This window comes from Paenibacillus sediminis (genome assembly GCF_017873765.1).
Classification (GTDB): Bacteria; Bacillota; Bacilli; order Paenibacillales; family Paenibacillaceae; genus Paenibacillus_AG; species Paenibacillus_AG sediminis.
The window spans coordinates 1,326,446-1,384,116 of record NZ_JAGGKP010000001.1 but is presented as its reverse complement, the minus strand read 5'-3'; the positions used below and the strand labels follow the sequence as shown (position 1 = coordinate 1,384,116).

Here is a 57,671-nt window from a genome sequence, read left to right as displayed (position 1 = left end):
TATAGGCTTATCAGGGAATAATATTGCAGTGGCTCGAATATATTCAGCATTTTATGGGCGTGAAGAAGCATTGTTATTCATGGATCATGTGCATCCTAATGGACATGGATATCGGGTTATTGCGGAGAATCTTCATCATTTAGGGTATAATCCGCTAGTATAAAAGGAATTCACTTGATGTGAATTCCTTTTTATGATCTCACCATATATTTTTTCCTATTTTTTATAAATCACTGCTTGAATTAAGTGCTTTAGGTAGAGTAGCATAGTAAGGTGCTAGTATTACAATCTTTGTAAGTCGAGAGAGCGTGAAGGGAGCTTGCCTGTTATGAATCGAACATTTTGGAAAGAAGCGGTCGTATATCAAATATATCCGCGCAGTTTTATGGACAGCAACGGTGATGGCATAGGCGATTTGAAAGGAATTATTTCAAAACTCGATTATTTAAAAGAACTTGGAATTGATGTCGTATGGCTGTCTCCTGTATATAAATCGCCAAATGATGATAACGGTTACGATATTAGTGATTACTATGACATTATGGACGAATTTGGCACGATGGCAGATTGGGAAGAGCTGCTTGCCGGCTTACATAAACGCGGCATCAAGCTAATGATGGATTTGGTAGTAAACCATTCTTCAGATGAGCATGCTTGGTTCGTAGAATCACGTAAATCGAAAGATAATGAGTATCGTGATTATTACATATGGCGCCCAGGGCGGCCTGATGGTTCAGCGCCAAACAACTGGGAATCGATATTCAGCGGTTCAGCTTGGCAGTATGATGAGACAACAGGTGAATACTACCTTCATCTTTTCTCGAAGAAACAGCCCGATTTGAACTGGGAAAATCCTAAAGTTCGTCATTCTGTCTACGATATGATGAAGTTCTGGTTAGATAAAGGCGTAGACGGTTTTCGAATGGACGTTATTAACTTAATCTCCAAAGTGGAAGGGCTTCCGAGCAATGGAGATGCACCGCTTGCGGACGGCAGCATGTATTTTATGAACGGTCCGCGGGTACACGAGTTTTTACGTGAGATGAATGAAGAAGTGCTTTCAAAATATGACATTATGACAGTCGGCGAAGCTCCAGGGGTAACCGCCGAACAAGCGATTATGTACACGGGTGAAAACCGCAAAGAACTACAAATGGTATTTCAATTCGAGCACATGGATGTCGATTCAGGACCTGGCGGTAAATGGGATGTGAAGCCGTGGACACTGCCTAAACTTCGCAGTATCCTGCATAAATGGCAAATTGGACTTGCTAAAGATGGCTGGAACAGCCTATATCTCAACAATCATGATCAACCTCGAATGGTGTCAAGATTCGGTAATGATACGGAATACCGCTTAGAGTCCGCGAAAATGTTAGCGACTTTGCTACATACCTTGAAAGGGACGCCATATATTTATCAAGGTGAAGAGCTCGGAATGACCAATGTGAAGTTTGATACGATTGATGAATACCAAGATATTGAAATTCATAACATGTATCAAGACAAAGTCGTTCGCGGCAGGGCAGATTCAGGAACGATTATGGCTGCAATCCATACGAAGGGGCGCGATAATGCCCGTACTCCAATGCAGTGGAATGATCAGCCGAATGCAGGGTTTACGACAGGAACGCCGTGGCTGAAAGTGAATCCTAATTATGTGGATATTAATGCAGAGAAGGCGATGCAGGATCCTAACTCTATTTTCCATTACTATAAGAAGCTGATCGAACTCCGCAAACAAAATCCAGTGATGGTATATGGAGATTACGAGCTGCTGCTAGAGGATAACGAATTTATTTATGCTTATACTCGTACGCTAGATGATGAGAAATGGCTTATTACACTTAACTTCTTTAAAGATCCAGCAGAACTGACACTGCCTGCACATTTGGAAGAGGCTGAGAAGTCGATTGTCATTAGCAACTATTCAGAAGAAGGAATGCATCCAAATTTACTTCGTCCATACGAAGCTCGTGTATATAAAGTGAAAGCTTAAAGATAGATGGGAGTGACCTATTTTTCCTGAATGAGGAATAATAGGTCATTTCATTATCGATAATATCGTTTAAAGGAGCGGGTAAGTTTGACGAATAGACTGGAGCAACAGATAAAGTTTATAAGGGAAGTCGATAAGCTAAAGAACGTGTTTCGACAGTCATATCTGCTAGACACTAGCCGAAAGGAGAATGACGCAGAACATACATGGCATTTGGCCATGATGGCAGTCGTTCTTCAGGAACACTGTCCAGATGATAAGCTCGATATCAATAGAACGTTGAAAATGTTGCTCGTGCATGATTTGGTCGAAATCGATGCCGGGGATACTTTTGCTTATGATGAAGCAGGGCAAGAAGGAAAGTTTGAACGAGAGAAGCTGGCAGCAGAACGGATATTTGGATTGTTACCTGCGGATCAACGCGATGAATTCATGTCCTTATGGCTCGAATTCGAAGAGAGGGAGACGACGGAAGCGGTTTATGCCGCTGCAATAGATCGCCTTCAGCCGCTGCTTCACAATTACTATACAGAAGGTAAAGCGTGGAAGGAGCATGGGGTCAGCGGCGGAAAAGTACTGGCACGGATTCAATTTCTGAGTGAACGGATTCCGGTTCTGTTCACTTTTGCCGAGGGTCTAGTTCAAGATGCGGTAGGAAAAGGATACTTGTTGCCATAATTAAGAATAGCTTAGTGAAAAAAATAAGGCCAACTTCAATCTCAGATAGAGAACTTGAAGTTGGCCTGTATGATTTTCGGGGGAAATTCTACTATTCAGAAGCAACAGCTAATATTCGAACCCCTCTGCCGGCAATTTCAATAGTTCCGCTTAGCTTCTCCTCTGCTAACAAATCATAAGCGTTCAGATCGCCTAGATCAACAGCTTCTGCTGAAATGTTATGGTTCATGACAAATATGAACTGCGTACCGTTCTTCGTTCTTTGACTGACTTCAACGCCTTTTGGTGTATGAAGAACAGGAGAAATTCCTTTATTCGTACATAAATAATCGAGCAGCCCGTCTAAGAAAGATGGTTCTGGGCTTGAAGCGACGTACCATGCCTCTCCGTTTCCGAACTTATTCCGTGTAAGAACGGGCATACCTTGATAGAAATCGTCACCGTATTCTGCGATGACATCGGCACCCTCTCTATGCAGCAGATCACAGAGAAGACCGCAGCTGTATTCTCCCTGGAGTGAACCTACCTGCTGTTTCATCACGATATGGTTCTGCTGATCTGGGAACAGAGCATCTATTTCTTCGACCCAAATGCCTAACATGGAACGCAGTTCACCTGGGTATCCGCCGAGAGTGACTAAGTCATTCTCATTCACAATACCGCTGAAGAAGGTCGTTAGGAAGGTCCCCCCAGATTTAACGAACTGCTCAAGCTTATCCGCAAAACCAGGCTTCACCATATAAAGAACAGGCGCTATCACGATATCGTATTTACTCATATCGGCATCGACGCTGATTAGATCTACTTGGATATTGCGGTGAAAAAGGGCTGCATAGTATTTGTGAACCTCGTCCACATATTTCAGGGCAATGGTTGGACCGCTTGACTTCTCAATAGCCCACCAATTATCCCAGTCGAAAACAATGGCGACTTTGGATTCTACTCTGGAATCAAGCAAGCTGTCTCCAAGCTGATTCAGTTCACGGCCAAGTTCCGCGACTTCACGAAACACGCGGGTATTCTCATGGCCTGCATGTTCGATGACAGCACCATGATATTTCTCGCAAGCTCCAACGGAGCGGCGAAGTTGGAAGAACATGACGGTATCCGCTCCCCGCGCCACTGCCTGGTAGCTCCATAGACGCATAACACCTGGGCGTTTCAGAGAGTTATAAGGCTGCCAGTTCTGCTGGCTAGGCGTTTGCTCCATCAACATGAACGGATCGCCATCTTTAAGTCCGCGCATCAAATCATGAGTCATGGCGGTATAGCTTACTGGAGTCGTGAGTTCTGGATAGCTGTCCCAGGAGACGATATCCATATATTTTGCCCATTTCTGATAATCCAGCGGTTTATAGAATCCCATTAAATTCGTTGTAATGATTGAATTTGGAATGATTTCTTTGATGGCATTGTACTCTAGTAAATAGCATTCTAGATTACTATCGCTGTTAAATCGGGAGTAATCTAATGAGATGCCTTGGAAGTTCGACTTGTTGTCACCCCAATGCTCACTAAGGTTGCTTGGCGGTACAATTTCATCCCAATCGTAGAATGTATGTCCCCAGAACGCTGTATTCCATACGCGATTTAGCTTCTGTAAAGTGCCATAACGTTGTTTCAACCAGACGCGGAATGCGGCAGCACACCCATCACAGTAACATTCCCCGCCATATTCATTAGAGACGTGCCATACGAGAATGGCTGGATGGTCCTTATAACGCTCAGCTAATTTTCGAGCCATCCGCTCTGCGTATTTGCGATAAGTCGGGCTGTTTGGACAAGAATTTTGCCGACCTCCAAATTTGCGTTTGCGTCCATCACTGTCAACCCGCAAGATGTCCGGATATTTCTTAGCCATCCAGGATGGATGTGCAGCTGTGCTTGTCGCTAAGCAAATGTAAACTCCGTTGTTGTAAAGTCTGTTTATTGTTTGATCAAGCCATTCGAAATGGTATGTAACTTCATCAGGCTGATTAAGAGCCCATGAGAAAACGTTGATTGTAGCGATATCAATGCCTGCTAATTTAAACATTCGCAAGTCTTCTTGATGAGTGGATTCATCCCATTGCTCAGGATTGTAATCTCCACCGTAGAATATTTTTGGAAGTTTACCGCTTATCATGCTTCCCACCTCTTCATATAATAATAATTCTATATTAATACGAATTAATATATAGTAATATATGATATTTGTATCGATTATATGATAATATAGAAGTAAATTTATAATTGGCGGGGGATATCAATGAACACACTTTCACGTCGGTTTTTTACAAATTCCAGAGAACAAAACTTGCCTTTATATATGGAGAGTATAGGTTTTAACGGGTCACAAGAGAGGATTGAGCGTCCGAATGGCTATCCGTGTTTTCATTGGCTTGAAACATATAGTGGAGAAGGTGTCATCAAATTTAATGGAACTGATTACATCATGCGCAAAGGTTCAGGTGTCCTTCTTCTTCCTAATGAGAGACATCAATATTATGCAGCGGCCCAAGGAAATTGGGAGACCGTCTATTTAACTTTCAGCGGGCCGCAGGTGAGTGCAATATTGTCAACACTCGGACTTCATCAATCTTGTTATTTTCAGTGGGATGAAGATGTGCCATTTCAGGGGTATGTAGAGTCTATTCTAGATACGATTGTAACGGATCAGGATTTGTCTGGACTAGATGCATCTGCGGATTTGTACCGCTTCTTGATCCTTCTCAAAAAATACGGGCGAATCAAAAATACACCCTCCATATCGCATGCTGTCAATCGTCTAAGTCCATTAATTGCTTATATGGAGCAACACTATCATGATCCTGATATTGGACTCGAACAAATGGCAGAGGTGCTCGGCATTAGTACTCGGCATTTAAACACTTTGTTTAAACAAAGCTTTGGAATGACGGCTTACGCTTATTTTATTCTGATCCGCATTCGCAAAGCGAAGGAATTGCTTATCGAACATCCGAACACAACAATAAAAGAAATTTCTCGGCTTGTTGGATTCAGGGACGCTAGTCATTTTGTAGCAACGTTTAGACGTATAGAGCGTGTAACACCAGAACAATATCGGACGCTCTATTAACGAATTTTTAATATACGATAATTTTTCTCTGAGCAGCCAACGTTCGAAGCTCGATTAATATTTTCTCTTTATCTGATTCGCGTATATCAAGATCAATAACGTACTTAAATTGTGAATCTTCCCAAGTCTGCTGTAAGCGGACGGATCCTTGGAATTCTAGCAGATCTTCATTCAATTGAACTTCAAGTTTAAGAGAAATATTATTGTCATTCGCATATAGATTTAGACCACTGCCAATTGTACATCCGGATTTGCTAATTTCTAGAAGTTTGGCTTCAGCAGCTTTACTAGAAATTTGAGAGTCATTAATTTGCGTAATCGTAATGAGACAGTGCTGAGGGTCGATTAACGTATATCTAAAAGGGTCACTTCGGTGAGCTGTGTTCATGTTGCTATCCTCCTAAATTTTCCTATTTGAATTATAAAGGAAAAAAGTTTTTGTCACAATTATTAAAACTTAAGACTTATTGCATGCAAATAATAATGAATGTAAATAATGACAAAAAATAGGTCTTTATCACTTTGTAAAATAATACAATATTTGGATATTATTGATATGTAAGCGTTTTAAAAAAGTCGCATAAAAGGAGGTGAGAGGATAATCGTTATTATACAATAAAGCCTGCAGTCGTGAAGGAGAAAAAAGTTAAATAGGGAGGTAAAAAGTATGACGAATTTGCTTGGTTCACTCGCGAGCCTATGGAATCGTCGCAAAAGAAATGTGATTTCGCGTACATTGTTGATTTTCACATTGTTCCTGCCCATTTTTTCAAACGTTAGTCATCCTTCCGTAGTAAATGCTGCTGTTCCAGGAGCTCCGTCAGGCTTCACATTGTCGTTCAGCGATGATTTTAATGGCACTTCGGGTTCAGGCATTAACACAGCAAACTGGCTTTATGATCTCGGTACAAGTTATCCAGGAGGCGCTCCCAATTGGGGGACCGGTGAAGTCGAAACGATGACGAATAGTACTTCTAATGTTTATTTAGATGGCTCCGGTCATCTTGCTATTAAACCGATTCGTGCATCGAACGGAACTTGGACCTCTGGACGCATTGAGTCGCAGCGTACGGATTTCCAACCTCCAGCAGGCGGTATAATGCGCGTGGAAGCGTCGATCCAACTTCCTAATGTGACAGGTGCCGGGGCACAGGGGATATGGCCGGCATTTTGGATGCTTGGCTCTCCGTTTAGAGGAGTATATACGAATTGGCCAAGTGTCGGAGAAATTGACATTATGGAGAATATAAATGGCATAAATACCGTATGGGGGACACTGCACTGCGGAACAAGTCCTGGTGGTCCATGCAACGAAACATCTGGTATTGGCGGCAACCGTTCCGGCTTTTCACCATCACTTCAAGCGGGTTACCATACTTATGCGATAGAATATGATAAGAGTGTCTCTCCAGAGCAAATACGTTGGTATGTTGACGGTATTCAATATCATACGGTCAATGCCAATCAAGTAGATGCCGCAACGTGGTCGAATGCAACGAATCATGGGTTCTTTATTATTCTTAACGTAGCGATGGGCGGTGGGTGGCCTGGCGCACCAACTTCCAGCACAGCTTCTGGCGTACCGATGCTCGTTGATTATGTTGCTGTTTGGACCAAAGCCGGCAGCGGCGGAGGCGGGGGAAGCGGCGGCACCGGAAGTGAATATTCGTACGGTGTTGACAACGTAAATTCAAGCCAAGTAAAGGTGTGGTTTACACCATCCGGATTTACTGCGGGGTATGTCATTCTGCATTATACTCAACCAGGACAAACTCAACAAAATGTGTATATGACCTACAACAGCAGTTCAGGGAGATGGGAATATACCGTTAATGGCTTGACCTCTGGACAGCAGTTAAGCTATTTCTACACGTATCAAAAGAGCGGGCTCCAATATGATACGGGACAGTATACGTATACCAAACCATAACTTTTTAATGAAAAATTTATGTAATTATAAGGATACATTCAGCTTAAAGAGGTAAATTGACATCATCCCCCTTATGAAAATAGATTTAGAAACTCCATCCATTAATATGGGTGGAGTTTCTTGTTTATGTTCTAATCGTAACACGTGTGCCAATGGGGACAAGTGATGACAATGTAAGGACATCGTCGTTATGCATTCGGATGCAGCCGTGAGATACTTCCTTTCCGATCGAGGAAGGATCATTCGTACCGTGTATGCCATAATGCGGCTTTGATAAGCCCATCCACAATACACCGAACGGGCCTCCTGGATTTGGATGCTTATTAATAATCGTATACTCGCCAGTTGGTGTTTTTGTCAGCATTTTCCCAACCCCTACTGGGAATGACCTAACAACTTCGTCCCCACTTAATAAATATAAAGTTCGATCAGACAGATCGACGATGATTCGGTATTTCGGCATTTACGATCCACTCCTCCACTCCTTTAATTTAGGCTATGTGGATTGTGTGGTTTTTGATAATCTTTGCGTAGAATGATCTATAGTATTTTTTATCTCTGACAACAAGTTATCGTCGGCGAGTGCAAATCCGGTGATGTGATATACGGAGATATAGACTTGAGGGGATACAAGCATAGTGTAGACAGAATTAATCTCAACATAATGTTCTGCATTAATAAGCTTCAGAACTCCATCTTCACACTCCATAATGATACCGATTGCGAAATTTCGATTACTTTGGAATAGGATAGCTCTCTTGAGTTTACAATATAGTAATTTTCTAGTTAAGTTTTTTACACGTTTATATTGATGATCTTTGTGCCACATGGCTTGCTTCCTCCTTCCTATTCAATCAACTCTTATACATAATAGATGCTGCATTGAATGGAAAAGAAAGGGACGAACTGTATAGTCTATTGAATCAATTTATACTCCTTCTCCTTATATTTAAACTCCATGGGTGGATCATATGGCGGTGGATTGTTTACGTCAACAGGTGCAATATTAGTTCTGTTTATATTGCTCGTTATCATCTTGCGTTCATTCTGGTATTGATAGAGATGATCTGTCTTTAAATTACGATTCATACAACTCTACTAGTTAATGGCTGGTGGGGTCTTTTTTTATTGGATCATATATTTAGAAGAACTTGTGAAAAATAAATCATAAAAAAATCGGGCATCCCTCTCGGGATGCCCTTTTCATGGGAGAGGAGAAACCGGACGAAGAGCTTATGGGGAAACGTAAGTCTTCTCCGCGGTTGTCTACGACATTCTTTGGATGTCGATATTTCAATGATACCCGCGAGTTAACATTTTTATACATTAAGCATTTAAAACGATTCTCTTTATAAATTTGTTTCATTTTTCAATACGCTAGTAAATGTGGTACGATACGTCATGTGAACGCTGTACAAACAGTGGATATCAGATTAGGAAATAGGTGAATGTGGCAGTGAGAGTCATATCAGGAAGTGCCAAAGGCAGAGCGCTAAAGGGAGTTCCAGGCATGGGAACGCGTCCAACGACGGATAAAGTTAAGGAAGCGATTTTTAGTATGATTGGACCTTATTTTGAAGGCGGGATGGCATTAGATTTGTTCGCTGGAACCGGAGGGCTCGGTATTGAAGCGTTGAGCCGGGGGATGGACAGAGCAATTTTTATTGATATGGAGCCTAAGAGTATTGAAGTGATTCGTGCCAATCTGAAATCAACCGGACTCGCAGAGAAGGCTGAAGTGTATAGAAACGATGCGGTGAGAGCAATTAAAGCGCTCGAGAAGCGAAGCGTTTCATTTGACCTTGTATTCCTCGATCCTCCATACCGTTTAAAACACGGCGATGAGCTTATGCAGCTGATGGACGAACGCGGACTGTTAAATCCACAAGCAATCGTTGTTCTAGAATATGAATCGAGTTATGAGTATCCCGAATCGTTCGGGCATTTTGTATGCCAACGTAAAGCTATATATGGAGAAACAGCGGTGTCTATCTATGTCTATGACGCAGAGAACACTTCACTCCAAAGCCATGAGGAGGAATCACATACATGAAACACGAGCGTATCGCCGTATATCCAGGCAGTTTCGATCCTGTAACGATGGGCCATATGGACATTATTCAGCGGGCTGCTAAACAATTTGACCGCCTTATTGTGGCCGTACTCAATAATACGAGCAAGAATCCTCTGTTTACAGTGGAAGAACGCAAACAATTGCTTGCACAAGTAACGCAGCATATTCCAAATGTGGAAATTGACAGCTTTCGAGATTTGCTCGTACATTATATGAAACTTAAGGGCGGTCACGTTATTGTACGCGGTATTAGATCGGTCACCGATTTTGAATATGAGCTGCAGCTCGCATCCACAAATCATAAATTGAATGAAGATGTGGAAACGATCTTTATGATGACCAACCCTAAGTATTCTTACTTAAGCTCAAGCATCGTTAAAGAGATCGCAATGTACCAAGGCGATGTGACCGATCTTGTGCCGACAGAAGTCAAGAACGCGCTCCAGCGCAAGTTCAGCGGGAATTAATTCGGTGATAAATCCCGACACATGCGGATAACATAACGAGAATAAATAGCACAGAAGCTTGCCAGCCTAATAGAATCGGAAACTGATACCAATGAGGCAAGAAGGTAAATAAGGTTACGCTCTTATTTGATGTTGCGTCTGATATTGCAGGTAGGGTCAGCGTCATGAACGAACTTAGCGGCTTCCACAGCAGCAAAGTAATAATATACGCATACATAGCGTGAAGCAATCTAGTTATAACAAACGAAGTGTGCTTTAAGCCTGCTGGTTTCATGATTGCTCTAACTTGGAGATGTGCAGATAGTCCGCTCCAACCGAGAAATGCGCTCAGCAGAGCAATTTGGAACACAGGCGAAACGAAAGTCTCAGTGCTGACAGCGTATGAGCCGAGATGCACTTCCATAAATCCTTTTAGAAATACTCCATCGAAATGTACTTTTAAGTGCTGCTCTAATAATTTAATGATTACGGCGAATATCATCATAAAGCCGCCTGTCATCATAAGTGTTTGGACTGAGCGGGATACGGCGTCACCGAGCAATTTGCCAAAGGTTCTTCCATCTTGCAGGTAGGCTTCATGGATTGCTTTGAATATTTTACGCATAAAAGATAAAGAGGAAGAAGAATGCTGCTTTTGTTCATTTTGAGTTAGGGGAGTAGAGGATGTGTCATTGTTCCGTATCAGCCATGATATCGTAATAGCTGCTGCGGCTGAGGACAGCCAGTGTACGATTGCGATGAGGATACCCATCTCTGGATGATGCAAAAATCCTGTGCCTATGACTACAATCAACAGCATTGGATTGCTCAAATGAGCGATGCTTGAGAGCTTCTCCGCTTCATGGGGTGATAATTTACCTTGCCGATATAATTGCACGGATGCTTCAGCTCCAGCAGGGTAACCAGCAGTCATCCCTAATGAAATAACCCACCCGCTAATACCGGGAAGCCCGAACAGCCGTCGCATGAGCGGCTCCAGGCATACGCCAAGACCATGAGCGAATCCGAAAGCGATCATCATCTCAGATAGAACTAAAAATGGCAGAAGTGCTGGAAATACAATTTTCCACCAAATCGTTAACCCCTGTAATGAAGCCTGAAACGCTTCGTCAGGTGCTTTAATGATTCCAACGACAATAAATACGGCGCAAGAACTAAGTACGATCGTCAATAAAGGATGGCTACGTTCACTTAAGGATGGATTCATGGTTCACCTCATCTAGAGAGAAATGGCTAGTACCATTTTATGCATCTAATGAGACTGAAAGACCATTTGTATTAGGGGCGCGAGCTAAAGGAGAAGTGGGGAAAATGAGGCAGCAAAGAAATTCACAAGGTTTAAAGACGACGTTATATTTAATCACTGTTATTTTTATGGTCTACGTCGTTGTGTTCATGCCAACCCCGTATATGGTCAATCAACCGGGATCGGCTGAAGAGATTAAACCGCTCGTCAAGGTGCATGATGGGGATCCTGCAGAAAAAGGTACTTTCATGCTAACAACTGTATCCGTAAGCTACGCGAATATTGCGATGATGGTTATGGCCGCCGTTAATCCAGACGCCGAACTGTCGCCAAAGCCCAAAAACATTAGCAAACAAGAATATACAACAGAGCAGGTCTATTATATGGCCCAGTCTCAGTCTTCAGCTATGATGGCTGCTTATAATAAAGCGGGGATTCCTTACAAGATGGTGACAGACTATATTTTCATCGTATCTATTCCAGAAGGAATTACCCCAAAAGGCGATTTTAGATCCGGTGATAAAATTATAGAGATTAACGGTCAGCCGATTCATCAATTTGAAGATCTCGCTTCGATCATGAAAAATAAAAAACCAGGTGATCAAGTTACGGTTACTTTAATTAGAGACCAACAAAAAATAACGCAGCATGTAGAGCTTATCTCGCTCAAGTCTGATCAAGAAAGCTCAATGACAAAGGCGGGACTTGGCGTCAATATTGGTCAAGTACAAAAAGTAGAGCCGAAGGATCCATCTAAGCAGGTTACGTTTACTTCGACGAATATCGGAGGTCCGTCCGCAGGACTTATGTTCTCTCTTGAGATATACAATCAACTGACGCAAGGCGATCTTAGTAAAGGTTATCGTATTGCGGGTACAGGCACCATTGATGAGGATGGTAAGGTCGGTCCGATCGGCGGCGTCCAGTTTAAGATCATTGCTGCGGATAGAGAGCATGCAGAAATTTTCTTTGTTCCGGAATCCAACTATCAAGATGCTGCCAAGAAGGCGAAACAAATTGGCACTTCGATGAAGCTTGTTCCTGTGAAGACGATGGATGATGCGCTTCGTTATATCGAGAAACTTCCAGTTAAATCTGAATAGGCGGTCTTATGTAATCCGCATAGATCGATTTTGTATCTAATTCTGGATACGCATTTGCATAAGCGGCCGCTGCCCGGAGGTCCAGCGTTAACTGAGGATGTGTAATCGCCGCAGCTCTCATAATAACGGGCAGCTTGGCTGTTTTTTTCATTTTTTTGAGCAAGGCTTGTCCATGTCTGCTGAAACCTAGGACACGGATATAACCAGGGCCTTTAGCTAAGTTGCCCCGAGTGAGTTCAGCTTTAGAATGGTTTAGCAACGTATGAACTAGGGCACGCTGAAGTTTGGTATGAGTATAGCGTTTAGTTTTGAGTGACTTTAATAAATGAGATACAGTAGGTAACTCGAGACGAGATAAAGTCTTCGCGATACGATATTCCAAACCTTCGGTCATCTCATGAAACTCGGCAAGTTCTGGTGCAGTCTTTGTAAATAACGCATGCATTAGCGGCTGTCTAAACCGTTCCCAATGCATTGGGCCACGACCCATATTGAGTTCACGTTCCAGAATACTGTAACAGTAATCAGGTATGTATGGCCGAACGGATTCAAGACCATCTGAGAGCAGCATTTTACGAATAGCTGTAGCGCTGGCGATGGCTCCTTGTCCGGGCTCAATATCATGGTATCCAGCTTGTTCCCGCTGTATTGTAATCGGTTGTATGCGGCTCCCTATACGTTTTAGGGCGATCATATAGTGTAAAGCAAGTGTATTGTTCGGTTGTTGCAACAAGGCTTGAACTGCGGCGGAATTCATATCGGTTTCCATTAATGAAGCAGCGGCAGCGCTGTATGCGGCTGGATAGCTTAGTCCTTTGGCTAAATGGCTGGCAATCGCTAGTTTGAGCGGTTCGTTTTCAATAGCCAGTTTATCAGCGAGCTGCGATAATGGCTCTAAATTGCCGACTTCGCTGCCAAAACAAAGGCTGTCCACGACGCCAGTAGCCTCGAGAAGTGAGGCAGCACCGTAAGCGAACCATTCAGCTGGCTGCACAGCATAAGCGACAGGCAGCTCAATGACGAGGTCAGCTCCCATATTGAGTGCCATTTCTGCGCGCGCCCATTTGCTGATAACGGCTGGCTCGCCGCGTTGTAAGAAGTTACCGCTCATGACTGCGACTATATGATCTGCTCCCGTAGTTTGTTTAGCACGGGTGTAGTGAAAGACATGCCCGTTGTGGAGCGGATTATATTCGACAATAATTCCCGTCGTTCTCAAGTGTCTGTTCAACCTCCTATAACATCGGTTCTGGTCTTCATAAAGTTTGTGCATAAATAGAATATAGCACAGGCATTATATATAGTTTAACAGCAGCTTTCATTTCAATCATCTGAGTAAAGGTGTTAAGGAGAAGCTGTTGACAAAACTCTTAAGAAATCAGTATAATAGTTTTTGTTTGTTTGGAGTGATGAAGATGCACTTTCAATTTAAAAAAGTGGCGAATAGCGATCACGGTTTGCACTTGCATCAAACCATTGATGTAAGCGGCATTGTACAAGATCGCAAGGATGTTACCGCAATCAGTCCGCTCATTGTGGATTTGACGGCGACTTCATCCGTCCAAGACATTGTTCAAGTTCAAGGTAAGTTGTCAGCAGATGTGGACATGATCTGTTCGCGCTGTTTGAAGCCTGTGAAGGAACACATAAGTATTGATTTTCACGAACAGTTCAAGCAAAGTGATAAAGCTGAAGAACTTCAGGAAGATGAAGATGAGGATATCAACTTTGTCGATGAAGATATTGTGGATCTTCGGCCATATATCGAAGAATATGTATTATTCCATATTCCTTTTGCCCCTGTATGTGAAGAGTCATGTAAAGGCTTATGCCCTTCATGCGGTACGAACTTGAATGAACATACTTGCGGCTGCAGCACGGAACGAATCGATCCGCGGCTAGCGGGGCTTAAAGATTTCTTTAACAAATGAATAAGTGTAAGAACAATAAATAACTTGGCTTATTCATCTTCAGAATGGGCATCTATTTAAGGATTTATCCTATAAGAGCCGTTCTACTTGAATGAATAATGAAAACTCATGGAAAAGGGTTTATTCGAATAAGGAGGTGGGAACATGGCAGTACCTCAACGGAGAACATCCAAAACGCGTCGTGACAAACGTCGTACTCACTTTAAACTGGCAGTGCCAGGCATGGTGAAATGTGAACAATGCGGAGAATTGAAGCTTGCTCACCACGTATGCAAAGTGTGCGGAACGTACAAATCAAGAGAAATTATTTCGCAATAACATTGAATTTAAGTAGTACTTCATCTTTGGTGAGGTGCTATTTTTTTTGCACAGGTGGCCCATTTATTAAGCTCAGCACTTTATTTTTAACAAAGCATGCTTTATACTACATATTAGTACCTGGTTCTAATTATTGATCGTTTACTGATATACATGATATATGAATATATTTCAGTCGAAGGAGGTATATGGTTATCGAACGCTTACCGAAACCGCTAAGGCAGCAGCAACTATTAAAAATCATTGAAGAAAATCCTTTTGTAACAGATCAAGAGTTAACTAGACAGCTGAAGGTAAGCATTCAGACCATTCGCCTGGATCGAATGGAGCTTGGCATTCCTGAACTTCGTGAACGAATGAAACAGATGGCTGAGCGATCTTTGGATCAGGTTCGTTCATTGCCTCTGGATGAAGTCATCGGGGAAGTTATCGATCTGCAGCTCGATAAGAGCGGCATATCTATTTTTGAGATCCGTGAAGAGCACGTGTTCTCCCGCACAGGAATTGCGAGGGGGCATCATATATTTGCACAAGCCAATTCGTTAGCGGTAGCGGTCATTAATAATGAAATTGCATTAACGGCCTCAGCGGATATCCGCTTCGTAAGATCGGTGCAGTTAGGTGAGAAGTGTATCGCGAAAGCTTATGTGCGTTCCATGTCAGGCAAGAAGGGAAAAGCTAAAGTGGAAGTGTTCACTTATGTAGGTGAAGAGATGGTGTTTCAAGGAAATTTCCTCATTTACCGTTCCACAGGCGAAGAGTATAGCGAAGGAGTGAGTCAACATGAGAATCGCGATTGATGCGATGGGTGGAGATCATGCCCCTAAGAGTAATGTAGAAGGCGCACTTGCTGCTGCAGAACTATGGAAAGATACTGAAATCGTACTTGTGGGTGACCAAAATCAACTGGAACCCTTGATTGATAATAAACCGGCAAATGTTACGATTCATCATGCAAGCGAAGTTATTGAAGGTGAAGATGAGCCAGTTAAATCAGTAAGACGTAAGAAAGACGCTTCGATGGTTGTTGCTGGGCGTATGGTTGAGGAAGGAAAAGCAGACGCTATGATATCAGCCGGAAATACAGGAGCGTTAATGACGACGGGACTGTTGGTAGTCGGACGTATGGAAGGTATTGAGCGTCCTGCACTAACATCGATGTTCCCGACAGTAGATAATAAAGGCGTACTTGTCTTAGATCTTGGCGCCAATATGGACGCGAAACCAGAGCATCTTGTTCAATACGCTCTAATGGGCAGCTTGTACAGAGAAAAGTTACACGGTCTCGATCGTCCGAGAGTCGGTCTGCTTAATGTCGGAACAGAGGCGAAGAAAGGGAATGAACTAACGAAGGCTGTGTATCCTTTACTTGAAGAAATGCCAATTAACTTTGTTGGTAATGTAGAAGCTAGGGATGTCCTTTTAGGTGTATGCGATGTTCTTATATGTGATGGATTTGCAGGCAATATTCTTTTGAAAACACTCGAAGGCACGGCTGGCACTTTATTTTCCATTCTTAAACAAGAGTTTACAAGTTCATTAAAAAACAAACTGGCAGCAGCGGTGCTTATGCCGTCTCTCCGCGGTATTAAAGAAAAAATGGATTATAAAGAATATGGCGGCGGACTTCTTATCGGCCTTAAAGGGCTAGTTGTAAAAGGTCACGGTTCTTCTGATGCAACTGCCATTAAAAATGCGATCCGTCAAGCGAGATCAGCTATACAAAGTGGATTGAATGAAAGTATATCCAAAGAAATTAGTGGGAAGTGAGTGACGTTATGTTGAAGATGCGTCCGGTTGGAATTATTGGCACAGGAAAATATGTTCCTGAAAAAGTGCTGACAAATGCAGATTTAGAGAAGATGGTTGAAACTAGTGATGAATGGATTGTATCCCGTACGGGGATTCGTGAACGTCACATCGCAGCTCCTGACCAAGCTACATCGGACTTAGCGTATGAAGCGGCTGTACAAGCGCTCGCTTCTGCGAATTTGGCTGCAGAAGATTTAGATTTGATCGTTGTTGCAACTGTAACTCCAGACATGTCTTTTCCTTCAACAGCTTGTATCTTGCAGGATAAGCTTGGGGCTAAGAAGGCTGCGGCATTTGACCTGTCTGCTGCATGCTCGGGATTTGTGTATGGTCTAGCATCCGCTACGAGCTTCATTCAGACAGGCATGTATAACAACGCGTTAGTGATCGGTGCCGACACACTGTCACGAATTACGGACTATACCGATCGTAATACATGTGTGCTGTTCGGTGATGGTGCTGGCGCTGTAATCCTCGGGGAAGTGCCTGAAGGACGCGGATTCAAATCCTTTGATTTGGGAGCTGAAGGGACTGGTGGGTCGCTGCTTAAAATTGAAGGCGGCGGTTCTAGACTTCCTGCTTCACAAGCCAGCATCGAAGCTAAGAAACATTTTATTCAAATGAATGGCCGTGAAGTATTCAAATTCGCGGTTAGGGTCATGGGAACAGCTACGGATGATGTGCTTAATAAGGCGGGCATTACGAAAGAAGATATCGATTTGTTCATCCCGCATCAAGCGAACATTCGAATTATTCAATCGGCCATGGAGCGTCTTAATCTTCCAGAGGAGAAATGCGTGATTAACGTCGATAAGTATGCTAACACATCTGCTGCCTCTATTCCGCTTGCACTCGTTGAAGCGGCCGAGCAAGGCCGAATGAAAGAGGGCGACACAGTCGTTATGGTTGGATTTGGCGGCGGCCTTACTTGGGGAGCATCCGTGTTGGTGTGGTAACTTGTCACTTAGAAAGGAAGTTTGGATCATGAGTAAACTCGCTGTTGTATTTCCTGGGCAAGGTTCCCAGTCCGTTGGGATGGGCAAAGATGTGTATGATGCTCTTCCTGACGCTAGACAATTTTTTATCAATGCCGATGAGGTGCTCGGATTTCCGCTAAGTTCGCTCATCTTTGAAGGACCTGAAGCGTCCTTGAAGCAAACGGCGAATACGCAGCCGGCATTGTTAACTGTAAGTATGGCCTTATATGAAATCTTTCGTCAGAAAGGAATCACGCCTGACTTTGTTGCGGGCCATAGTCTAGGAGAATATAGCGCATTAGTTGCTGCCGGAGTGCTGTCCTTTCACGATGCAGTGAGCATCGTCCGGACTCGCGGTGAATTTATGGAGCAAGCAGTACCTGGCGGGCAAGGAGCTATGGCAGCTGTTCTTGGCGCTGAACGGGATGCGCTTGCTGCGTTATGCTCTGATATTGCAGCTGGCGGACATCTTGTAGAGCTGGCAAATTTGAACTGTCCAGGTCAAATTGTCGTGTCCGGTACTAAAGAAGGTATTCAGGCAGTGACAGAGCGAGCGAAAGAAGCAGGCGCGAAGAGAGCTATACCTTTAGAGGTTAGCGGTCCGTTCCACTCATCATTAATGAAAGGTGCCGCAGAAAATTTGCGCAGCAAATTAAATACGGTTTCGTTCCATAATGCACAAATTCCAGTTGTAGCGAACGTAACTGCGTCTCCTGTTATAGAAGGGGATTCGATCCGCAATCTACTTGTAGAGCAGGTCTATTCGCCAGTTTTATGGGAGGACAGCGTTCAGTGGCTTATTTCTCAAGGGGTAGACACCTTTGTGGAGATTGGTCCAGGCAGCGTACTCACTGGGCTTATTCGAAAAATAGATAAATCCGTGCGTACCGTTACAATCAACAGTTTGGAAAGTTTGGAAACAGCTGTTTTGGTGTAATATGATACTGATGATCACGGCCGGTTAACCGTATACTCTAGGAAAGGAGGAAAAACGAATGTCTAAGCCTCTTGAAGGTCAGTTTGCGCTCGTTACTGGCGCATCCCGCGGCATCGGACGCAGTATTGCGATCGCCCTTGCTGAAGCAGGCGCGAACGTTGCCGTCAATTATGCTGGCAGTGAAGCGGCTGCAGCTTCCGTGGTGCAAGAGATTCAAGCTCTTGGCTCCCAATCCTTTGCTGTACAGGCTAACGTCGGAAACAGCGAACAAGCTGAATCTATGGTGAAACAGGTTTTGGATCAATGGGGACGTATAGATATTCTTGTGAATAATGCCGGCATTACTCGAGATAATTTAATTATGCGTATGAAGGAAGAAGAGTTTGATCAAGTCATTGAGACCAATTTAAAAGGCGTCTTCAACTGTTTGAAAGCAGTAGCAAGACCGATGATGAAGCAGCGTTCAGGACGCATTATTAACATTTCATCTGTTGTTGGAGTCATTGGAAATGCAGGTCAAGCGAATTACGTCGCAGCGAAAGCGGGGGTAATCGGGCTTACGAAATCATCAGCACGTGAGCTGGCTTCCCGAAACATTACAGTCAATTGCGTAGCGCCAGGCTTTATTGACACCGATATGACAGCGGGTCTCTCACAGGATTTGAAAGATAAAATGATTGAGAGCATTCCGCTGGCACGGCTTGGGCAGCCTGAAGAAATCGCAAAAGTAGTGACCTTCTTAGCTTCTGATGCGGCTTCTTATATGACAGGTCAAACATTGCATGTTGATGGCGGGATGTACATGTAATTCTAGGATTTAAGATGACAATTCTAGGATATAAGATGACGTCTATGGAATTTTGATGTTATTTCTCGTATAATACCAAAGAGGAGGTGAACCGGATGTCTGACGTATTTGAGCGTGTAAAACGCATTGTCGTAGACCGTTTAGGTGCAGACGAAGCAGAGGTTACACTCGAAGCATCTTTTAAAGATGATCTTGGCGCTGATTCTCTCGATGTAGTTGAATTGGTTATGGAATTAGAAGATGAATTTGATCTGGAAATTTCTGATGAAGATGCAGAGAAAATTACGACCGTAGGTGAAGTTGTTAACTACATACAATCTCATACCTAAGTCTAAGTAAGCATGATGAGTCCCGCACCTTTTTATAAGTAGGCGGGACTTATCCTCATTTTCACTAATTTGAATAACATGATGTGCAGCATATCTTCTGTATGTGAAGATTTATAATATGGAAAGTACACATGAAGTCTATGTAGAGGTGAGTGTGTTTGAATCATAGAGTTGTAATCACAGGCATGGGTGTTGTTTCATCCCTAGGCCAAAACTTAGATACGTTCTGGAATAATATCTCGGCAGGTAAATCCGGCGTATCTAGAATAGAATCTTTTGATGTAAGTGAATATCCAACGCAAATTGCTGCTGAAATCAAAGATTTTAACCCTGAAGACTATGTGGATCGTAAAGATGCGCGTAAAATGGACCGAAACGTTCAGTTTGCAGTTGCGGCTGCAACTTCAGCTTTAAAGGACAGTGGACTTGATGTTCAGAAAGATGCAGACCCAGAGCGTGTAGGTGTTATTATTGGTTCAGGGATCGGCGGGCTCGGTACTTGGGAAGAACAGCATAAGATTTTGCTTGAAAAAGGTCCTAGACGGGTTAGTCCTTTCTTCATTCCGATGATGATTTCAAATATGGCGTCTGGTTATGTGTCGATTCTTTTCGGTGCGAAAGGTCCGAATGCGTCAATTGTTTCCGCTTGTGCGACAGCAACGCATGCAATCGGTGATTCCTATAAGCTGATTCAACGCGGTGACGCCGATGTAATGATATGCGGCGGTACGGAGGCGACAATTCGTCCTACGGGGATTGCAGGTTTCTGTGCAATGCGGGCAATGTCAACTCGGAATGATGAACCTGAGAAGGCGAGCCGGCCTTTTGATATCGATCGTGATGGTTTTGTCATGGGCGAAGGCGCGGGCGTACTCGTTCTTGAATCGTTAGAGCATGCATTAAAACGCGGGGCGCACATTTATGGTGAAGTGCTTGGCTATGGATTAACGGCAGATGCACACCATATGACGGAACCTAATCCGGATGGCGCAGCTCGTTGTATGAAAATGGCCATTCGCGATGCAGGGATTGAACCTGCTGAAGTTCAGTATATTAATGCTCATGGTACTTCGACACCGGTTGGCGATAAATCCGAGACGGAAGCGATTAAGCTAGCTTTCGGTGACCATGCTTACAAACTTGCTGTAAGCTCTACAAAATCGATGACGGGTCATTTGCTTGGTGCTGCAGGCGGGGTTGAAGCGGTTATTTGCGGTCTCTCCATTAAGCATCAAACACTTGCACCTACAATTAATTTGGAAAACCAAGATCCAGAGTGTGACCTGGACTATGTACCGAACGAAGCAAGAAAAACAAGTGTAGACATCGTCATGTCTAACTCCTTTGGGTTTGGCGGGCACAATGCTACCATTATCCTAAAGAAATATGATGCATAAGGGGTCAGTTTGTTGAGTGCAGATCTAAAGCAATTACAACATCAACTTCAAATTCAATTTCAAAATAAACAGCTTTTGAAACAGGCTTTTACCCATGCTTCATATGTCAATGAACATCGGACTAGTCAAACTCAGGATAACGAACGTCTTGAATTTTTGGGCGATGCAGTCCTAGAGTTAACCGTATCCGAATATTTGTACAAAACTTTTCCTAATCGGCCAGAAGGGGAATTAACGAAGCTGCGGGCCGCGATTGTATGCGAACCATCGCTAGTTAAATTTGCTGAGGCTCTTGGGTTTGGAAAATATGTATTGCTAGGTAAAGGGGAAGAGATGACGGGTGGTCGTACCCGTCCGGCCCTGCTGGCAGACGTATTCGAATCGTTCGTTGGCGCTTTATATTTAGACCAAGGTTTGGAAGCTGCACGTTCATTTTTAGAGCGCTTTGTTTTTCCACAGGTAGCTGATAATGGTAAATTGCAAATGCGGGATTACAAGACCGAACTGCAAGAGACGATTCAGCACCATAATATGGGAGTGCTTGAATATCGGATCGTTGAAGAGCGAGGTCCTGCACATGAACGTGAGTTTGTCTCTGAACTGTTTATGGATGGTCAAAGCTTAGGTCGCGGTGTTGGCCGTTCCAAGAAGGAAGCGGAACAACAAGCAGCTGCGGCGGCGTTAAGCAAATTGGCTCTGCCTAAATAATGAAGACTGGCTAGGTTGTACTATAGACAGACAAACAAAGAGCAAAGAGCAGTGATGGCGTTCCCAGACCTAACTCGGGCATGTGCTGCTTTTTGCTCTTTTCTATGTATCGATGCATTCGGTATATTGTTTGTCTCCTTGAGTGCTGAACCTGTGTTACAATAGACACAAGAGGTGATCGTGGAAGTATGTTTCTGAAAAGGATAGAATTAGCTGGCTTTAAATCGTTTGCTGATAAAACGGAAATGGAATTCGTTCGCGGCATTACGGCAGTTGTTGGGCCAAACGGTAGCGGCAAGAGTAACATTTCAGACGGCATTCGCTGGGTGCTTGGAGAACAAAGCGCCAAATCTTTGCGTGGCGGTAAAATGGAGGACATTATTTTTGCCGGCAGTGATGCGCGTAAAGCAGTCAACTATGGTGAGGTCTCACTTACACTCGATAATGAAGATCATGCATTGCCGCTTGATTTCAATGAAGTCACAGTTACACGCCGGGTGCATCGAAGCGGAGAGAGCGAATATTTCATCAATAAACAAGCCTGCAGACTGAAGGATATTACAGAATTGTTTATGGATACCGGCATCGGCAAAGAAGCATACTCAATTATTGGACAAGGCCGTATTGAAGAAATATTAAGTACACGATCTGAAGATCGGCGGGGTATTTTTGAAGAAGCGTCTGGGATTGTTAAATATAAATCTCGTAAAAAAGATGCAACGAAGAAACTTGATGAAACGGAGCAAAACTTGCTGCGCATTCATGATTTGATCAGTGAGCTTGAAGATCAGATTGGACCATTAAAGGAGCAGTCGGAGAAAGCGATTCATTACAAGCAGCTTCGTGAACAACTAAAAAATAAAGAAATTTCTGTATATGTGCACCAAATTGAGCAGATTCATAAGTCTTGGAGTGAAGCGAATGACAAATTAGCCCTTCTGAAAGAGGAGGAGCTGCAGTTGTCGACGATCGTCTCGACCCATGATGCGAAATTAGCGAATGACCGTAACGCTTTAAGACAGCTTGAGGAAGAAGTAGAAATGCTTCAAGGCGACCTGCTTGAGTTCAGTGAAAGCTTCGAGAAAAGCGAAGGTTATGGTGAGGTACTGAAGGAACGGCAAAAAAACCTCGAACAAAACCGGATGCAGCTTCTCGAATCATTGCAAGTTAATGAAGAAAGATATAACAATCGAAGTGAAGAGGTCGCTCAGCTCGAAAGCAAGCTGGCAGCATCTCAAGAGCAGCTTAAAGAGCTGAGAATGAAGCTTTCTGCTGAAGAAGCGAAACTTATTGGCGTTACTGGGGGCATCAGTCAGGCCGAAGAGGAGAGGCTTAAGGGCAAGCTGCTTGATCTCATGAGCCAAATGGCTAACATGCGTAACGATATCCGTTACGCAGACCAGCAGAAGGAAGCACTTGAACGCCGTATGAACCGTGCCAATGAAGAAGGGTTAAAGTGGGAGGAAGAGAAAGAGCGGCTTACTGCACATAAGGAGGAACTTGAACGAACACTCCAAAAACTCGCGAAAGAGATTTCTGACCTTCGGAACGATTACATTACGGAAAGTGAACGATATCAATCACTGCAGCGGCTTGCGGCTGATTCTCAAGGCACAATTCGCAAATGGGAGCAGAAACGTGAAGCGCTCGTATCCCGCCGCGATACGATGAAGGAAATGCAAGATGACTTTGACGGCTTCCAGCTTGGAGTTAAGGAAGTGCTCAAAGCTTCAAGGAAATCGATATTGAGCGGTGTGCATGGTGCTGTGGCTGAACTGATTAAGGTGCCTGAGAAGCTGGAACTTGCAATGGAGACAGCACTAGGCGCGTCTATGCAGCACATCGTCATGGAGAACGAAGCAGTCTCAAGACAAGCCATTTCTTTTCTAAAACAGCGTCAGCTTGGCCGTGCGACATTCTTGCCGCTGGATGTCATTCGATCCAGACAAATTTCACCTAGCGATAAAGCGATGGTGGAAGGTGCCGAAGGATTTGTAGGCATCGGTGCTGATCTCGTTAGCTATGATAAGAAATATGACAATATTGTCGGCAGCTTGCTAGGTAATGTAGTCATTGCTGAGACTCTTGAGCAGGCTAATAAAATTGCGGCTCGCTGTCAATATCGTTACCGGGTTGTCACTTTAGAAGGCGATGTTGTTAATGCAGGCGGCTCGATGACCGGCGGCAGCCAGCATAAGAAGAACAGCAACTTATTAGGTCGTAAACGTCAGCTCGATCAGTTAGATGCGGATATTCAAGATACCGAAAATCAAATTGTGAAACTGCAAAAAGGCGTTCAAGACATTGGGGAGCAGATGAGTGAAACGCAGCGCAAGCTGGATAAATTGCGTGAAGATGGCGATCTTAAACGGACCGAAGAACAGCAGGTCACAGCCGAATTGAAGCAGACAGAGCATGAGCTTCGCCATGTGACTGAGCAGTTCAATATGTTCGGGCAAGAGAAAACGAATTTCACGCAAGAACTTGAAGAGATTGAGAAGAGCCGTATACATGCTGAGGAGCAGTTAGTTTTACTGCAAGCTGAAGAGCAGGCCGTTCAGCAGTCGATTCAAGCTGCCGAATTTGCGCGCAAGGCAAATGAATCTGCGAAGGAAGAGCTGCAGAATCAATTAACGGATCTGAAAGTGCTTGAAGGGAAGCTGGCTCAGGAACAGTTCTCACTCGAAGAACAGCTGCGCCGTCTGCAAAATGAATTCGGTTCTCAGCAGCGCGATCTCGATCAAAATCGTAAAATTCTCGCCTCAATCGAAGCGGATTTAGAAAACAATGCAGCTGAGCAAGTGAAACAAATCGAAGATTTGAACAACTTTAAGCTTCGCAAAGAACAAACCGCTGAGAAGCTTGATTTTAAACGGGCAGCTCGTAGTGAGCTTAGTAAAAAGCTCGAGCTTCAAGAGAGTGAGACCAAGGAGCAGCGTACTCAGTTGAAAGCTGTTGAAGAGCAGCTTCGCCAAACTGAGATCAGCGTGAACCGTCTGGATGTTGAACTGGAAAATATTTTAAAGAAGCTAAGTGAAGAATATGAGCTCAGTTATGAGCTGGCCAAACATCGTTATCCGGTTCCTGAAGATATTACGATGACTCAGAATGAAGTTCGTGAGTTGAAGCGCAGTATTGCGGCACTGGGCGACGTCAATTTGGGCGCGATCGAAGAATATCAACGAGTGAACGAACGTTATCAATTTTTAAGTGAACAGAAGCAAGATTTAGTTGAAGCGAAGACGACATTGTACCAGGTTATTCGTGAGATGGACGATGAAATGTGCAAACGATTCAAGACGACCTTCGATGCGATTCGGCGTGAATTTGTCGTCGTCTTCTCGAAATTGTTCGGCGGAGGCAGAGCAGACCTCGTACTTCTTGATCCGGATAATCTGCTCGATACAGGCATTGATATCGTCGCACAGCCTCCAGGCAAAAAACTGCAAAACTTGCAGCTGTTGTCTGGTGGAGAACGCGCATTAACTGCTATGGCGCTACTATTTGCGATTTTACAAGTGAAGCCTGTTCCATTCTGCGTACTTGATGAGGTTGAAGCTGCACTCGATGAAGCTAACGTCGTTCGTTTTGCTCAGTATTTGCGTGAATTTTCAGAGCAAACACAGTTTATCGTCGTCACTCACCGTAAAGGGACGATGGAAGAGGCCGATGTACTATACGGTGTAACGATGGAAGAAGGCGGCGTATCCAAGCTCGTATCTGTTAGACTGGAAGATGAGGAAGCAGTTATTGCATAATGAAATAGAATACTACCATACAAGGCGAACATCAGGATTATGAGATGGAGGAAAGATATGAGTTTCTTTAAGAAGCTGAAAGAAAGTATTGCAAGTAAGACCGAGGCTGTGACGAAACAATTTAAAGACGGTCTCGAAAAAACCCGCAAAGGGTTCGTGGAGAAAGTAACAGACCTCATTTCCCGTCGCAAAAAAATTGATGAGGAATTTTACGAAGAGCTTGAAGAAATTTTGATCGGTGCGGACGTTGGCGTGAACACGGTCATGAACATAATTGATGATCTGCGCGCCGAAGTGAAGAAACAGAAAATTGAGGATGCAGCCGACCTGCAGCCGATTCTTTCGGAGAAATTGGTGGAGCTGCTTCGCGGTGATGAAGATAATTCACTGCACATGAATCCTGACGGAATTACAGTGATTTTATTTGTTGGCGTAAATGGCGTTGGTAAAACAACGACGATCGGCAAACTGGCCCACCGTTTCAAACAAGAAGGCAAAAAGGTGCTTATGGCCGCAGGGGATACGTTCCGTGCTGGAGCGATTGAACAGCTTGAAGTTTGGGGGCAGCGTGTAGGCGTTGAGGTGATTAAGCAACAAGCAGGCTCAGATCCGGCTGCGGTTATGTATGACGCGGTACAAGCCGCCAAACAGCGCGGCGCCGATGTTCTGCTGTGCGATACAGCAGGCCGTTTGCAAAATAAGTCGAATTTGATGGAAGAGCTGAACAAAATTTATCGTGTCATAAAGCGGGAAATTCCAGGAGCTCCGCATGAAGTACTCATGGTGCTTGATGCAACAACAGGCCAAAATGCGTTAAGCCAAGCGAAGTTGTTCGGCGAGAAGAGCGGCGTGACTGGATTAGTGCTTACAAAACTTGACGGAACAGCGAAGGGCGGAATTGTCGTTGCCATTCGCCAAGAACTCAATTTGCCTGTTAAACTGGTCGGTCTCGGTGAAAAGATAGATGATTTACAAACGTTTGACTCGGAACAATTCGTTCATGCTCTATTCGCAGGCCTCATTCAAGAGAATGAAGAGAAGGATGGTAACGAGTCACCTGAGAATTGATGGGCGAATATCTATACTAGAAAATAGGTTTCTAGGAGGGGAAATGGGTGGCAAATACTTACACTTATTCACGCAGAGAAGAGGTTGCGAATGCAATTACTCACGGAATTGGCGCACTGCTTAGTATAGCGGCACTCGTTGTGCTTATTGTTTTTGCGAGTATTAAAGGTTCGGCTTGGCATGTAGTCAGCTTTACCGTTTATGGAGTAACAATGCTGCTCCTTTACATGAATTCTACGTTAGTGCACAGTCTTCGAGATGGTAAAGCCAAAGATCTGTTTGAGTTTTTTGATCATTCCGCTATCTATTTATTCATAGCTGGCACGTACACTCCATTCTTGCTAGTCGCCATTCGCGGGCCGCTTGGATGGAGCCTATTCGGTACGGTTTGGGGAATAGCTATTGCCGGCGTCGTATTTAAAGCGTTTTTTGTCAAAAGATTTTTATTTATGTCCACCCTTTTCTACATTATAATGGGCTGGCTCATTACGATTGCTTGGAATCCGCTTGTGGATGCTGTTCCAACAGGAGGCATTGTTTTGCTGGTAGCAGGCGGTATTGCGTATACTCTCGGAACGATCTTCTATGTGTGGAGAGGCTTTCCATTCCATCATGCCATCTGGCATTTGTTCGTGTTAGCAGGCAGTGTGCTTCATTTCTTTGCAGTGATACTATATTTGCTGCCTTAAGGTGAAACCCGTGATCTGATCACGGGTTTTTCATTGTAATCAATAAGTGTCATGATCACGTTGTACACACTTTGAAGATGTTAATGTGATTTGCTTGACATCTTCTTTTCTTTTATGTATGATAAGGAACGTTGATACGGTGTAAAGTGTTTTTCCTTGACGAAGGGAGTGTCCCGTATGAGTCAGGAGAATTGGCTCGATAAGACAAATCGAATTAATTTATTGTTCGATTTCTATGAGTCATTGTTAACCGAGAAACAACAGACGTTTCTCAAATATTATTTTCATGATGATTTCTCATTGGGAGAAATCGCCGCAGAATTTGATATTAGTCGTCAAGCAGTATATGAGCACATCAAACGTGCTGAACAAATGCTTGAAATGTACGAAGAGAAGCTTAAGCTGCTAGAAAAGCATGAACAGCGAAGCGCACAGCTGGCGAAGCTTAGAACATTACTAAACGAGCCAGATCTAACGGATGACAATAGACGTAAAATGATACGAATTGTGGAACATTTATTAGGAATTTAAGATAGCATGAAACGAGGTGATGGCTATGGCGTTCGAAGGGTTAACGAGCAGGCTGCAAAATGTATTCAGCAAGCTGCGCGGCAAAGGTAAGGTGTCTGAAGAAGACGTTAACGAAGCGATGCGCGAAGTGCGTCTAGCACTGCTGGAAGCGGATGTTAACTTTAAGGTTGTCAAAGATTTTATCGCCAAAGTGAAAGAAAAAGCAGTCGGTAAAGAAGTGATGGATAGCTTCACACCGGGCATGGTCATCATCGATATCGTAAACAAAGAGCTCACAGAGCTTATGGGCGGCAGCCAAGCGAAACTGGCAAAGAGCAATAAACCGCCGACAGTCATTATGATGGTTGGTTTGCAAGGTGCCGGTAAGACGACTACTGCAGGTAAACTTGCCAAAATGCTTCAAAAGCAAAACAGTCGTCCGCTCCTTGTAGCTGGTGACATTTACAGACCGGCAGCCATTAAGCAGCTTCAAGTGTTAGGTGAGCAGATTAAGGTACCTGTATTCTCACTTGGTGACCAGACGAGTCCGGTTGAAATTGCACGTCAAGGTTTACAACATGCCAAGGATAACGGCAACGATTATGTGATTATCGATACCGCAGGTCGTCTCCACATTGATGAAGAACTCATGGAAGAGCTGAAGCAAATTCATGAAGTGGTGAAACCGGACGAAGTACTGCTTGTCGTCGATGCCATGACAGGGCAAGATGCGGTTAACGTTGCTGATCATTTCAATAAACAGCTTGAACTGACCGGTGTCGTACTGACGAAGCTCGACGGGGATACACGCGGTGGTGCCGCCCTGTCCGTTAAAGCTGTAACAGGCTGTCCGATTAAGTTCGCAGCTATTGGCGAGAAAATTGACGCCCTCGAACCGTTCCATCCAGATCGGATGGCTTCACGGATTCTTGGGATGGGGGATATGCTTTCCCTTATTGAGAAAGCGCAAGCTAACATTGATGAGCAGAAAGCGAAGGAAATGGAACGTAAAATGCGCAATGCAGAATTTACGTTTGAAGATTTCCTCGAGCAGATGGAGCAGGTGAAGAAGCTTGGACCTCTCGATCAGCTAATGGATATGATCCCTGGTATGGGGAAAATGAAGCAGACGCAAGACCTTAAGGTTGATGAGAAGCAAATGGGCCGGATCGAAGCGATTGTTCGTTCGATGACGACCAAAGAGAAGCAGAACCCTGAAATTATTAATCATAACCGTCGTAAACGGATTGCGGCAGGCAGCGGTACAAGTCTCGCTGAAGTCAACAGACTGATTAAACAGTTTGATGAGATGCGGCGCATGATGAAGCAGTTGTCTAGCTTGATGGGTCCTGGCGGTAAAAACTCGAAAATGATGAAACGACTTAGTAAAGTTGCCGGTAAAGGAATGAAGTTTCCTTTCCGTTAAACCATACTGATTACATTGAAGGAGGTGAATTTTCGTGGCAGTTCGTATTCGTTTAAAACGTATGGGTGCTCATAAAGCTCCATTTTATCGCGTAGTGGTATCTGATTCCCGTTCCCCTCGTGATGGTCGCTTTATCGAGGAAATCGGTTACTACAACCCGGTTGCACAACCAGCAGTAGTTAAAATCGATGAAGAAAAAGCGCTCAAATGGCTTCAAAACGGTGCGCAAGCATCTGACACTGTCCGCAACTTGCTTAGCGACGCGGGTGTAATGAAGAAATTCCATGAGCTTAAGTACCAGAAATAATTGCTGATTCGGAGGGTTTCCTATGGAACAATTGGTCGGCGTAATTGCTAAAGCTTTAGTCGATCATCCGGAAGATGTGCGTGTGAACGTGGTGGAGAAAGACCACCTTATCGTGTACGAATTATCCGTTCATCCTGATGATGTAGGAAAAGTGATCGGTAAGCAAGGGCGGATCGCCAAAGCGCTTCGCACAGTTGTCACATCGGCAGCAGTGAAAATGGATAAACGGGTTACCGTTGATATCATATCTTAGGTGATAATGATATAAGAAAAGGGGGTTAGGATGAATGTCCTAGCCCTTTTTCGTACGGAAAACGGCTTCTCCTTGACTGAATCAAATCACTTCATTAGAAGATCATATATAGAAACAGCATATATACTTATAAAAAATGTACGCAGGAGGCATTTATGTCTGATTCCCTATTAACGGTCGGGAAAATTGTAAATACGCATGGCATTCGTGGAGAACTGAAAATATTATCGCATACCGATTTTCCGGATGTTCGGTTCGCCAAAAATAGTTTGCTTCAAATTGTTAATCCAGATACGATGGAAATTATTCCTGTTCATGTAGAGTCCTCGCGTCTTCATAAGAACATGTACATCGTGAAGTTTAAGGAATATAACAACATCAATGATGTCGAGAAGTACAAAGGTTGGATGATCAAAGTTTCTAAGGACCAGACGGTCGATTTAGAAGAAGGCGAGTACTATTTCCATGAAATTATCGGATGCCGCGTCGTTAGTGAAGAGGGAGAGGAACTAGGCGTTATTACAGAAATATTAACGCCTGGTGCGAACGATGTCTGGGTCGTAAAAACACCTAGCGGTAAGTCTATTCTCCTGCCTGTCATTGACGACGTCATTTTAGATGTGAATGTGGCAGATCAGCTGGTGAAAGTTCATCTGATGGAAGGGCTGTTGTAAAACAATGAGAGTCGATGTACTAACGTTGTTTCCGGAAATGTTCGATGGCGTGTTCAGTTCCAGTATTCTTGGAAAAGCAAGGGACAAAGGGCTTGTATCCTTAAATGCGATTAATTTCCGGCAATATGCGGGCAATAAGCATGGGACAGTCGATGATACACCTTATGGCGGAGGCGGTGGAATGGTGCTTAAACCGGAGCCGATTTTTACAGCTGTTGAGGATTTGCTGGCGAATCGCTCCGATCAAGAAAGCGCGCCGCGTATTATATTGATGTGCCCGCAAGGCGAGACATTTACGCAGAAGAAGGCAGAGGAACTGTCCAAAGAAGAGCATCTTATTTTCATTTGCGGGCATTATGAGGGATATGACGAGCGAATCCGCCAGCATCTGGTGACGGACGAGTTATCTATTGGCGATTATGTGCTGACTGGAGGCGAACTTCCAGCAATGGTTGTTGTCGATAGTGTTGTTCGCTTGCTGCCTGGCGTACTAGGGAATGAGACGAGTGCAGTGACAGATTCGTTTAGTACCGGTCTTCTAGAATATCCGCACTATACTCGCCCACCTGAATTTCGCGGAATGAAAGTGCCGGATGTGCTTTTGTCAGGGCATCATGCGAACATCGAAGCGTGGCGCAGGCAGCAATCTTTGCTGCGTACTTTAGAGCGAAGACCGGAATTGTTAGAAGAGGCAGAGCTGACTGATAAGGAAAGAGAGTGGCTCAGAAAGCTGCAAAGTGACAAATCATAAACGGCAACAGCTCTTTGCTTTTGAAAAAAAAGTTTTATATGAGCTTTTTATGAACTTCTCCTTGCTATGAATATATAAATGTGGTAGTATTTAATTTGTTGTGAATTCGGTGGTCCTCTGCGGACGATGAAGGGGAACAGAAGGTTCTTCTGAGACGTACGAACACCTTGTGGAAGGAGGGAGTCCTAGATGAATATCGTACAAGCGATTACGCAAGAACAACTTCGCAAAGATATTCCGAGCTTTCGTCCTGGTGACACTTTGAAAGTGTACGTTAAGGTTATCGAGGGATCTCGCGAACGTATTCAGTTGTTTGAAGGTGTTGTTATTAAGCGTCGTGGTGGCGGCATCAGTGAGACTTTTACAGTTCGTAAAATTTCTTACGGTGTAGGTGTGGAAAGAACTTTCCCGCTTCATTCGCCAAAAATCGATAAAATCGAAGTGGCTCGCCGTGGTAAAGTGCGTCGTGCGAAGCTGTACTATCTTCGTGAACTTCGCGGTAAAGCAGCGAGAATTAAAGAAGTTCGTCGCTAATAGTTTAATAACGAATCTGGGGGCTTGCCATCAAGCCCCTTTCGCTATTTTTAGAGACCTATGACATGGTACATACTAAATCAGAACATCATTGGCAGTCTGAAATGTTCAGGCCAATTTACAATATATGGTTTATGATGGTATTCAATATTGACGACTGGAAAATGCACCTGGAAAGTCGATATAATGAATTTAAGAATCGTGTGAAATGATATAGAAGAGAGGACAGCCATCTATGGAACAAAATGTTGAAGCAGAGAGCTTGGATAAAGTGGAATCAAACCAAGAGCAAGCATCAAAGAAGCCTAAAAATGAATTGATTGAATGGCTCAAAGCAATTATTATTGCGTTCGTGCTCGTTGTGATCATTCGCTGGCTATTGTTTGCACCGTTTATTGTAGATGGACCTTCCATGCAGCCTAATTTTCATACTGGAGAGCGACTTATCGTAAATAAAATCATTTATGATATCCGTGAGCCTAAGCGCGGGGAAGTGATTGTGTTCCATGTACCTTCAGAAGGCCGGGACTTTATAAAACGTGTCATTGGACTCCCAGGTGATACAGTAAAAGTGGTAGGTGACACGGTTACGGTAAATGGTAAAGTAATCGACGAACCGTATATCAAAAAGGCGATTGATGCAGCGCATGCGAATGGCGAACAATACAACAATCGCGATTTTCCAGAAGGGAAAGTCCCTGAAGGCCATTTATTTGTGATGGGGGATAACCGTTCCAATAGTACAGACAGCCGTATGATTGGATACGTACCTTTCAAAGATATTGTAGGCCGTGCAGATGTTATTTTCTGGCCGGTGGACGATATGGAACTAATTAAGCATAATTACTGAAGCGGCACAATTTGAGGTGAATAGATAGATGACGATTCAATGGTTCCCCGGTCATATGACGAAGGCGCGTCGGCAAATTCAGGAGAAGCTGAAACTGATTGATGTAGTGATAGAGCTGATCGATGCCAGACTGCCCCTTTCAAGCCGGAACCCGATGATTGATGAGATTTTGCAAGAAAAACCGCGAATGATCGTCATGAATAAGGCGGATTTAGCGGACCCTGAAGTGACGAAGCAATGGGTGGAGTATTTTAAAAAAGAAGGAGTAACTGCCTTTCCGATTGATGCTTATTCCGGATATGGGGTAAAAGATATTCCAAATCAAGCTAAACTGTTGCTTAAAGAAAAGATCGACCGGCAGATTGCGAAAGGCATGAATCCACGAGCGATTCGAGCGCTGATTGTAGGCATTCCTAATGTAGGCAAGTCGACACTCATTAATCGGCTTGCAGGACGCAATATTGCGGCTACAGGCGATCGACCTGGTGTGACCAAAGGTCAACAGTGGATTAAAGTGGGCTCAGAGATGGAGCTGCTAGATACGCCGGGTATTTTGTGGCCCAAATTCGAAGATCAGAATGTTGGTTATCGCCTTGCGGTTACCGGTGCAATTAAGGAAGAAATTTTGAACGTAGAGGATGTTGCATTCTTTGCAGTAAAATATCTTTCTCAATATTATTGGCCGCAAATGGCAGAACGTTTTGATCTGCAGAAAAGGCCGCAAGATTTTGAAAACCCAGATGAAATCGTAGAAGTGATGGAAGCGATCGGCCGTAAGAGAGGATGTATTATGAGCGGTGGTCGTATTGACCTAGAAAAAGCTTCTTTAATCTTTTTACGAGAACTTCGCGCGGGCAAACTGGGACGCATTTCCATTGAAGCTCCTTATTAATAGATGTTGATTTAATAACGATTGGCAGAAGGCTGTGTTCTGAGTGCACTCGCGCTCGGAAACAGCTTTTTTTGTGAGCAGATTAAGTGTATAGAAAAAGAATGACCATCTTCGGTTTGTGTAGTAAACTTTTGAAGATGACGTAATAGGCATCAGAGAATTGGATTTGTCTTCATGGGCAGGAGGTAATACATACGAAATGGAAAATCAAAATCATTTGTTAATATATGAGCAGGAATGCTGGGAGCAATCTTATCGCTATGTGGCGGGCATAGATGAAGTCGGCAGAGGCTGTTTGTTTGGAGATGTGGTCGCGGCTGCGGTTATTTTACCCGTGGGTCTCGAAATTGAAGGGATTAATGATTCGAAGAAGCTTACGGAAAAGAAACGTGAAATGCTCTATGACATCATTATGGAGAAGGCACTCGCGGTGGGTGTTGGGTACGTTGACGCGGAAACGATTGATCGAATCAATATTAAACAGGCAGCGCGTCTTGCCATGAAGAAGGCGTTAGAAGAGCTTGAAGTGACTCCGGATTATTTGCTCATTGATGCGGAGAAAGTAGACAGTTCCATTCCCCAGCTGGCAATTATTAAAGGAGACGCGAACAGCCAGTCGATCGCAGCTGCCTCCATCATAGCCAAGGTGACAAGGGACCGGCTCTGTAAAGGCGCTTGGGAGGCGATGTATCCTGAGTATGGGATTGCGATACATAAAGGTTACGCAACCAAATTTCATCGTGAACAAATTTTAGCGCTCGGACCAACAAAGATGCATCGCAGAAGCTTTCTTGGCAATTTGGGAGCCGTCCAGCAGACATTATTTTAAACAGGAACCCGCCTTATAATAAGGCGGGTTCTTGCCGATATAGAGAGAAGGGAATGTAATAAACGGAGGGATGAGTTGTGAACATCGGATCATTGATTCGGGGACTGCTTGGCGATAGTAAACCTGGAGAGTCGAAGCAACTAGAATTGAAGACAGGACAGGTAGTCCGCGGCGTTGTTCAACAGGTGTCGGATGATGGAATGGAAGCGGTGGTCCAAATTCAGGGGGTACAAGTAAAAGCGAAGCTTGAAACTCCACTGGAGAAAGGGCAGTCGACGCTTCTGCAAGTGCAGCCTGCAGGCGATGGCGGCACGATCGTTCTAAAACCGTTAGCTGATTCGAACATGCCGATTCCCGGCTCTTCCATGACAGATGTGCTCAAAGCCGTAGGGCTATCAGATACGAAAGAAAATCGTGAGATGATTAAGCTGATGCAGCAAAGCGGCATCCCGCTCACGAAAGAGAATGTCACGATCATTCAGCAAGTTTTAAGTCAAAAGCCTTCATCGGTCTCGGCTCAAAATTGGATTCAATCTGCAGCCATTGCGTTAAACCGCGGGCTGCCAATTACGGCTGAGACGGTAAAAGGATTACATCAAGCTGTCTTCGGACCGCCGCTTCATCAGTTGATTGCGAATTTAGAAGAGCAAGTCACAGGCCTGTTGGTGCAAGGTGATTTTTCTCCGCAAAAGGATGCACCTGAAGCGAATAGAGCTAGTGGAAAAGCAGCTGTGACGGGCCAAGAGGTTGGTGGTGCTGCAGCTAAAGCAAGCATCACCGCAGACGGTGCACAGCTGCTTACGAAGCTGCAGAGCGTGCTGGGCGAGCTGCGCAGCACGCTCGCTATGGCCGGTGCCCCGCAAGCGGGGGGCACCGCACGGGCAGGGCAGGCCGCCGCCGCTGGCTCGGCCGCCGCTGGAGCTGCGCCGCCGGTGCCCGCGGCGGCGCACGGAGATGGCGAAGGGGCGCAGAGCCCTTCGCCAGGCGCGCCCAGCACCCAGGACAGCGAGTCCTGGGTGGGGCGCGTCTTGAAGCTGCTCGGTGCGGAGCACGAGCAGCAGGTGGTGCGCGCGGCGGCGCAGCAGCTCGCCGCGGCACCGCCGCAGGCGCCGGCGACCGCAGGGACGCCGGCAAGCGCAGCGCCGCAGCCGGCGCAGGCTGCTGCGGCTACGTCGCCGGAGGAGACTGCTGCTGCTGTGCTCCCGCAGCCTAATGTAGCAGCACAGCCCACAAGTACCACAGCATCAGCAACAGCACAGCCTACAGGTACAACGGCAACAGCACAATCCGCCGCAGGTCTTACAGTTCAGTCTGAAACGCTGCCTGCTCAAGGTTTAGCTGGGCAAGCTGTCCTAAACGGCTCTGGTGCCCAAAGTAACCCGCCAGCACACACACAATCTTCAACTAGGACACAGGAAGGCGCGGCACCTACATCTGAAGCTCAGACACTGCCGCTCAATCCAAGTGCGGAGGGTGCAGAGGTTCGTGACTTGAAATTAAATGCAGTACGCAATCAAATACAAGACGTACAGCTCAGCTCAGCCGCTGCAACTACATCACCAGATGGATCACCGAAACCGCAAGACGTGCAAACGACGTTAAAGGGATTGCTGCTGCAGGTTCTACAGTCCGATGACGTGCCGCCACAGCTAAAAAATGCTGCTGAGCAGCTGGTAGGACAATTGACAGGACAGCAATTGCTCTTAACGACAGATCGTACGGCGCCATTTGCGCAGGTTACTTTTTTCATTCCATTGGAAGGTCCTGACGGAAGCAAGACAGCTTCCATTCACATTCAATCACGTCGCGGGAAACACGGTGAACTGGATCCGTCGAATTGTCATCTATGGTTCGATTTAGATATGAAGAATCTAGGGAATACCCTTGTCGATGTACAAGTTGTTGATAAAATTGTGTCGCTTAAAGTGTACAATGATCAAGATTGGGTAGCGCCCTTGCTGGAAGATCGACGGGAGGAAATTTCGAGTGCTCTAGAAGGTGTTGGATATCAGCTCTCATCGCTTAGAACAGAGCCGCTGCCTCAGCGGAGTGAGGGAGCCGCTCAGCTGAGTGATGAGAGTCCGGCTACAGCGTATGCACCTGATCGTTACAAAGGAGTGGATTTTCGGATATGAGTGAGGGGTCGCAGAAGCAGCCATATTCTATCAAGAAAGCAGTCGCGCTCAAATACAATCCTACAGAAAATGACGCCCCAGTCGTTGTTGCTAAAGGGAAGGGACGGATTGCCGAGGTCATTCTGGGTAAAGCAATGGAAAGCGGGGTCCCCATACAGGAAGACCCAGCGCTTGTTGAAGTACTCTCTAAGCTTGATTTGGATCAGCAAATTCCGCCGGAATTATACAGTCTTGTGGCTGAAGTGCTAACGTATATTTATAGGTCCGATCGATTGGCGGGAGTAAGGGGGTTAGAACTTGACTGAAGGTGGGGCACGTAAAAGGGACAACCGTAAACAGAAGGGCCAAGCCGCAGAAGAAGCGGCAGCTCAGTACCTGGAGAGTCAAGGATATCATATCTTGGCAAGAAATTGGCGCTGTCGAAGCGGTGAAATCGATATTATTGCTCAAATGGGTGACACGCTTATCTTTGTTGAGGTACGGAGTAGAAGTGGAGCGTCTGCTTATGGTACACCCGCTGAATCCATTACACCTCGTAAAATAAAACAAGTTAGAGACACAGCCGCTGTTTATTTACATATGAATCATCTGTCTAATCGGCCGATTCAATTTGACGCAGTAGCCGTCATGTTGAGTCACGATTTGCATGTTCAGTCTTTGGATCATATCAAGAACGCCTTTTAAATGGAAATAAGCCTGTATGGAGTGAGTAGAACAAGCCGTACAGGCTTTATTTTGTATTTATCCAATCAAATCACTCGTCCTCCGATCCAGCTGACGGTATTGAATCGCTTCAGCTAGATGCTCCATTGTAATTTGGCTTACTCCAGCCAAATCGGCGATCGTGCGGGCGAGCTTTAAAATCCGATCATGCGAACGCATGCTGAGGCCTAGCGCTTCAAAGGTATGACTTAACAGCTTCGCTGCTTCTGGGGTTAGTGATGTGTAACGTCTAAGCAGGCTGCCGGTCAGCTCGCTGTTCCATATGAGCGGAAGGCCCTTATATCTTTCGGCCTGTACAGCTTGCGCTGCAAGTACTTGCTGTTTCATTTCGGCAGAAGACAGCGGCTTGTCTTGATGAGACCATTCTTTCGGCTGAGGCACATCAACCTGTAAATCAATACGGTCGAGCAGCGGCCCGGAAATTTTGGCGCGGTATCCTGCAATTCGGGATGGACTGCATGTGCACCTCTGCTTTGGATGGTCCGAGCCTAAATAGCCGCATGGACACGGATTCATACTGGCTGCGAGCATAAAATGAGCCGGAAATGAGAAGACGGCACGTGCTCGGCTGATGGTAACCGCTCGTTCCTCTAGCGGTTGTCTAAGCACTTCAAGAACATTTCTTGAAAACTCAGGCAGTTCATCGAGAAATAAAATGCCGCGGTGCGCTAAACTGACTTCACCTGGTTTCGGAATTGTTCCTCCGCCGATAAGTCCTCCTGCAGAAATCGTATGATGGGGGGCGCGGAACGGCCGAGTACGAAGCAATGATGAATTGGCTTCTTTCAGTTTCCCCGCAGCGCTAAATATTTTGGTCACTTCAAGCGACTCTTGTTCTGATAGAGAGGGCAAGATTGAAGGCAGACGACGTACGAGCATCGTTTTCCCTGTTCCTGGCGGTCCAATGAGAAGAATATTATGCATTCCAGCGGCAGCGATCGTTAACGCTCGTTTTACATGAAGCTGCCCGATGACATCTTCATAGTCCTCGAAAATGCTAGTCCCATCAGATGATGACAGTTCAGGACTAGCCGCTGCTTTATGATGAGACAATGAAGTGACGATGGCAGGCTGCTGTCTGTACGAATCGCCTGACACTGCTGACTCATTTGGAGGACATAGATCTTTTAAATGCTTAATTGCATAAATATCTATATCCCTAATGAGACATGCTTCAGCAGCATTCTCATAAGGGAGCAGAACTGAGGTAAACCCTTCACGCTTTGCCTTATCTACCATAGAGAGAACACCGTGAACTGGTTTGAGTGCTCCGTCTAGTGAAAGCTCTCCGATCATCATCATGCGTCCAGTGGATGGAAGCTGTATTTGTCCGCTAGTCATTAATATGCCGAGTGCGATCGCCAGATCGAAGGCAGAGCCTTCTTTACGCAGGTCCGCGGGTGCCAAATTGATGGTGACTCGCTGGATTGGGTAAGTAAAACCGCAATTTTTAATGGCAGCACGAACGCGTTCGATCGCTTCACGAATGGCCGAATCCGGCAGTCCGATAATCGAAGTTTGCGGAATGCCGTTAGCCAAATCAACCTCTACCTCAATAATGACTCCATCAATGCCGTATAAGCATGCACCGTGCAGCTTTCCGTACATCATAAAAAACACCTTCCTTTCAGATCGTCTGTCAAAACGAATGTCAAACTTCGTTTATATAAGCCGATTCGAAATAAAGGTGCTTCCTTATCACTTTCGAACGTATGATTGCTATGCCAGTATTGTAGGATGCGCTGGCTGTAAAAGTCAAGTTCTAGCTAATGGATTATAGTACGTTTAACACAACGTCAATATTGCCACGCGTAGCTCTGGAGTATGGGCACGCGCCATGTGCGGCTTCTACGAGCGCTTTCGCTGTATCGTGGTCCACACCTTTGACGAGTACATCAAGAGCAGCAGCTAATCCAAAACCGCCGTCCTCGGCTTTCCCGATCGTTACAGATGCGGTAACTTCGGTTCCTTCCAGTTTAATTTTTTGCATTCTAGCGACCATATTCAGCGCGCTGTCAAAGCAAGCTGCAAAGCCAGCAGCGAACAATTGTTCAGGGTTGGTGCCTGCGCCGCCTGCGCCTCCAAGTTCTTTTGGCATGCTAATATTTTGTTTGAATTGACCGTCTGCGGATTCGATATATCCAGCTCTGCCGCCAACAGCTTTGACTTTTGTCGTATAAATCGGTTGAATGTTCATGGATATCCTTCTTTCATTTTTATAAATTAAATTTTACACAATTGAATTTATAACAATAAAAATAATTTGTAAATAATTTTGGCCAACTTACATGAATTTTATAAATCGCTATGTTAGAATAAAGGGCATAAAGAAAGCAGGTGTATAGGATGGAAACGATGCACAATCCCCAGTTAAAATTGGACAATCAAATATGTTTTACGATTTATGCGGCCTCAAGAGAAATTACGAAGCTCTATCAGCCGCATCTTGATCAATTAGGAATTACGTATTCACAATATATTGTATTTTTGGTGCTTTGGGAGAGAGGAGCATGCACGGTAAAAGAGCTTGGAGATGCATTGTATCTTGATTCCGGCACATTAACGCCTTTACTTAAGAGACTACAAGCGGCAGGCTACATTAATAGGGAACGTTCAACTGAAGATGAGCGTAAAGTAATTATCTCTCTAACCGAGAAAGGCCGTGAGCTACAGAAGAAAGCCGAATCTATTCCGGCTATGATTCAAGAAGCGACGTGTCTTTCTTTAGATGAATATGGACAACTTCTAGGACAGTTTAGAGATTTACTGCATCGCGTTCATGAACGTAACGTGGAGAATGAACGAAAATAAAATGATAATCCATATAATTCCAATTATTCGCGTCGCTAGATGATTTCGATATCAAATTGCTGTGATAATTGATGATTTTTGTAAGGAAAGCGTTTTAAAAACATGTTACAATGATGTGGGCTTGTATAATATGCCAACCAGACCCGCCCGGATGCAGTCATGTTGATAGGAGGATTCAAGAATGAATATCCATGAATATCAAGGTAAAGAAGTCCTGAAACAGTATGGAGTAGCTGTTCCTCAAGGCAAAGTTGCGTTCACCGTCGAAGAAGCTGTTGAAGCGGCTAAATCGCTCGGGAGTTCCGTTGTTGTAGTAAAGGCGCAAATTCATGCGGGAGGCCGCGGTAAGGCCGGCGGTGTGAAAGTAGCCAAAAATTTAGATGAGGTTCGCACCTATGCGGAGCAAATTTTAGGCAAAGTTCTCGTCACACATCAGACAGGACCGGAAGGTAAAGAAGTGAAGCGTCTCTTAATCGAAGAGGGCTGCGACATTAAGAAGGAATATTATGTAGGTGTTGTAGTAGACCGCGCGACTGGCCGAGTTGTCATGATGGCTTCTGAAGAAGGCGGTACGGAAATTGAGGAAGTTGCGGCAGCAACGCCTGAGAAAATTTTCAAAGAAGTGATTGATCCAGCTGTTGGTCTTCAAGTGTTCCAAGCACGCAGGCTGGCTTATGCAATCCGTATTCCTAATGAGCTTGTAAATAAAGCGGTTAAATTTATGATCGCTTTGTATAATGCATTTATTGATAAAGATTGTTCTATTGCAGAAATTAACCCGCTCGTCGTTACTGGCGACGGCAACGTGATGGCACTTGATGCGAAGCTGAATTTCGATTCTAACGCACTTTTCCGTCACAAAGATATTCAAGAGCTTCGTGATTTCGAAGAAGAAGATGAGAAGGAAATCGAAGCTTCTAAATATGATCTAAGCTATATTGCCCTTGACGGTAATATTGGCTGTATGGTTAACGGTGCCGGACTTGCTATGGCGACGATGGATATTATTAAATATTACGGCGGCGACCCAGCTAACTTCCTTGATGTTGGGGGCGGCGCGACGAAAGAGAAAGTAACGGAAGCTTTCAAAATTATTTTGTCTGACCGTAAGGTAGAAGGGATCTTCGTTAACATTTTCGGCGGAATTATGCGCTGCGATGTCATCGCTGAAGGCGTTGTAGCTGCTGCAAAAGAGCTCGGCCTCGATCGTCCGCTTGTTGTCCGCTTAGAAGGAACGAACGTAGATTTAGGCAAGAAAATTTTGGCTGAGTCGGGCCTTAACATTGTTCCAGCTGACTCTATGGCTGATGGCGCACAAAAAATTGTTGCTTTAGTGAAATAAAGCGGTTCCAGCAATCGATTCAGGTGAAATCATAAATAGGGGATGTGAATAATCCATGAGTATTTTGGTTGATAAAAATACGAAAGTCATCACCCAAGGGATTACGGGGGCTACCGGTCTCTTTCATACAAAGGGTGCCTTGGAATATGGAACACAAATGGTTGGCGGTGTGACACCTGGCAAAGGCGGCACAAACATTGATATTACGCTTGATAATGGGAACGTGGTATCTTTACCGATTTTCAACTCCGTTATCGATGCGAAGAATGCTACTGGGGCTACTGCAAGCGTTATTTATGTCCCTCCAGCTTTTGCAGCTGATTCTATAATGGAAGCAGTTGACGCGGAACTTGATCTAGTCATCTGTATTACAGAAGGCATTCCTGTACTGGATATGGTCAAAGTAAAACGTTATATGGAAGGTAAGAAAACAGTTCTTATCGGACCTAACTGCCCTGGTGTCATTACACCTGGTGAATGTAAAATAGGGATTATGCCAGGTTACATTCATACGAAGGGTCATGTCGGTGTCGTATCCAGAAGTGGGACACTAACTTATGAAGCCGTTCATCAGCTTACTACACGTGGTATCGGTCAATCCTCTGCCGTAGGTATTGGCGGCGACCCTGTAAAAGGTTCTGAATTTATTGACATTCTAAAACGCTTCAATGAGGACCCAGATACATATGCGGTCATTATGATTGGCGAAATCGGCGGCACTGCTGAAGAAGAAGCTGCTGAGTGGGTTCAGGCCAACATGACCAAACCAGTCGTAGGCTTTATTGGCGGTGTGACCGCACCTCCAGGGAAACGTATGGGTCATGCTGGTGCGATTATTTCTGGCGGTAAAGGTACAGCTAAAGAAAAAATTGCGAAGCTTGAATCTTGCGGCATTAAAGTAGCACCGACGCCTTCTGAAATGGGCTCAACACTTGTAAGTGTCCTTGAAGAACGCGGTATTTTGGAGAAATGCAAAACGCATTAATAAGCTATCAAATATAGATCTTAAAGAGGTAAGCAACCTTTTGTTTCCGAGTAGGAAATGGAAGGTTGCTTTTTTTCTGCAAGTAAACGGTTGCAAAATCATGTTTATTCATACACAATAAGAGGGAACATTTAGGGGTCCCTCTTGATCATTGGGAGGTAACTGTTCATGGATCAACGTTCGGTACTGATTAAGCTTCACGAGATGGATCGGATCGGCTGGAAGACCATAGCGTTATTAATGGAGAAGAGAGTTAATCTTGCAGATTTGTTACTGTTCAGCGAATTAGAGTGGCGGGAGTTAGGTTTTTCGCCTGATAAGGCAAAGAAGATATCTTCTGAGTTAACCATGGATCAAATAGAACATACCAATGGACTTCTGTTAGAACAGGGCATCCATGTCGTTACATTTTTAGACGAGCAGTATCCTATATTAATGAAAGAAACGGCAAGACCTCCTTGGGTACTATACGGATTAGGCAGAATGGAGCTGCTTTCTTCTTTATCTGTTGCGATCGTTGGGACACGAGTACCTACGGCTTACGGCCGAAAGGTAAGTGTGATGCTGTCAGAAGCTCTAAGTGAGGCTGGCATTACCGTAGTCAGCGGGATGGCTAGAGGCATTGATAGCATTTGTCATGAAACTGTGTTAGATTATGGTGGTTCAACGATTGCGGTTCTGGGAACAGGAATTGATGTGATCTATCCGCCTGAAAACACATCACTTTACCATTTCATCGCTGAAAGAGGACTGGTACTATCAGAGTATCCTATAGGTACAAAGTCCCACCCTGGACTATTTCCACAGCGAAATCGGATCATTGCTGGGATGACAAGAGGTACTGTCGTTGTAGAAGCGGATGAACGAAGCGGGTCGCTCATTACTGCAGATGCAGCTTTAGAGGCTAACCGTGATGTATTTGCTGTGCCTGGTCCAATCACATCACCGAAAAGCCGAGGAACTCTTTCTTTAATTAAACAAGGCGCAAAAGTCGTCACATCGGCTCATGATATTATTGAAGAGTATACTCCGTGGTTATCAAATAAAGTAAATCATACATATCCTAATCATCATCGTCAGATGGATGAACATTTGACAACGTCCGAGATGACTATTGTGGATATACTTGATCATAACGATCGTTCTTTTGATGAATTACTTGGTCAAACCGGATGGGATTTTGGACATTTGCATTCAGTTCTGTTATCTTTAATCATAAAAAAGCAGATTATCCAATTATCTGGTTCTTTATATAAACGAATTTGATTTAATAAGTTAAGGAAGTTTGACTGTTGGAGAGGGGGATGGTCCTGTGGCAGATGCTCTCGTGATCGTAGAGTCGCCCGCAAAGGCGAAAACGATTGGAAAATATTTAGGCAATAAATACATCGTAAAAGCATCGATGGGACATGTTCGCGATTTACCGAAAAGCCAAATTGGGGTTGAGGTTGAAAATGACTTTAATCCGAAGTATATTACTATTCGCGGCAAAGGATCGGTACTAAAAGAGTTAAAAGATGCAAGTAAAAAAGTAAAAAAGGTATATCTCGCAGCCGACCCCGACCGAGAAGGAGAAGCTATTGCGTGGCATTTGGCGCATGCTCTTGAGCTTGATGATACAGAAAGCTGCCGGGTCGTTTTTAACGAAATTACGAAACAAGCCGTGAAGGATGCCTTCAAAACGCCTCGCAAAATCAATATGGATCTTGTGAATGCTCAGCAGGCTCGCCGTATTCTTGATCGGTTAGTGGGGTATAAAATTAGTCCGCTCCTTTGGAAAAAGGTAAAGAAGGGGCTGTCTGCGGGCCGAGTACAATCCGTTGCTGTAAAAATTATTTTAGACCGTGAAAATGAGATAAGTAGTTTCGTACCGGAAGAATATTGGAGCATTACGGCTAGACTAAGCAGCAAAGGCACACCGTTTGAAGCGAAGTTTCATCGTTTTCAAGGAGAGAAAAAAGAGCTTTCGAATGAAGATGAAGTAAAGGAAATATTAAAAGCTATTGAAAATGCTGAATTCGAAGTTTCTGAAGTAAAGGAAAAGGAACGTTTGCGTCATCCTTCTCCTCCATTCACAACAAGCTCTCTTCAGCAAGAAGCTGCGCGTAAACTTAATTTCCGAGCTGCCAAAACGATGTCTGTTGCTCAGCAGTTGTATGAAGGTGTTGATTTAGGCAAAGAAGGCACCGTCGGTTTAATTACTTACATGCGTACGGACTCCACTCGGATATCGGTTACGGCTCAAGATGAAGCTCGTGAATTGATCGTTTCAAAATATGGGGACAGTTATGTACCCGAAAGTCCAAGGCAATATTCTAAGAAAGCTGCAAATGCTCAGGATGCCCACGAAGCGATTCGTCCGACCTCTGCGCTGCGTGATCCTGATTCCGTTAAAGAGTATTTAAGTCGTGATCAGCTTAGATTGTATAAGCTTGTATGGGAACGATTTGTAGCTAGCCAAATGGCTTCGGCTGTGCTTGATACGTTAACCGCTGATATTCAGGCGGGTGAAGTTACTTTTCGTGCTGTCGGCTCCAAAGTTCGTTTTCCTGGCTTCATGAAGGTATATGTGGAAGGGAACGACGATGGAACGACTGAAGAGGATAAATATCTTCCACCTCTGAAAGAAGGAGATCGCCTTCTTAAGGAAGCCATTGAACCGAAGCAGCATTTTACACAACCGCCGCCTCGTTATACAGAAGCGCGACTCGTGAAGACGCTTGAAGAGCTGGGTATTGGTCGTCCAAGTACGTACGCGCCTACACTCGAGACGATTCAAAAGCGCGGTTATGTCGCAATAGAAGAGAAGAAATTTGTGCCAACTGAGCTAGGTGAATTAGTCATCGAACAGATGGAACAATTTTTTCCAGAAATATTAGATGTAGAATTTACAGCACATATGGAAGAAGATCTTGACCACGTTGAAGAGGGTTCTGAGGATTGGGTCAAAGTGCTAAGCGAATTTTATGACTCTTTTAAAAAACGCCTTGAAGTGGCCGAAGAAGAGATGAAAGAGATCGAAATCGAAGATGAAGTTTCCGATGAACTATGCGATAAATGTGGCAGACCAATGGTTTATAAACTCGGAAGATTCGGGAAATTTCTCGCTTGCTCGGGATTCCCTGACTGCCGTAACACGAAGCCGATCATTAAGAACATTGGCGTGACTTGTCCGTCCTGCAAAGAAGGACATATTGTGGAACGTCGGAGCAAGAAAGGACGTATCTTTTACGGGTGTGATAGATATCCGGAATGTGATTTTGTATCTTGGGATAAGCCAGCGGCTAAACCTTGTCCAAAATGCGGGTCCATGCTGGTTGAGAAACGAAATAAACAGGGTGGAAAACTACAATGTACATCCTGTGATTATAATGAGCCGCTAGAAGAAGAAAATGAAGAGGCAATAGAAATATAAGTAAAAGGTATTTACAGGGGGTTATGATGTTGACAGAAAATCAAAGGGTAACAGTTATTGGGGCAGGTTTGGCAGGCAGCGAGGCTGCCTGGCAAATCGCTAGCCGCGGAGTGCCCGTAACATTATATGAAATGCGTCCGGTTGTAAAAACACCGGCACATCATACCGATAAGTTTGCTGAACTCGTATGTTCAAATTCTTTGCGAGCTAATGGTCTAACGAATGCTGTAGGTGTTTTAAAGGAAGAAATGAGAATGCTTAACTCTCTAGTGCTCCGAAGTGCTGACCGCCATGCGGTACCAGCAGGCGGGGCACTTGCCGTTGACAGAGACGGTTTCTCCGGAGAAATTACAAGAACGCTTCATGAGCATCCGCTAGTTACTGTAGTGAATGAAGAAATTAAGGAAATTCCTTCTGAAGGGATTGTCGTGATTGCTACAGGACCGCTCACTTCACCTTCTCTTTCTGCTCAAATTAAAGAGCTGATGGGGGAAGAATATTTTTATTTCTATGATGCAGCCGCTCCGATTGTGGAGAAGGATTCCATCGACATGAGCAAAGTGTATTTAGCGTCTAGATATGATAAAGGTGAAGCTGCCTATTTGAATTGCCCAATGACGGAAGAACAATTCAATAAGTTCTACGACGCGCTGATCTCTGCTGAGGTAACTGAGCTGAAAGACTTTGAGAAGGAAATCTATTTTGAAGGCTGCATGCCGATTGAAGTCATGATGAAGCGCGGCAAACAGACAGCTCTATTCGGACCGATGAAGCCGGTAGGTTTGGTCAATCCGCATACGGGAGAGCTGCCTTATGCTGTAGTTCAGCTTCGACAAGATAATGCTGCTGGAACGCTTTATAATATGGTAGGCTTCCAAACTCATCTCAAGTGGGGCGAACAGAAGAGAGTATTCTCCATGATTCCAGGACTTGAGAATGCTGAGTTTGTTCGTTATGGTGTGATGCACCGCAACACGTTTATTAACTCGCCGAAGCTTCTGCATCCAACGTATCAGCTCAAAAAACAAAATCGATTGTTCTTTGCTGGACAGATGACCGGTGTTGAAGGGTACGTTGAATCAGCAGCATCTGGTCTGATTGCAGGTATAAACGCTGCGCGTATGGCTAAAGGTCAGGATTTAGTTGTTCTTCCTGAGGATACGGCAATCGGCAGCATGGCTCATTATATAACGACAACGGATGGAGAACATTTCCAACCTATGAATGCGAATTTTGGACTTCTTCCAAAACTGGATAGACGGTTTAAAAGCAAGCAAGAGAAGAATGAAGCTTTAGCTGCAAGAGCTCTTGACAGCATTCGTAAATTTATTTCCGAAATGTAAAGTCATATATTGCATAGAAGTGCTTATTATATAAAGGGGAAGGGAGGTCCTAGTGATGGATCTATCATTTCATGCAACAACCATATGTGCTGTACGGCATAATGGTAAAGCTGCAATCGCTGGAGACGGGCAAGTGACGTTTGGACAAAATGTTGTCATGAAGCAGCATGCCAAAAAAGTTCGTCGTTTGTATCGTGGGCAAGTGGTTGCTGGATTCGCAGGCTCTGTAGCAGATGCAATCACATTGTTTGAGAAATTTGAAGGCAAGCTCGAAGAGCATCATGGCAATTTGCAACGGGCAGCGGTAGAGCTAGCCAAAGAGTGGCGTCAAGATAAAGTGCTGCACAAACTTGAGGCGCTCATGATTGTGATGGACCGCAAAGGAATGCTTCTTATTTCAGGCGGAGGAGAAATAATCGAACCGGACGATGATGTCATCGCCATCGGCTCGGGCGGCAATTTCGCGTTAGCAGCTGCTCGTGCTCTGAAACGCCACGGCGCAGGAATGGAAGCGAAGGATATTGCCCGGGAAGCACTGCAAATCGCATCAGAAATTTGTGTATACACAAATGACAATATCATAATTGAAGAATTAAACTAGCATTAGCCTTATATAGGATAGGGGGCAGTGTGCATATGGACAATAAAGCTTTAACACCAAGACAAATTGTTGCAGAATTAGATAAATACATCGTCGGACAAAAACAAGCGAAGAAGTCTGTTGCTGTTGCGCTGCGTAACAGATACCGTCGCAGCCTGCTTCATGAAGATGTTCGAGATGAGATTGTACCTAAAAATATTCTCATGATTGGACCTACTGGTGTCGGGAAAACAGAGATTGCGAGAAGACTCGCTAAACTGGTAGGAGCGCCATTCATCAAAGTAGAAGCGACCAAATTTACTGAAGTGGGTTATGTAGGACGCGATGTAGAATCTATGGTTCGCGATCTTATTGAAACTTCTATACGTATGGTCAAGCTCGAACGGACGGAAAAGGTGAAAGATAAAGCGGAAGAATTGGCTAACGACAGAATTGTCCAAGTTCTAGTTCCTTCGCCTCACCGTTCTAAAGCACAGAGGAACCCTTTTGAGATGTTATTTGGAAATAACAATCAAGTGACGTCTGAACAAGAAGATCAAGAGCAAGATAAAAGTACGGAAGAGCGCCGTCGTCAAGTACGTTTTAATTTGTTATCGGGTAAGCTTGAGAACGATATTATCGAAATTGAGCTGGAAGATACATCACCTTCCATGTTTGATCTATTTGCCGGTCAAGGCAATGATCAAATGGGTATGAATATGCAGGAAATGTTCGGCAGCCTTCTTCCAAAACGGACGAAAAAACGTAAATTAACGATTAAAGAAGCACGCAAAGTGCTAATCCAGGAAGAAGCAACGAAATTAATTGATATGGATGATGTCATACAAGAATCGATTCGTCGTGCAGAACAGTCTGGTATTATTTTTATTGATGAAATTGATAAAGTAGCCAGCTCTGGCCGCGGCTCAGGTCCGGATGTGTCTAGGGAAGGTGTACAGCGTGACATCTTACCTATCGTGGAAGGATCTACGGTGATGACAAAGTACGGGCCAGTTAAGACGGATTTCATACTGTTCATTGCAGCAGGTGCTTTTCATATCGCCAAGCCTTCAGATTTAATTCCTGAGCTGCAAGGTCGTTTTCCGATTCGTGTGGAACTGGATAATTTAACGTTAGATGATTTTGTATCGATATTAACGGAGCCGAAAAACGCTCTTACGAAGCAATATGCAGATTTGCTGCGTACTGAAAATATCGAAATAGAATTTTCTGCTGAAGCCATTCAGGAAATCGCGAGTGTAGCTGCTACGGTAAATCAAAATACGGAAAATATAGGTGCTAGAAGACTCCACACCATTTTGGAAAAACTCCTTGAGGATCTCTCTTTTGAAGCTCCTGAATTGACGCTTGAAAGAATGGTTATCACTCCAGAGTATGTAAGAGAGAAATTGGCCGACATTGCTCATGACCGCGATTTAAGCCAATATATACTTTAAGAGTAAGATAAAACAAATTTACAAATAATACCATTTACAACTTTATTCGACAAATTAACAAAAAAAGTCCTGTCTCTTTACAAAAGATAGGGCTTTTTTCTTATTGAATTATGATTCGTTCTCCTTGAAACTTATAATATGCGACATGATTGCATAAATTTCCACTTTAATCGATATAGCTTAGCTGAATTCGGGAAAAATTTCAGTATTCATTTTGTCGAAAAAAAGAGGAATTACGCACAATTTATAGAATAGTGTTAATACAAGTTGTGGAGGAGGATGAACGTTGGAACTGTTAACGGGTACAAGTTTCAATAGATTACAAGGAGCTATTAAAGCTGCCGACATAAGACAGGACGTTATATCGAATAACATTGCCAATGTGGATACACCTTACTTTAAGCGCTCTGACGTTTCGTTTGAAAGCTTATTACAAGATGCGATGAACAACAGCACATTAGAGGGAAGAAGAACGGATTCGAGGCACTTTGTTATTGGGAGATCTTCTATGGTTCCAGAACCAAGCGTGACAGAGGATCAATCCACTTCGATGAATAACAATTCAAACAATGTGGATATCGATCAAGAAATGACGAATCTAGCGGAGAACCAACTGCGATACAACTCGTACATAGAGCAATTAAACTACCAAATTAAAATGATGCGTACAGCAGTACAGGGGAGCTGATAAAGGATGAGCAGTATAAGTAATAGTTTTAATATTAGTGCATCTGGACTAACTTCTCAGCGTCTGCGGATGGACGTTATTTCATCCAATATAGCTAATGCCGATACGACAAGAGCAAGTGTAGTCAATGGCCAAGCCGTACCCTATAAACGCAAAATGGTTGTTATGTCGACAAATGAAACTAGTAACTTTGCTGATGTGCTGCAATCAAAAATGACCGGCAGCAGCCAAGCAACTGGTGAAGGTGTGAAAGTATCTGAAATTACAGAGGACACTTCGCCTTTAAAACCGGTATATGATCCGACTCATCCTGATGCGGACGAGAATGGATATGTATATTATCCAAATGTAGACACGACAAAAGAAATGATCGATATGATTTCAGCTACACGTTCGTATGAAGCGAATGTAACTGCCTTTAATGCGGCGAAGTCGATCTTCTCTAAAGCATTACAAATTGGCAAATAACAATTGAACTATTTCATCTCAGTTGGGAGGGGAACAAATGATACAGAATACGATGCTAAGCCCGTTGAACGTCATTCAACCGGCACAATCATCTGCTTCGAATAAACCAGCGACTCCTGCAGAGTCGATTAAAAATTTCGGTGAATATTTGCAAGATGCTATAGATAGCGTGTCTCAACAAGAACAAAATGTTCAAAAAACAAACGATAAGTTTTTACTCGGTGAAGTTAACGTTGATGAAGTGATGATGACTTCAGAACAGGCGTTGTTAAGTCTTCAGCTTACGTCACAAGTCCGAAATAAAGTGATTGAGGCTTACCAAGAGATTATGCGAACGCAACTTTAATCGTACTCTTTATCCAGCAAAGTTTCGGGTGAGGTGACATTGTGAACGAAAGAATCACCCAATATCGAGATAAAATCACTCAATATTGGAATAAATTTAACAGAAATCAAAAAATATTGCTGATCTCAACATTGTCAATTATCGTCATTGCAATTATTGTCATGACTATTCAATTTTCGAAGACACAATATGAGGTCGCATTTAAAGATTTAGATTCAAAAGATGCAGCTGGAATTATGGAGTATTTAGACTCGAATAAAATTCCTTATCAGCTTAGTGCAGACGGAAAAAGTATCTCTGTTCCAAGCACAGATGCTGCAAGAGCAAAAGTTGATGTCGGGTCTCAAGGCATCATTCAAAATGGATCGATTGGTTTCGGTGCTTTTGACAAAAGTTCTTCAGCAATCGGGATGACCGACAACGAGTTTAATGTGAAATATAACAGTGCACTCAACGGTGAAGTTGAACAACTGTTAGAACGGATGGACGGAATCGAAAATGCTAAAGTGCTTATTAACCTTCCGCAGGAAAGTGTCTTTGCAGGAATGGAAGATCAAGAGAAAGCTTCTGCTTCCGTAGTCCTTACATTTAAACCAAGCTACCGCCCGGATCAAGAAGCCATTGACGGCTATTACAATTTGGTCAAAACAGCGATTCCGCACTTGCCCATTGAAAATATCACTATTTCTGATGAAGAAACAGAACTGCTCCCTAGTGAAAAAGGGGGAAGTAATGGTGGATCGATAGCAAGTGCTGTACAAGAAAATTTACAGCTTCAGAAGAAATTCGAAAATGATGTTCGTCAAAATGTCAGACAGTTTTTGTCCCGTATTATAGGTCCAGATAAAGTTGACGTTCTAGTAGCATCGAAGCTTAATTTTGATCAAAGAAATACGAAAGAACAGCTCGTAGAGCCTGTTGATAAAGATAACATGAAGGGCATTGAGATTAGCGCCCAAAAGATCCAAGAGTCCTACACGGGTAAATCAAATCCGAATGGTGGTGTTGTCGGAACAGGTTCAGGAGCAGTGCCTAACTATCCGAGTAATTCTTCTTCTGGTGATACCAATTCGGAGAAATTGTCCGAAACGATTAACTACGAAGTCAATCGGATTACGAACGACATTATCGCTAGTCCATATACCGTTAAAGATTTAACGATTAATGTAGCAGTTGATCCGCCTAATGGGCAAAATGCAATCGATCAAGCGACACAAGATGCAATTAAAAACATTTTGGTGAACATTGTGCGAGCTTCCCTTGCTGATTCTGGTGTTACATATACAGACGCGGATCTAGCTAAGAAAGTTTCGGTGTTCTCTCAAACTTTTAATGGAGCAAATGTTGCAACAACAGGAAGTATATGGTCTAACAAGCTTTTGTGGGGCATTGGAATTGCTGCGCTTGTTCTAATAGCGGGTGGAGGATTCTTGATTGCTCGCCGCCGCAAACAGAAGCAACAATTCGAAGAGGAGTTGCCGCTCACCGCTCCAGTTGAATTCCCGTCCATTAATTTGGACAGTGTGACGAATGAAAGTCAAGTACGCAAACAATTGGAAGTATTGGCGAAGAGAAAACCTGACGAATTCGTCAACTTGCTGCGTACATGGCTTGCAGACGAATAGAGGTGAAATAAGTGGCCAAAACGACAAGTCAGGGATTAAGCGGAAGGCAAAAGGCGGCGATTCTGCTTATTACTCTGGGACCAGAAGTATCTGCACAAATTTTTAAACATTTACGAGACGACGAGATTGAACAGCTAACTTTAGAGATTGCAAACGTTCGTAAGGTGGACAGCGCAGAGAAAGAAATGATTTTGTCTGAATTCCACCAAATCTGTCTCGCTCAAGAATACATATCTCAGGGCGGTATTAACTATGCCAAAGAGATCTTGGAGAAAGCGCTTGGCCATCAGAAAGCAGTTGATGTTATTAACCGCTTGACGGCGACACTTCAAGTGCGGCCGTTTGATTTTGCGCGCAAGGCAGATCCAAACCAAATTTTGAACTTTATTCAGAACGAAAATCCACAGACGATTGCACTCGTACTGTCCTATTTGCAATTTGAACAGTCAGCAGCTATTTTATCATCTTTGCCTCAGGAGAAGCAGGCTGATGTTGCACGCAGAATTGCTGTGATGGACAGTACATCGCCGGAAGTCATTAATCAAGTTGAACGTGTGCTTGAACAGAAACTTTCTGCGACAGTTACTCAAGATTACACGATCGCTGGAGGCATTGAATCCATTGTTCAAATTTTGAATGGTGTTGACCGAAGTACGGAAAGAACAATTTTGGATTCTCTTGAAATTCAGGATCCAGAACTTGCTGAAGAAATTAAGAAGCGTATGTTTGTATTCGAAGATATTGTCAATATCGACAATCGTTCGATTCAAAGAATTATCCGCGATGTCGAGAACAGCGACTTGCAGCTTGCGCTTAAAGTGGCTAGTGAAGAGGTTCGCGATGCGATATTCAGCAATATGTCCAAACGTATGGCCGAAACCTTCAAAGAAGAGATGGAATATATGGGGCCTGTGCGGCTTCGTGATGTTGAAGAAGCTCAGACTCGTATCGTAGCTACGATACGCAGATTGGAAGAAGCCGGAGAAATTATTATAGCTCGCGGTGGAGGAGATGACATCATTGTCTAATTTGATTAAATCTTCCTACTATGTTCCGGTGGAAGTGCTTAAACAACTGAATTTAGGGAAATATTACGGCTCTGAATCTGATGAAGCGAGTCAAGAAACCGATAGCCTTATCACTGAGAAAGCTTTTATTGATGAGGAAACGGAGAAAGTTAAAACAGAAATACTAAAAGATGCACAAGAGTTTGCCGAAAGACAAGTACGCGAAGCCTCTGAAGAAGCTGAACGGATTCTGGAAGAGGCGAAATCGCAAATCGAACTCTGGTGGCAAGAACGAAGAGAACAAGATGAACATCTGATTGAAGCACTCAAAGCTGAAGGGTTTGAAAAAGGTTATGAAGAAGGCAGAATCGAAGCCCAGAAATCGCTCCAAGCGAAAGTGAACGAGATGATGGAAGAAGCTCAAGAAGTTCTTAAGCATGCGTATCAAGTTAAAGAACAAATTATTCAAGAAGCTGAACCTTTTCTCGTTGAACTAAGCAGCGCGATTGCAGAAAAGATTATAGATAAGCAGCTTAGCATCGAACCCGAATATGCTATTGAGTGGATTAAAAGCCACCTATCCCGCAAACGGGAGCAGGGTGTGATTACGCTTTGTGTATCCCCGTCGCAGTTTTCGTTTGTGCACGCGGCACGCGAAGAATTGAATCTGGCCATTGATTCTCAAGCCGAGCTTCAAATTATTCCGGATGCTAGTGTGAAGGATCGGGGATGTGTTATCCGGTCATCTTTCGGTAGTGTTGATGCGAGAATAGACACTCAACTGACAGAAATTAAGAAAGAATTGTTACGGATCGCACTGCAAAGCGAGGAGCGTGAGGATCAGAATGAAGGTGCTTAACTCACAGCGCTATATCGAACATTTACAGCATGTTGATCCGGTTCGTATCAACGGTAAAGTGACGCAAGTTATTGGATTAATGGTGGAATCAGAAGGTCCTGATGCGAGTATCGGCGATCTCTGTTATATATACCCCACTAAATCTACGAAGCCTCTTCAAGCAGAAGTTGTAGGCTTCCGAGATAATAAAGTTCTTCTCATGCCATTAGGTGAGCTTCAATCGATTGGACCTGGATGCGATGTAGTAGGAACAGGCAAACCTTTGTCTGTTCAGGTTGGCTCAGAGCTTCTTGGTAAAGTGCTTGATGGACTAGGTCAGCCTTTAGACGGTTCAGTGATTCCATCACGAATGAATCATTTATCGACGTTTAACACTCCTACTAATCCGCTTAAGAGGCCGCGAGTTCAAGAGCCTATAAGCATTGGAGTTAGAGCAATTGATGGTTTGTTAACGATTGGTAAGGGACAGCGCGTTGGTATTTTTGCAGGTTCTGGTGTGGGTAAAAGTACACTGATGGGGATGATTGCCCGTAATACTTCCGCAGATGTTAACGTCATCGCTCTAATCGGTGAACGGGGCAGAGAAGTGCTTGATTTTATAGAACGTGACTTAGGTCCTGAAGGATTAGAACGTTCTGTAGTCATTGTTGCTACTTCCGATCAACCGGCGTTGATTCGAATAAAAGGGGCGCTCATCGCGACGACGATTGCTGAGTATTTCCGAGATCGCGGATTAAATGTCATGCTTATGATGGACTCGGTGACTCGCTATGCAATGGCACTGCGTGAAGTGGGGCTTGCTGTTGGCGAACCTCCTGCAATGCGCGGGTATACACCATCTGTATTTGCTAGTTTGCCTAAGCTGCTGGAACGTGCCGGGACAGGCCCGAAAGGTTCCATTACTGCGTTTTATACCGTGCTTGTTGACGGTGATGATATGAACGAACCGATTGCGGATGCGGTGAGAGGGATTTTGGATGGTCATATTGTTCTAAATCGTAATATCGCGAATAAAGGTCATTTTCCAGCTATCGATATTTTGCAAAGCATAAGCCGTGTAATGAAGGATATAGCACCGGAAGAACAGATTGAAGCGGCGGACAATTTAAAACGATTGCTTGCTGTGTATCGAGATTCTGAAGATCTTATTAACATCGGGGCTTATCAACACGGTTCGAATGCAGAGATTGATGAGTCGATGGAATACATTCAGAGGATATGGGATTTTACGAAACAAAAAGTGAATGAAAAAGTGACACTAGAAGAAGTTCAGGAACGTTTGATCTCAGAGTTTACGAGGAGATGAACCGCTAAAGTATGAATTTCCAGTATACCTTTCAAAAAGTAGTAGACCTGAAAACAAACGAGAAAACTCAGGCTGAATGGCTTCTCTCTAACGCGATTGGCAATCTTCAGGCAGAAGAACAATCGCTTCATCAGTTCATTATGAATCAAAATCAAATGATGCAGACATTGCAATCTGCGATAGAGAGTAAGGCGCCGGCAGCTGAAATTCAAGAAATTCAAAGGTATATAGACTATTTAGAGCAGTGCATCGCTAAGAAACGTCGTGATGTAGATCGCGCTCAAATAAATGTCCAGAAAAAACAGGCGTATTTGACAACAAAAGTGCTCGATGAGAAAGTTTGGCTTAAATCGAGAGAGAAGGCGAAAGAGAAATTTCAACATGAAATGCTCCTCCGAGAACAAAACGAACTGGATGAACTAGCGGCAGTACGTTTTGCGATTAAAGCGAGGTAGAAAGAGAACGCAAATTGTAATTTTGTTTTTCCTCGAAGGAGGGATTGTAGTGGCACGAGCCGATTTAGGTAAAGAGATAGAGGAATCAGGCGGAAAATTTGAAAAGTTTTTGTTTTTTGTAACACCGATTATATTTACAGTTGTTCTGCTTGGCGTGTTGCTCACTCTATTTAATGTAGATATTCGAAATGGTTTGCTCGATATGGCAAATAAAATACCAGTCGTTAAAAATTTTGTGCCTGATTCTAAAGATAAGAAGGGACAAAAGGCGGTAAACCAAACAGAGAGCAAACAATCTGACAAAGATACGATTAAAAATTTACAAGCGAAAATAGCGGAGCAAGATCAGCAGCTGAAAGAGGCCAAACAGGCTAGCACGAATCAAGAGTCTGAGCTCGCTAAATTGAAAACAGAAAATGAATCCTTGAAGCAACAAATGAACGGAGCAACCGATACAAATGTCGATCCATACCAAGAACAAGTTAAGCAGCTCGCTAAAATGTATGCTGACATGCAGCCGAGTAAAGCAGCTCCAATCTTAGAAAGTTTAACAATGGATGAATTGGTACAGATCTTAAGTGCAATGAAAAATGATGAGCGTATTGGTATATTAGAAAAAATGAATCCTGATATCGCAGCAGCAGCAACGATGAAGTTAAAGGATGCTAAAACTTCTGACAACTTAGCGATTGCAGCTCTGCAGTCTGAGCTTAAGAAAAAGCAAACAAGCTCAAATAGCGTTAAACCGACTCAAGCTCTCGATCAAGCACAGCTGAGTCAAACATTCGCTGGAATGGCACCGGAAAATGCGGCTGCTATATTGCTTCAGACATACAAAATGAATAGTGAGAAAGCGCTCGTCATTTTAAGTTCAATGGATGATGCGACTCGTGGAAAAGTATTAGAAGAAATTTCAAAGAATGATGCGGCTACGGCAGCGCAGCTCGTAAACAAATTGATGGGAACGAAATGATGACATAAGGAATTTGCTGTGAAGCGTGTTATGAAAGGAGGTGAATAAGAAAATGTCCTTTACATTACCGAATGTTGGAACAACAAGTTCTGCCGGAAGTCAAACGGTGAGTTCAGCCGGGAAAACAGCTGCAGCAGGCGGATCAGCTGCTCCATTCAATCAAACGCTCACTCAAATAATGGGCGGAAATGCAGATGGATCTTCATCCGACTCTGTGACTAGCTTGTCTCTTCTAGAGGGACTTCAGTTACTTGCTTTACTTGGAGGAGAATCGAAAGCGACAGATGGGAAGGCAGATGGAACAGCCCAAGATGCCGATGCTCTTCTGGTTCATATGTTCTCTGAACTGCAGAAACTGGATGACACCGTAGCGAACGATCCTTCCTTACTAGCTGCATTGCAAGGATGGCTTCAGCAAGTGAATGCACTTCTTTCTTCTAATGGTCAAGGAATGGATAGCAGTGCTGAGCAAGCTAGTGCATCAACGTTGACGGTACTTTCTGAAAATCCAACAACCGTACGTTTTGCGGTTCAGGATGGTTTAGCACAGTTAGTTCAAATGGCTCAGCAAGGTTCTGTTACTACAGAAGAACAAACCGAAATTGCTTCGCTCTTGCAATCATTTGATAACATCATGCAAAAGGCAGTAGATCAAAAAGGCACTTCTAAAGTAAACGGACCGGTCATTTCGAATATTTTGCAAAATGCAAATGTGCAAAATGCTCCAGTTCATACAGACCAACATCAAACGGTTGCAGCGCAGAACGGTTCAGCAGCATCAGGGTTATCCGTTCAGCAATTGAACGCATCTCAAGTACA

At 44.0% G+C, this 57,671-nt stretch carries 60 protein-coding genes (2 of these 60 running past the window's edge); 53 read left to right on the top strand and 7 right to left on the bottom strand.

The features are described 5' to 3' along the window. From J2Z20_RS06710 to J2Z20_RS06700, 3 genes are all read left to right on the top strand, one after another. Positions 1 to 163: the end of a GDSL-type esterase/lipase family protein gene (locus tag J2Z20_RS06710; RefSeq protein WP_342454281.1), read on the top strand. The gene continues 461 nt to the left of window position 1, outside the view; the window shows 163 of its 624 coding nt (coding positions 462–624); its start codon lies beyond the left edge, outside the window; it ends in the stop codon at positions 161 to 163. A gap of 165 nt (positions 164 to 328) precedes the next feature. Continuing rightward, entirely contained in the window at positions 329 to 1,999 is a 1,671-nt protein-coding gene (locus tag J2Z20_RS06705; RefSeq protein WP_209846845.1) for a glycoside hydrolase family 13 protein, read from the top strand. Between the two features lie 87 nt (positions 2,000 to 2,086). Next, on the top strand, positions 2,087 to 2,677 hold the full coding sequence (locus J2Z20_RS06700; RefSeq protein WP_209846843.1) for an HD domain-containing protein: 591 nt from the start codon (positions 2,087 to 2,089) through the stop codon (positions 2,675 to 2,677). 91 nt (positions 2,678 to 2,768) lie between these two features. Here J2Z20_RS06700 and J2Z20_RS06695 read toward each other — a convergent pair whose 3' ends face one another. Further along, positions 2,769 to 4,802, bottom strand: a complete 2,034-nt coding sequence (locus J2Z20_RS06695; RefSeq protein ID WP_209846840.1) for a beta-galactosidase — start codon at positions 4,800 to 4,802, stop codon at positions 2,769 to 2,771. Between the two features lie 123 nt (positions 4,803 to 4,925). On the opposite strand from J2Z20_RS06695, the gene J2Z20_RS06690 reads away from it, so the two are divergent. Further along, the gene (locus tag J2Z20_RS06690) at positions 4,926 to 5,756 is read left to right on the top strand and encodes an AraC family transcriptional regulator (RefSeq protein WP_209846837.1); all 831 of its coding nucleotides are present in this window, start codon (positions 4,926 to 4,928) and stop codon (positions 5,754 to 5,756) included. Between the two features lie 7 nt (positions 5,757 to 5,763). On the opposite strand, the gene J2Z20_RS06685 is transcribed toward J2Z20_RS06690, so the two are convergent. Then, positions 5,764 to 6,144, bottom strand: coding sequence for a hypothetical protein (locus J2Z20_RS06685; protein WP_209846834.1), 381 nt, complete (start codon positions 6,142 to 6,144; stop codon positions 5,764 to 5,766). 279 nt (positions 6,145 to 6,423) lie between these two features. Here J2Z20_RS06685 and J2Z20_RS06680 point away from each other — a divergent pair, with 279 nt between their 5' ends. Continuing rightward, entirely contained in the window at positions 6,424 to 7,686 is a 1,263-nt protein-coding gene (locus J2Z20_RS06680) for a glycoside hydrolase family 16 protein (RefSeq protein WP_209846831.1), read from the top strand. A gap of 124 nt (positions 7,687 to 7,810) precedes the next feature. On the opposite strand, the gene J2Z20_RS06675 is transcribed toward J2Z20_RS06680, so the two are convergent. Further along, entirely contained in the window at positions 7,811 to 8,149 is a 339-nt protein-coding gene (locus J2Z20_RS06675) for a L,D-transpeptidase (RefSeq protein ID WP_209846829.1), read from the bottom strand. 495 nt (positions 8,150 to 8,644) lie between these two features. Here J2Z20_RS06675 and J2Z20_RS17925 point away from each other — a divergent pair, with 495 nt between their 5' ends. From J2Z20_RS17925 to coaD, 3 genes are all read left to right on the top strand, one after another. Next, on the top strand, positions 8,645 to 8,743 hold the full coding sequence (locus J2Z20_RS17925; RefSeq protein WP_245251891.1) for a YjcZ family sporulation protein: 99 nt from the start codon (positions 8,645 to 8,647) through the stop codon (positions 8,741 to 8,743). Between the two features lie 399 nt (positions 8,744 to 9,142). Beyond that, positions 9,143 to 9,739: a 16S rRNA (guanine(966)-N(2))-methyltransferase RsmD gene (gene rsmD, locus J2Z20_RS06670; protein WP_209846827.1), complete on the top strand. Its 597-nt coding sequence runs from the start codon at positions 9,143 to 9,145 to the stop codon at positions 9,737 to 9,739. Then, a complete protein-coding gene (coaD, locus tag J2Z20_RS06665; RefSeq protein WP_209846825.1) occupies positions 9,736 to 10,227 on the top strand; it encodes a pantetheine-phosphate adenylyltransferase in 492 nt (163 codons plus the stop codon). Before rsmD ends, coaD begins: the two co-directional genes overlap by 4 nt. Here coaD and J2Z20_RS06660 read toward each other — a convergent pair. Then, positions 10,214 to 11,434: a nucleoside recognition protein gene (locus tag J2Z20_RS06660; protein WP_209846823.1), complete on the bottom strand. Its 1,221-nt coding sequence runs from the start codon at positions 11,432 to 11,434 to the stop codon at positions 10,214 to 10,216. The two genes, coaD and J2Z20_RS06660, sit on opposite strands and share 14 nt — an antisense overlap. Positions 11,435 to 11,538: 104 nt before the next feature. On the opposite strand from J2Z20_RS06660, the gene J2Z20_RS06655 reads away from it, so the two are divergent. Then, positions 11,539 to 12,576: a SepM family pheromone-processing serine protease gene (locus J2Z20_RS06655; RefSeq protein WP_209846820.1), complete on the top strand. Its 1,038-nt coding sequence runs from the start codon at positions 11,539 to 11,541 to the stop codon at positions 12,574 to 12,576. Here J2Z20_RS06655 and J2Z20_RS06650 read toward each other — a convergent pair. Beyond that, complete coding sequence (locus J2Z20_RS06650) at positions 12,563 to 13,795, bottom strand: nucleotidyltransferase (protein ID WP_209846817.1); 1,233 nt, start codon at positions 13,793 to 13,795, stop codon at positions 12,563 to 12,565. The genes J2Z20_RS06655 and J2Z20_RS06650 overlap by 14 nt on opposite strands. Positions 13,796 to 13,991: 196 nt before the next feature. Here J2Z20_RS06650 and J2Z20_RS06645 point away from each other — a divergent pair, with 196 nt between their 5' ends. The 26 genes from J2Z20_RS06645 to J2Z20_RS06520 all read left to right on the top strand — a co-directional run bounded on the left by J2Z20_RS06645 (position 13,992) and on the right by J2Z20_RS06520 (position 37,153). Then, positions 13,992 to 14,507 (top strand): YceD family protein, encoded by a 516-nt coding sequence (locus tag J2Z20_RS06645; protein ID WP_209846814.1) that lies wholly within the window; start codon positions 13,992 to 13,994, stop codon positions 14,505 to 14,507. Between the two features lie 144 nt (positions 14,508 to 14,651). Continuing rightward, positions 14,652 to 14,825 carry a 50S ribosomal protein L32 gene (rpmF, locus tag J2Z20_RS06640; protein ID WP_036645943.1) on the top strand — a complete coding sequence of 58 codons (174 nt, stop codon included), beginning with the start codon at positions 14,652 to 14,654 and terminating at the stop codon, positions 14,823 to 14,825. A 188-nt stretch (positions 14,826 to 15,013) separates the two neighbouring features. After that, on the top strand, positions 15,014 to 15,625 hold the full coding sequence (gene fapR / locus J2Z20_RS06635) for a transcription factor FapR (protein WP_209846811.1): 612 nt from the start codon (positions 15,014 to 15,016) through the stop codon (positions 15,623 to 15,625). Continuing rightward, the gene (plsX, locus tag J2Z20_RS06630) at positions 15,609 to 16,595 is read left to right on the top strand and encodes a phosphate acyltransferase PlsX (RefSeq protein WP_209846808.1); all 987 of its coding nucleotides are present in this window, start codon (positions 15,609 to 15,611) and stop codon (positions 16,593 to 16,595) included. Before fapR ends, plsX begins: the two co-directional genes overlap by 17 nt. An 8-nt stretch (positions 16,596 to 16,603) precedes the next feature. Continuing rightward, positions 16,604 to 17,593 (top strand): beta-ketoacyl-ACP synthase III, encoded by a 990-nt coding sequence (locus tag J2Z20_RS06625; protein WP_209846805.1) that lies wholly within the window; start codon positions 16,604 to 16,606, stop codon positions 17,591 to 17,593. A 28-nt stretch (positions 17,594 to 17,621) separates the two neighbouring features. Beyond that, positions 17,622 to 18,551, top strand: coding sequence for an ACP S-malonyltransferase (gene fabD, locus J2Z20_RS06620; RefSeq protein ID WP_209846793.1), 930 nt, complete (start codon positions 17,622 to 17,624; stop codon positions 18,549 to 18,551). Positions 18,552 to 18,609: 58 nt separating this feature from the next. Continuing rightward, positions 18,610 to 19,359, top strand: a complete 750-nt coding sequence (fabG, locus tag J2Z20_RS06615) for a 3-oxoacyl-[acyl-carrier-protein] reductase (protein ID WP_209846790.1) — start codon at positions 18,610 to 18,612, stop codon at positions 19,357 to 19,359. A gap of 95 nt (positions 19,360 to 19,454) precedes the next feature. Further along, positions 19,455 to 19,688: an acyl carrier protein gene (gene acpP, locus J2Z20_RS06610; RefSeq protein ID WP_068694558.1), complete on the top strand. Its 234-nt coding sequence runs from the start codon at positions 19,455 to 19,457 to the stop codon at positions 19,686 to 19,688. A gap of 158 nt (positions 19,689 to 19,846) precedes the next feature. After that, positions 19,847 to 21,085 carry a beta-ketoacyl-ACP synthase II gene (gene fabF, locus J2Z20_RS06605; RefSeq protein WP_209846786.1) on the top strand — a complete coding sequence of 413 codons (1,239 nt, stop codon included), beginning with the start codon at positions 19,847 to 19,849 and terminating at the stop codon, positions 21,083 to 21,085. A gap of 12 nt (positions 21,086 to 21,097) precedes the next feature. Then, on the top strand, positions 21,098 to 21,793 hold the full coding sequence (gene rnc, locus J2Z20_RS06600; RefSeq protein ID WP_209846783.1) for a ribonuclease III: 696 nt from the start codon (positions 21,098 to 21,100) through the stop codon (positions 21,791 to 21,793). Between the two features lie 188 nt (positions 21,794 to 21,981). Beyond that, positions 21,982 to 25,551, top strand: coding sequence for a chromosome segregation protein SMC (gene smc, locus J2Z20_RS06595; RefSeq protein WP_209846781.1), 3,570 nt, complete (start codon positions 21,982 to 21,984; stop codon positions 25,549 to 25,551). 57 nt (positions 25,552 to 25,608) lie between these two features. Beyond that, the gene (gene ftsY, locus J2Z20_RS06590) at positions 25,609 to 26,619 is read left to right on the top strand and encodes a signal recognition particle-docking protein FtsY (protein WP_209846778.1); all 1,011 of its coding nucleotides are present in this window, start codon (positions 25,609 to 25,611) and stop codon (positions 26,617 to 26,619) included. A 47-nt stretch (positions 26,620 to 26,666) separates the two neighbouring features. Beyond that, positions 26,667 to 27,308, top strand: coding sequence for a PAQR family membrane homeostasis protein TrhA (gene trhA, locus J2Z20_RS06585; protein ID WP_209846775.1), 642 nt, complete (start codon positions 26,667 to 26,669; stop codon positions 27,306 to 27,308). 177 nt (positions 27,309 to 27,485) lie between these two features. Then, entirely contained in the window at positions 27,486 to 27,839 is a 354-nt protein-coding gene (locus J2Z20_RS06580) for a putative DNA-binding protein (protein WP_209846772.1), read from the top strand. A gap of 25 nt (positions 27,840 to 27,864) precedes the next feature. After that, positions 27,865 to 29,244, top strand: coding sequence for a signal recognition particle protein (gene ffh / locus J2Z20_RS06575; RefSeq protein ID WP_209846768.1), 1,380 nt, complete (start codon positions 27,865 to 27,867; stop codon positions 29,242 to 29,244). Between the two features lie 34 nt (positions 29,245 to 29,278). Next, positions 29,279 to 29,551, top strand: a complete 273-nt coding sequence (rpsP, locus tag J2Z20_RS06570) for a 30S ribosomal protein S16 (RefSeq protein ID WP_209846765.1) — start codon at positions 29,279 to 29,281, stop codon at positions 29,549 to 29,551. 22 nt (positions 29,552 to 29,573) lie between these two features. Beyond that, complete coding sequence (locus J2Z20_RS06565) at positions 29,574 to 29,804, top strand: KH domain-containing protein (RefSeq protein ID WP_209846760.1); 231 nt, start codon at positions 29,574 to 29,576, stop codon at positions 29,802 to 29,804. A gap of 155 nt (positions 29,805 to 29,959) precedes the next feature. Then, the gene (gene rimM, locus J2Z20_RS06560; protein ID WP_209846756.1) at positions 29,960 to 30,478 is read left to right on the top strand and encodes a ribosome maturation factor RimM; all 519 of its coding nucleotides are present in this window, start codon (positions 29,960 to 29,962) and stop codon (positions 30,476 to 30,478) included. Positions 30,479 to 30,482: 4 nt separating this feature from the next. After that, a complete protein-coding gene (gene trmD / locus J2Z20_RS06555) occupies positions 30,483 to 31,229 on the top strand; it encodes a tRNA (guanosine(37)-N1)-methyltransferase TrmD (protein ID WP_209846754.1) in 747 nt (248 codons plus the stop codon). A gap of 189 nt (positions 31,230 to 31,418) precedes the next feature. Then, a complete protein-coding gene (rplS, locus tag J2Z20_RS06550; RefSeq protein WP_209846751.1) occupies positions 31,419 to 31,763 on the top strand; it encodes a 50S ribosomal protein L19 in 345 nt (114 codons plus the stop codon). 235 nt (positions 31,764 to 31,998) lie between these two features. Then, a complete protein-coding gene (lepB, locus tag J2Z20_RS06545; protein ID WP_209846748.1) occupies positions 31,999 to 32,613 on the top strand; it encodes a signal peptidase I in 615 nt (204 codons plus the stop codon). A 28-nt stretch (positions 32,614 to 32,641) separates the two neighbouring features. Further along, positions 32,642 to 33,505, top strand: coding sequence for a ribosome biogenesis GTPase YlqF (gene ylqF / locus J2Z20_RS06540; protein ID WP_209846745.1), 864 nt, complete (start codon positions 32,642 to 32,644; stop codon positions 33,503 to 33,505). Positions 33,506 to 33,704: 199 nt separating this feature from the next. Then, on the top strand, positions 33,705 to 34,334 hold the full coding sequence (locus J2Z20_RS06535) for a ribonuclease HII (protein WP_209846742.1): 630 nt from the start codon (positions 33,705 to 33,707) through the stop codon (positions 34,332 to 34,334). A gap of 77 nt (positions 34,335 to 34,411) precedes the next feature. Beyond that, the gene (locus J2Z20_RS06530; protein WP_209846738.1) at positions 34,412 to 36,469 is read left to right on the top strand and encodes a hypothetical protein; all 2,058 of its coding nucleotides are present in this window, start codon (positions 34,412 to 34,414) and stop codon (positions 36,467 to 36,469) included. Beyond that, positions 36,466 to 36,774 carry an EscU/YscU/HrcU family type III secretion system export apparatus switch protein gene (locus J2Z20_RS06525; RefSeq protein ID WP_209846736.1) on the top strand — a complete coding sequence of 103 codons (309 nt, stop codon included), beginning with the start codon at positions 36,466 to 36,468 and terminating at the stop codon, positions 36,772 to 36,774. Before J2Z20_RS06530 ends, J2Z20_RS06525 begins: the two co-directional genes overlap by 4 nt. Then, positions 36,767 to 37,153, top strand: coding sequence for a YraN family protein (locus J2Z20_RS06520; RefSeq protein WP_209846733.1), 387 nt, complete (start codon positions 36,767 to 36,769; stop codon positions 37,151 to 37,153). The genes J2Z20_RS06525 and J2Z20_RS06520 overlap by 8 nt, the downstream gene beginning before the upstream one ends. A gap of 57 nt (positions 37,154 to 37,210) precedes the next feature. Here J2Z20_RS06520 and J2Z20_RS06515 read toward each other — a convergent pair whose 3' ends face one another. Both J2Z20_RS06515 and J2Z20_RS06510 read right to left on the bottom strand, forming a co-directional pair. Further along, positions 37,211 to 38,800 (bottom strand): YifB family Mg chelatase-like AAA ATPase, encoded by a 1,590-nt coding sequence (locus tag J2Z20_RS06515; protein ID WP_209847394.1) that lies wholly within the window; start codon positions 38,798 to 38,800, stop codon positions 37,211 to 37,213. A 166-nt stretch (positions 38,801 to 38,966) separates the two neighbouring features. Continuing rightward, positions 38,967 to 39,383 carry an organic hydroperoxide resistance protein gene (locus J2Z20_RS06510; protein ID WP_209847391.1) on the bottom strand — a complete coding sequence of 139 codons (417 nt, stop codon included), beginning with the start codon at positions 39,381 to 39,383 and terminating at the stop codon, positions 38,967 to 38,969. A gap of 155 nt (positions 39,384 to 39,538) precedes the next feature. Between J2Z20_RS06510 and J2Z20_RS06505 the strand changes: the two genes are divergently transcribed. The 18 genes from J2Z20_RS06505 to J2Z20_RS06420 form a co-directional block, all read left to right on the top strand. After that, positions 39,539 to 40,003 carry a MarR family winged helix-turn-helix transcriptional regulator gene (locus J2Z20_RS06505; RefSeq protein ID WP_209846730.1) on the top strand — a complete coding sequence of 155 codons (465 nt, stop codon included), beginning with the start codon at positions 39,539 to 39,541 and terminating at the stop codon, positions 40,001 to 40,003. 181 nt (positions 40,004 to 40,184) lie between these two features. After that, positions 40,185 to 41,345, top strand: coding sequence for an ADP-forming succinate--CoA ligase subunit beta (gene sucC, locus J2Z20_RS06500; protein WP_209846727.1), 1,161 nt, complete (start codon positions 40,185 to 40,187; stop codon positions 41,343 to 41,345). Between the two features lie 55 nt (positions 41,346 to 41,400). Then, on the top strand, positions 41,401 to 42,330 hold the full coding sequence (gene sucD, locus J2Z20_RS06495) for a succinate--CoA ligase subunit alpha (protein ID WP_209846724.1): 930 nt from the start codon (positions 41,401 to 41,403) through the stop codon (positions 42,328 to 42,330). A gap of 168 nt (positions 42,331 to 42,498) precedes the next feature. After that, entirely contained in the window at positions 42,499 to 43,596 is a 1,098-nt protein-coding gene (gene dprA / locus J2Z20_RS06490; RefSeq protein WP_209846721.1) for a DNA-processing protein DprA, read from the top strand. Between the two features lie 46 nt (positions 43,597 to 43,642). Continuing rightward, a complete protein-coding gene (topA, locus tag J2Z20_RS06485) occupies positions 43,643 to 45,745 on the top strand; it encodes a type I DNA topoisomerase (protein ID WP_209846718.1) in 2,103 nt (700 codons plus the stop codon). 29 nt (positions 45,746 to 45,774) lie between these two features. Then, a complete protein-coding gene (gene trmFO / locus J2Z20_RS06480; RefSeq protein WP_209846715.1) occupies positions 45,775 to 47,088 on the top strand; it encodes an FADH(2)-oxidizing methylenetetrahydrofolate--tRNA-(uracil(54)-C(5))-methyltransferase TrmFO in 1,314 nt (437 codons plus the stop codon). Between the two features lie 55 nt (positions 47,089 to 47,143). After that, positions 47,144 to 47,689: an ATP-dependent protease subunit HslV gene (gene hslV / locus J2Z20_RS06475; protein WP_209846712.1), complete on the top strand. Its 546-nt coding sequence runs from the start codon at positions 47,144 to 47,146 to the stop codon at positions 47,687 to 47,689. 35 nt (positions 47,690 to 47,724) lie between these two features. Beyond that, positions 47,725 to 49,125, top strand: a complete 1,401-nt coding sequence (gene hslU / locus J2Z20_RS06470; protein ID WP_209846709.1) for an ATP-dependent protease ATPase subunit HslU — start codon at positions 47,725 to 47,727, stop codon at positions 49,123 to 49,125. A 286-nt stretch (positions 49,126 to 49,411) separates the two neighbouring features. Next, positions 49,412 to 49,813, top strand: a complete 402-nt coding sequence (flgB, locus tag J2Z20_RS06465; RefSeq protein ID WP_209846705.1) for a flagellar basal body rod protein FlgB — start codon at positions 49,412 to 49,414, stop codon at positions 49,811 to 49,813. 6 nt (positions 49,814 to 49,819) lie between these two features. Then, positions 49,820 to 50,281, top strand: coding sequence for a flagellar basal body rod protein FlgC (flgC, locus tag J2Z20_RS06460; RefSeq protein WP_209846702.1), 462 nt, complete (start codon positions 49,820 to 49,822; stop codon positions 50,279 to 50,281). A gap of 37 nt (positions 50,282 to 50,318) precedes the next feature. Further along, positions 50,319 to 50,627: a flagellar hook-basal body complex protein FliE gene (fliE, locus tag J2Z20_RS06455; RefSeq protein ID WP_209846699.1), complete on the top strand. Its 309-nt coding sequence runs from the start codon at positions 50,319 to 50,321 to the stop codon at positions 50,625 to 50,627. A 41-nt stretch (positions 50,628 to 50,668) separates the two neighbouring features. Further along, positions 50,669 to 52,252: a flagellar basal-body MS-ring/collar protein FliF gene (fliF, locus tag J2Z20_RS06450; protein ID WP_209846696.1), complete on the top strand. Its 1,584-nt coding sequence runs from the start codon at positions 50,669 to 50,671 to the stop codon at positions 52,250 to 52,252. 11 nt (positions 52,253 to 52,263) lie between these two features. Then, positions 52,264 to 53,280 (top strand): flagellar motor switch protein FliG, encoded by a 1,017-nt coding sequence (fliG, locus tag J2Z20_RS06445; protein ID WP_209846693.1) that lies wholly within the window; start codon positions 52,264 to 52,266, stop codon positions 53,278 to 53,280. Next, positions 53,273 to 54,118 (top strand): FliH/SctL family protein, encoded by an 846-nt coding sequence (locus tag J2Z20_RS06440; protein WP_209846690.1) that lies wholly within the window; start codon positions 53,273 to 53,275, stop codon positions 54,116 to 54,118. Before fliG ends, J2Z20_RS06440 begins: the two co-directional genes overlap by 8 nt. After that, positions 54,105 to 55,424 (top strand): flagellar protein export ATPase FliI, encoded by a 1,320-nt coding sequence (fliI, locus tag J2Z20_RS06435; protein ID WP_209846688.1) that lies wholly within the window; start codon positions 54,105 to 54,107, stop codon positions 55,422 to 55,424. The genes J2Z20_RS06440 and fliI overlap by 14 nt, the downstream gene beginning before the upstream one ends. Positions 55,425 to 55,435: 11 nt before the next feature. Continuing rightward, complete coding sequence (gene fliJ / locus J2Z20_RS06430; RefSeq protein WP_209846686.1) at positions 55,436 to 55,879, top strand: flagellar export protein FliJ; 444 nt, start codon at positions 55,436 to 55,438, stop codon at positions 55,877 to 55,879. Between the two features lie 49 nt (positions 55,880 to 55,928). Continuing rightward, the gene (locus J2Z20_RS18225) at positions 55,929 to 56,852 is read left to right on the top strand and encodes a MotE family protein (RefSeq protein ID WP_209846684.1); all 924 of its coding nucleotides are present in this window, start codon (positions 55,929 to 55,931) and stop codon (positions 56,850 to 56,852) included. A gap of 52 nt (positions 56,853 to 56,904) precedes the next feature. Beyond that, positions 56,905 to 57,671, top strand: the 5' portion of a protein-coding gene (locus J2Z20_RS06420; RefSeq protein WP_209846682.1) for a flagellar hook-length control protein FliK. 688 nt of this gene lie beyond the right edge of the window; the window shows 767 of its 1,455 coding nt (coding positions 1–767); it begins with the start codon at positions 56,905 to 56,907; its stop codon lies beyond the right edge, outside the window.

What these genes read in the sequence shown, in the direction of transcription:
- J2Z20_RS06515 (WP_209847394.1), bottom strand. Translation starts at nt 38,800, where the DNA reads ATGTACGGAAAGCTGCACGGTGCATGCTTATACGGCATTGATGGAGTC.
- rpmF (WP_036645943.1), top strand. Translation starts at nt 14,652, where the DNA reads ATGGCAGTACCTCAACGGAGAACATCCAAAACGCGTCGTGACAAACGT.
- ffh (WP_209846768.1), top strand. Translation starts at nt 27,865, where the DNA reads ATGGCGTTCGAAGGGTTAACGAGCAGGCTGCAAAATGTATTCAGCAAG.
- ftsY (WP_209846778.1), top strand. Translation starts at nt 25,609, where the DNA reads ATGAGTTTCTTTAAGAAGCTGAAAGAAAGTATTGCAAGTAAGACCGAG.
- lepB (WP_209846748.1), top strand. Translation starts at nt 31,999, where the DNA reads ATGGAACAAAATGTTGAAGCAGAGAGCTTGGATAAAGTGGAATCAAAC.
- acpP (WP_068694558.1), top strand. Translation starts at nt 19,455, where the DNA reads ATGTCTGACGTATTTGAGCGTGTAAAACGCATTGTCGTAGACCGTTTA.
- sucC (WP_209846727.1), top strand. Translation starts at nt 40,185, where the DNA reads ATGAATATCCATGAATATCAAGGTAAAGAAGTCCTGAAACAGTATGGA.
- fliJ (WP_209846686.1), top strand. Translation starts at nt 55,436, where the DNA reads ATGAATTTCCAGTATACCTTTCAAAAAGTAGTAGACCTGAAAACAAAC.
- coaD (WP_209846825.1), top strand. Translation starts at nt 9,736, where the DNA reads ATGAAACACGAGCGTATCGCCGTATATCCAGGCAGTTTCGATCCTGTA.
- J2Z20_RS06690 (WP_209846837.1), top strand. Translation starts at nt 4,926, where the DNA reads ATGAACACACTTTCACGTCGGTTTTTTACAAATTCCAGAGAACAAAAC.
- J2Z20_RS06525 (WP_209846736.1), top strand. Translation starts at nt 36,466, where the DNA reads ATGAGTGAGGGGTCGCAGAAGCAGCCATATTCTATCAAGAAAGCAGTC.
- J2Z20_RS06680 (WP_209846831.1), top strand. Translation starts at nt 6,424, where the DNA reads ATGACGAATTTGCTTGGTTCACTCGCGAGCCTATGGAATCGTCGCAAA.
- hslV (WP_209846712.1), top strand. Translation starts at nt 47,144, where the DNA reads ATGGATCTATCATTTCATGCAACAACCATATGTGCTGTACGGCATAAT.
- J2Z20_RS06695 (WP_209846840.1), bottom strand. Translation starts at nt 4,802, where the DNA reads ATGATAAGCGGTAAACTTCCAAAAATATTCTACGGTGGAGATTACAAT.
- J2Z20_RS06645 (WP_209846814.1), top strand. Translation starts at nt 13,992, where the DNA reads ATGCACTTTCAATTTAAAAAAGTGGCGAATAGCGATCACGGTTTGCAC.
- J2Z20_RS06565 (WP_209846760.1), top strand. Translation starts at nt 29,574, where the DNA reads ATGGAACAATTGGTCGGCGTAATTGCTAAAGCTTTAGTCGATCATCCG.
- dprA (WP_209846721.1), top strand. Translation starts at nt 42,499, where the DNA reads ATGGATCAACGTTCGGTACTGATTAAGCTTCACGAGATGGATCGGATC.
- fliI (WP_209846688.1), top strand. Translation starts at nt 54,105, where the DNA reads ATGAAGGTGCTTAACTCACAGCGCTATATCGAACATTTACAGCATGTT.
- hslU (WP_209846709.1), top strand. Translation starts at nt 47,725, where the DNA reads ATGGACAATAAAGCTTTAACACCAAGACAAATTGTTGCAGAATTAGAT.
- J2Z20_RS06660 (WP_209846823.1), bottom strand. Translation starts at nt 11,434, where the DNA reads ATGAATCCATCCTTAAGTGAACGTAGCCATCCTTTATTGACGATCGTA.
- J2Z20_RS06505 (WP_209846730.1), top strand. Translation starts at nt 39,539, where the DNA reads ATGGAAACGATGCACAATCCCCAGTTAAAATTGGACAATCAAATATGT.
- ylqF (WP_209846745.1), top strand. Translation starts at nt 32,642, where the DNA reads ATGACGATTCAATGGTTCCCCGGTCATATGACGAAGGCGCGTCGGCAA.
- plsX (WP_209846808.1), top strand. Translation starts at nt 15,609, where the DNA reads ATGAGAATCGCGATTGATGCGATGGGTGGAGATCATGCCCCTAAGAGT.
- rimM (WP_209846756.1), top strand. Translation starts at nt 29,960, where the DNA reads ATGTCTGATTCCCTATTAACGGTCGGGAAAATTGTAAATACGCATGGC.
- J2Z20_RS06625 (WP_209846805.1), top strand. Translation starts at nt 16,604, where the DNA reads ATGTTGAAGATGCGTCCGGTTGGAATTATTGGCACAGGAAAATATGTT.
- sucD (WP_209846724.1), top strand. Translation starts at nt 41,401, where the DNA reads ATGAGTATTTTGGTTGATAAAAATACGAAAGTCATCACCCAAGGGATT.
- rplS (WP_209846751.1), top strand. Translation starts at nt 31,419, where the DNA reads ATGAATATCGTACAAGCGATTACGCAAGAACAACTTCGCAAAGATATT.
- smc (WP_209846781.1), top strand. Translation starts at nt 21,982, where the DNA reads ATGTTTCTGAAAAGGATAGAATTAGCTGGCTTTAAATCGTTTGCTGAT.
- J2Z20_RS17925 (WP_245251891.1), top strand. Translation starts at nt 8,645, where the DNA reads ATGGGTGGATCATATGGCGGTGGATTGTTTACGTCAACAGGTGCAATA.
- J2Z20_RS06685 (WP_209846834.1), bottom strand. Translation starts at nt 6,144, where the DNA reads ATGAACACAGCTCACCGAAGTGACCCTTTTAGATATACGTTAATCGAC.
- fapR (WP_209846811.1), top strand. Translation starts at nt 15,014, where the DNA reads ATGGTTATCGAACGCTTACCGAAACCGCTAAGGCAGCAGCAACTATTA.
- fliE (WP_209846699.1), top strand. Translation starts at nt 50,319, where the DNA reads ATGATACAGAATACGATGCTAAGCCCGTTGAACGTCATTCAACCGGCA.
- J2Z20_RS06535 (WP_209846742.1), top strand. Translation starts at nt 33,705, where the DNA reads ATGGAAAATCAAAATCATTTGTTAATATATGAGCAGGAATGCTGGGAG.
- J2Z20_RS06655 (WP_209846820.1), top strand. Translation starts at nt 11,539, where the DNA reads ATGAGGCAGCAAAGAAATTCACAAGGTTTAAAGACGACGTTATATTTA.
- flgC (WP_209846702.1), top strand. Translation starts at nt 49,820, where the DNA reads ATGAGCAGTATAAGTAATAGTTTTAATATTAGTGCATCTGGACTAACT.
- J2Z20_RS06675 (WP_209846829.1), bottom strand. Translation starts at nt 8,149, where the DNA reads ATGCCGAAATACCGAATCATCGTCGATCTGTCTGATCGAACTTTATAT.
- fabG (WP_209846790.1), top strand. Translation starts at nt 18,610, where the DNA reads ATGTCTAAGCCTCTTGAAGGTCAGTTTGCGCTCGTTACTGGCGCATCC.
- J2Z20_RS06705 (WP_209846845.1), top strand. Translation starts at nt 329, where the DNA reads ATGAATCGAACATTTTGGAAAGAAGCGGTCGTATATCAAATATATCCG.
- fabD (WP_209846793.1), top strand. Translation starts at nt 17,622, where the DNA reads ATGAGTAAACTCGCTGTTGTATTTCCTGGGCAAGGTTCCCAGTCCGTT.
- J2Z20_RS06580 (WP_209846772.1), top strand. Translation starts at nt 27,486, where the DNA reads ATGAGTCAGGAGAATTGGCTCGATAAGACAAATCGAATTAATTTATTG.
- trmD (WP_209846754.1), top strand. Translation starts at nt 30,483, where the DNA reads ATGAGAGTCGATGTACTAACGTTGTTTCCGGAAATGTTCGATGGCGTG.